This is a genomic window from Vibrio panuliri, assembly GCF_009938205.1.
Classification (GTDB): Bacteria; Pseudomonadota; Gammaproteobacteria; order Enterobacterales; family Vibrionaceae; genus Vibrio; species Vibrio panuliri.
Map to the genome: position 1 here is coordinate 1210946 of NZ_AP019654.1, position 57671 is coordinate 1268616.

Annotated in this window: 55 protein-coding genes, 1 riboswitch and 1 other annotated feature (2 of these 57 running past the window's edge); of the genes, 28 read left to right on the plus strand and 27 right to left on the minus strand. The window is 46.1% G+C overall.

Going from position 1 to position 57671, the window contains the following annotated elements:
• A riboswitch (Lysine riboswitch) is annotated at positions 1-66 on the plus strand; it begins 118 nt to the left of the window's first position.
• A gap of 105 nt (positions 67-171) precedes the next feature.
• The 9 genes from GZK95_RS05510 (at position 172) to hisIE (ending at position 9390) form a co-directional block, all read left to right on the plus strand.
• On the plus strand, positions 172-1767 hold the full coding sequence (locus GZK95_RS05510) for a Na+/H+ antiporter NhaC family protein (protein WP_075713543.1): 1596 nt from the start codon (positions 172-174) through the stop codon (positions 1765-1767).
• Positions 1768-2032: 265 nt separating this feature from the next.
• Positions 2033-2168 (plus strand) — a sequence feature (His leader region).
• Positions 2169-2220: 52 nt separating this feature from the next.
• Positions 2221-3117 carry an ATP phosphoribosyltransferase gene (hisG, locus tag GZK95_RS05515; protein WP_075709268.1) on the plus strand — a complete coding sequence of 299 codons (897 nt, stop codon included), beginning with the start codon at positions 2221-2223 and terminating at the stop codon, positions 3115-3117.
• 5 nt (positions 3118-3122) lie between these two features.
• The gene (gene hisD, locus GZK95_RS05520) at positions 3123-4424 is read left to right on the plus strand and encodes a histidinol dehydrogenase (RefSeq protein ID WP_075709269.1); all 1302 of its coding nucleotides are present in this window, start codon (positions 3123-3125) and stop codon (positions 4422-4424) included.
• The gene (hisC, locus tag GZK95_RS05525; protein WP_075713541.1) at positions 4424-5464 is read left to right on the plus strand and encodes a histidinol-phosphate transaminase; all 1041 of its coding nucleotides are present in this window, start codon (positions 4424-4426) and stop codon (positions 5462-5464) included. Before hisD ends, hisC begins: the two co-directional genes overlap by 1 nt.
• A gap of 77 nt (positions 5465-5541) precedes the next feature.
• Positions 5542-6615, plus strand: a complete 1074-nt coding sequence (gene hisB / locus GZK95_RS05530) for a bifunctional histidinol-phosphatase/imidazoleglycerol-phosphate dehydratase HisB (RefSeq protein ID WP_075713539.1) — start codon at positions 5542-5544, stop codon at positions 6613-6615.
• A gap of 8 nt (positions 6616-6623) precedes the next feature.
• Entirely contained in the window at positions 6624-7238 is a 615-nt protein-coding gene (hisH, locus tag GZK95_RS05535; RefSeq protein ID WP_075713537.1) for an imidazole glycerol phosphate synthase subunit HisH, read from the plus strand.
• Between the two features lie 12 nt (positions 7239-7250).
• Positions 7251-7988: a 1-(5-phosphoribosyl)-5-[(5-phosphoribosylamino)methylideneamino]imidazole-4-carboxamide isomerase gene (gene hisA, locus GZK95_RS05540; RefSeq protein WP_075713535.1), complete on the plus strand. Its 738-nt coding sequence runs from the start codon at positions 7251-7253 to the stop codon at positions 7986-7988.
• Positions 7970-8758 carry an imidazole glycerol phosphate synthase subunit HisF gene (hisF, locus tag GZK95_RS05545; protein ID WP_075713533.1) on the plus strand — a complete coding sequence of 263 codons (789 nt, stop codon included), beginning with the start codon at positions 7970-7972 and terminating at the stop codon, positions 8756-8758. Before hisA ends, hisF begins: the two co-directional genes overlap by 19 nt.
• Entirely contained in the window at positions 8755-9390 is a 636-nt protein-coding gene (gene hisIE, locus GZK95_RS05550; protein WP_075713531.1) for a bifunctional phosphoribosyl-AMP cyclohydrolase/phosphoribosyl-ATP diphosphatase HisIE, read from the plus strand. The genes hisF and hisIE overlap by 4 nt, the downstream gene beginning before the upstream one ends.
• Positions 9391-9442: 52 nt before the next feature.
• Here hisIE and GZK95_RS05555 read toward each other — a convergent pair whose 3' ends face one another.
• Positions 9443-9709, minus strand: coding sequence for a hypothetical protein (locus tag GZK95_RS05555; RefSeq protein WP_161987196.1), 267 nt, complete (start codon positions 9707-9709; stop codon positions 9443-9445).
• Between the two features lie 113 nt (positions 9710-9822).
• On the opposite strand from GZK95_RS05555, the gene GZK95_RS05560 reads away from it, so the two are divergent.
• Positions 9823-10728, plus strand: a complete 906-nt coding sequence (locus GZK95_RS05560) for a manganese-dependent inorganic pyrophosphatase (RefSeq protein ID WP_075713529.1) — start codon at positions 9823-9825, stop codon at positions 10726-10728.
• Positions 10729-10781: 53 nt separating this feature from the next.
• On the opposite strand, the gene GZK95_RS05565 is transcribed toward GZK95_RS05560, so the two are convergent.
• The 7 genes from GZK95_RS05565 to pspF all read right to left on the minus strand — a co-directional run bounded on the left by GZK95_RS05565 (position 10782) and on the right by pspF (position 17948).
• Positions 10782-11555, minus strand: coding sequence for a DUF2927 domain-containing protein (locus tag GZK95_RS05565; RefSeq protein WP_075713527.1), 774 nt, complete (start codon positions 11553-11555; stop codon positions 10782-10784).
• Between the two features lie 11 nt (positions 11556-11566).
• Positions 11567-12352: a peptide ABC transporter ATP-binding protein gene (locus tag GZK95_RS05570; protein ID WP_075709278.1), complete on the minus strand. Its 786-nt coding sequence runs from the start codon at positions 12350-12352 to the stop codon at positions 11567-11569.
• Positions 12349-13344 (minus strand): peptide ABC transporter ATP-binding protein, encoded by a 996-nt coding sequence (locus GZK95_RS05575; protein WP_075709279.1) that lies wholly within the window; start codon positions 13342-13344, stop codon positions 12349-12351. Before GZK95_RS05575 ends, GZK95_RS05570 begins: the two co-directional genes overlap by 4 nt.
• Positions 13344-14231 (minus strand): putrescine export ABC transporter permease SapC, encoded by an 888-nt coding sequence (sapC, locus tag GZK95_RS05580; RefSeq protein WP_075709280.1) that lies wholly within the window; start codon positions 14229-14231, stop codon positions 13344-13346. Before sapC ends, GZK95_RS05575 begins: the two co-directional genes overlap by 1 nt.
• Entirely contained in the window at positions 14218-15180 is a 963-nt protein-coding gene (locus GZK95_RS05585) for an ABC transporter permease (protein ID WP_075713525.1), read from the minus strand. Before GZK95_RS05585 ends, sapC begins: the two co-directional genes overlap by 14 nt.
• Positions 15181-16797, minus strand: coding sequence for an ABC transporter substrate-binding protein (locus tag GZK95_RS05590; RefSeq protein WP_075713523.1), 1617 nt, complete (start codon positions 16795-16797; stop codon positions 15181-15183).
• Positions 16798-16955: 158 nt separating this feature from the next.
• Positions 16956-17948, minus strand: a complete 993-nt coding sequence (gene pspF, locus GZK95_RS05595; protein ID WP_075709283.1) for a phage shock protein operon transcriptional activator — start codon at positions 17946-17948, stop codon at positions 16956-16958.
• A gap of 182 nt (positions 17949-18130) precedes the next feature.
• Between pspF and pspA the strand changes: the two genes are divergently transcribed.
• The 7 genes from pspA (at position 18131) to GZK95_RS05630 (ending at position 25462) form a co-directional block, all read left to right on the plus strand.
• Entirely contained in the window at positions 18131-18799 is a 669-nt protein-coding gene (gene pspA, locus GZK95_RS05600) for a phage shock protein PspA (RefSeq protein WP_075709284.1), read from the plus strand.
• Positions 18800-18881: 82 nt separating this feature from the next.
• Positions 18882-19115 carry an envelope stress response membrane protein PspB gene (gene pspB, locus GZK95_RS05605; protein ID WP_075709285.1) on the plus strand — a complete coding sequence of 78 codons (234 nt, stop codon included), beginning with the start codon at positions 18882-18884 and terminating at the stop codon, positions 19113-19115.
• The gene (pspC, locus tag GZK95_RS05610) at positions 19078-19494 is read left to right on the plus strand and encodes an envelope stress response membrane protein PspC (RefSeq protein WP_171972087.1); all 417 of its coding nucleotides are present in this window, start codon (positions 19078-19080) and stop codon (positions 19492-19494) included. The genes pspB and pspC overlap by 38 nt, the downstream gene beginning before the upstream one ends.
• 161 nt (positions 19495-19655) lie before the next feature.
• Complete coding sequence (locus GZK95_RS05615) at positions 19656-20687, plus strand: efflux RND transporter periplasmic adaptor subunit (protein WP_075709287.1); 1032 nt, start codon at positions 19656-19658, stop codon at positions 20685-20687.
• A 1-nt stretch (position 20688) separates the two neighbouring features.
• A complete protein-coding gene (locus GZK95_RS05620; RefSeq protein WP_075713521.1) occupies positions 20689-21768 on the plus strand; it encodes an efflux RND transporter periplasmic adaptor subunit in 1080 nt (359 codons plus the stop codon).
• Entirely contained in the window at positions 21761-24859 is a 3099-nt protein-coding gene (locus tag GZK95_RS05625) for an efflux RND transporter permease subunit (protein WP_075713519.1), read from the plus strand. The genes GZK95_RS05620 and GZK95_RS05625 overlap by 8 nt, the downstream gene beginning before the upstream one ends.
• Before the next feature lie 30 nt (positions 24860-24889).
• Positions 24890-25462 (plus strand): DNA-3-methyladenine glycosylase I, encoded by a 573-nt coding sequence (locus GZK95_RS05630; protein ID WP_075713555.1) that lies wholly within the window; start codon positions 24890-24892, stop codon positions 25460-25462.
• Between the two features lie 91 nt (positions 25463-25553).
• On the opposite strand, the gene GZK95_RS05635 is transcribed toward GZK95_RS05630, so the two are convergent.
• The gene (locus tag GZK95_RS05635) at positions 25554-26762 is read right to left on the minus strand and encodes a cystathionine beta-lyase (protein ID WP_075713517.1); all 1209 of its coding nucleotides are present in this window, start codon (positions 26760-26762) and stop codon (positions 25554-25556) included.
• A 123-nt stretch (positions 26763-26885) separates the two neighbouring features.
• Positions 26886-28340: a cardiolipin synthase gene (cls, locus tag GZK95_RS05640; protein ID WP_075713515.1), complete on the minus strand. Its 1455-nt coding sequence runs from the start codon at positions 28338-28340 to the stop codon at positions 26886-26888.
• 402 nt (positions 28341-28742) lie between these two features.
• Between cls and GZK95_RS05645 the strand changes: the two genes are divergently transcribed.
• The 4 genes from GZK95_RS05645 (at position 28743) to GZK95_RS05660 (ending at position 33818) form a co-directional block, all read left to right on the plus strand.
• Complete coding sequence (locus tag GZK95_RS05645) at positions 28743-30173, plus strand: sodium-dependent transporter (RefSeq protein WP_075709292.1); 1431 nt, start codon at positions 28743-28745, stop codon at positions 30171-30173.
• Positions 30174-30503: 330 nt separating this feature from the next.
• Positions 30504-32120: a methyl-accepting chemotaxis protein gene (locus GZK95_RS05650; RefSeq protein WP_161987197.1), complete on the plus strand. Its 1617-nt coding sequence runs from the start codon at positions 30504-30506 to the stop codon at positions 32118-32120.
• Positions 32121-32178: 58 nt separating this feature from the next.
• A complete protein-coding gene (locus tag GZK95_RS05655) occupies positions 32179-32874 on the plus strand; it encodes a TIGR01621 family pseudouridine synthase (protein ID WP_075713513.1) in 696 nt (231 codons plus the stop codon).
• A gap of 8 nt (positions 32875-32882) precedes the next feature.
• Complete coding sequence (locus tag GZK95_RS05660) at positions 32883-33818, plus strand: class I SAM-dependent methyltransferase (RefSeq protein ID WP_075713511.1); 936 nt, start codon at positions 32883-32885, stop codon at positions 33816-33818.
• 39 nt (positions 33819-33857) lie between these two features.
• Here the strand turns inward: GZK95_RS05660 and GZK95_RS05665 are convergent, their stop codons facing one another.
• From GZK95_RS05665 to GZK95_RS05685, 5 genes are all read right to left on the minus strand, one after another.
• On the minus strand, positions 33858-34490 hold the full coding sequence (locus GZK95_RS05665; protein ID WP_075713509.1) for a CDP-alcohol phosphatidyltransferase family protein: 633 nt from the start codon (positions 34488-34490) through the stop codon (positions 33858-33860).
• Positions 34480-35169, minus strand: a complete 690-nt coding sequence (locus GZK95_RS05670) for an ATP-binding cassette domain-containing protein (protein ID WP_075713507.1) — start codon at positions 35167-35169, stop codon at positions 34480-34482. The genes GZK95_RS05665 and GZK95_RS05670 overlap by 11 nt, the downstream gene beginning before the upstream one ends.
• A complete protein-coding gene (locus GZK95_RS05675; RefSeq protein ID WP_075713505.1) occupies positions 35135-36835 on the minus strand; it encodes an ABC transporter permease in 1701 nt (566 codons plus the stop codon). Before GZK95_RS05675 ends, GZK95_RS05670 begins: the two co-directional genes overlap by 35 nt.
• A 15-nt stretch (positions 36836-36850) precedes the next feature.
• Complete coding sequence (locus GZK95_RS05680; protein WP_075713503.1) at positions 36851-37993, minus strand: ABC transporter substrate-binding protein; 1143 nt, start codon at positions 37991-37993, stop codon at positions 36851-36853.
• 237 nt (positions 37994-38230) lie between these two features.
• On the minus strand, positions 38231-38677 hold the full coding sequence (locus GZK95_RS05685; protein ID WP_075713501.1) for an META domain-containing protein: 447 nt from the start codon (positions 38675-38677) through the stop codon (positions 38231-38233).
• 144 nt (positions 38678-38821) lie between these two features.
• Here GZK95_RS05685 and GZK95_RS05690 point away from each other — a divergent pair, with 144 nt between their 5' ends.
• On the plus strand, positions 38822-39079 hold the full coding sequence (locus GZK95_RS05690) for a DUF1289 domain-containing protein (RefSeq protein WP_075713499.1): 258 nt from the start codon (positions 38822-38824) through the stop codon (positions 39077-39079).
• A 54-nt stretch (positions 39080-39133) separates the two neighbouring features.
• Here the strand turns inward: GZK95_RS05690 and GZK95_RS05695 are convergent, their stop codons facing one another.
• The 7 genes from GZK95_RS05695 to GZK95_RS05725 all read right to left on the minus strand — a co-directional run bounded on the left by GZK95_RS05695 (position 39134) and on the right by GZK95_RS05725 (position 44392).
• Positions 39134-39355, minus strand: coding sequence for a hypothetical protein (locus GZK95_RS05695; RefSeq protein WP_075709301.1), 222 nt, complete (start codon positions 39353-39355; stop codon positions 39134-39136).
• Positions 39356-39633: 278 nt separating this feature from the next.
• Positions 39634-40026, minus strand: a complete 393-nt coding sequence (locus GZK95_RS05700) for a GspS/AspS pilotin family protein (protein WP_075709302.1) — start codon at positions 40024-40026, stop codon at positions 39634-39636.
• A 2-nt stretch (positions 40027-40028) separates the two neighbouring features.
• Entirely contained in the window at positions 40029-40325 is a 297-nt protein-coding gene (locus GZK95_RS05705) for a YciI family protein (RefSeq protein WP_075713497.1), read from the minus strand.
• A gap of 108 nt (positions 40326-40433) precedes the next feature.
• Positions 40434-40829 carry an acyl-CoA thioester hydrolase YciA gene (gene yciA / locus GZK95_RS05710; RefSeq protein WP_075709304.1) on the minus strand — a complete coding sequence of 132 codons (396 nt, stop codon included), beginning with the start codon at positions 40827-40829 and terminating at the stop codon, positions 40434-40436.
• Between the two features lie 131 nt (positions 40830-40960).
• Positions 40961-41500 (minus strand): septation protein A, encoded by a 540-nt coding sequence (locus GZK95_RS05715; RefSeq protein WP_075713495.1) that lies wholly within the window; start codon positions 41498-41500, stop codon positions 40961-40963.
• 106 nt (positions 41501-41606) lie between these two features.
• Complete coding sequence (locus tag GZK95_RS05720; RefSeq protein ID WP_075709306.1) at positions 41607-41828, minus strand: hypothetical protein; 222 nt, start codon at positions 41826-41828, stop codon at positions 41607-41609.
• A 95-nt stretch (positions 41829-41923) separates the two neighbouring features.
• The gene (locus GZK95_RS05725) at positions 41924-44392 is read right to left on the minus strand and encodes a hybrid sensor histidine kinase/response regulator (protein ID WP_075713493.1); all 2469 of its coding nucleotides are present in this window, start codon (positions 44390-44392) and stop codon (positions 41924-41926) included.
• Positions 44393-45004: 612 nt separating this feature from the next.
• Here GZK95_RS05725 and ihfA point away from each other — a divergent pair.
• Entirely contained in the window at positions 45005-45301 is a 297-nt protein-coding gene (gene ihfA / locus GZK95_RS05730) for an integration host factor subunit alpha (RefSeq protein ID WP_075649928.1), read from the plus strand.
• A 138-nt stretch (positions 45302-45439) separates the two neighbouring features.
• Here the strand turns inward: ihfA and GZK95_RS05735 are convergent, their stop codons facing one another.
• Both GZK95_RS05735 and yeiP read right to left on the minus strand, forming a co-directional pair.
• Entirely contained in the window at positions 45440-45760 is a 321-nt protein-coding gene (locus GZK95_RS05735; protein ID WP_075709308.1) for an HI1450 family dsDNA-mimic protein, read from the minus strand.
• A 2-nt stretch (positions 45761-45762) separates the two neighbouring features.
• Positions 45763-46329 (minus strand): elongation factor P-like protein YeiP, encoded by a 567-nt coding sequence (yeiP, locus tag GZK95_RS05740; RefSeq protein ID WP_075709309.1) that lies wholly within the window; start codon positions 46327-46329, stop codon positions 45763-45765.
• A 169-nt stretch (positions 46330-46498) separates the two neighbouring features.
• Here yeiP and GZK95_RS05745 point away from each other — a divergent pair, with 169 nt between their 5' ends.
• Entirely contained in the window at positions 46499-47266 is a 768-nt protein-coding gene (locus tag GZK95_RS05745; RefSeq protein ID WP_075713491.1) for a nucleotidyltransferase, read from the plus strand.
• 168 nt (positions 47267-47434) lie between these two features.
• Positions 47435-49522 carry an EAL domain-containing protein gene (locus GZK95_RS05750; RefSeq protein ID WP_225623993.1) on the plus strand — a complete coding sequence of 696 codons (2088 nt, stop codon included), beginning with the start codon at positions 47435-47437 and terminating at the stop codon, positions 49520-49522.
• Here GZK95_RS05750 and GZK95_RS05755 read toward each other — a convergent pair.
• The 3 genes from GZK95_RS05755 to GZK95_RS05765 all read right to left on the minus strand — a co-directional run bounded on the left by GZK95_RS05755 (position 49508) and on the right by GZK95_RS05765 (position 54472).
• Entirely contained in the window at positions 49508-51871 is a 2364-nt protein-coding gene (locus GZK95_RS05755; RefSeq protein WP_075713489.1) for a DNA polymerase II, read from the minus strand. The genes GZK95_RS05750 and GZK95_RS05755 overlap by 15 nt on opposite strands.
• 129 nt (positions 51872-52000) lie before the next feature.
• Entirely contained in the window at positions 52001-53854 is a 1854-nt protein-coding gene (locus GZK95_RS05760) for an Lnb N-terminal periplasmic domain-containing protein (RefSeq protein ID WP_075713487.1), read from the minus strand.
• Positions 53855-53986: 132 nt separating this feature from the next.
• Complete coding sequence (locus tag GZK95_RS05765; RefSeq protein WP_075649921.1) at positions 53987-54472, minus strand: DUF3015 domain-containing protein; 486 nt, start codon at positions 54470-54472, stop codon at positions 53987-53989.
• Positions 54473-54836: 364 nt separating this feature from the next.
• Between GZK95_RS05765 and uvrY the strand changes: the two genes are divergently transcribed.
• The 3 genes from uvrY to pgsA all read left to right on the plus strand — a co-directional run.
• On the plus strand, positions 54837-55481 hold the full coding sequence (gene uvrY / locus GZK95_RS05770; protein WP_075709313.1) for a UvrY/SirA/GacA family response regulator transcription factor: 645 nt from the start codon (positions 54837-54839) through the stop codon (positions 55479-55481).
• Positions 55481-57313, plus strand: coding sequence for an excinuclease ABC subunit UvrC (gene uvrC, locus GZK95_RS05775; protein ID WP_075713485.1), 1833 nt, complete (start codon positions 55481-55483; stop codon positions 57311-57313). Before uvrY ends, uvrC begins: the two co-directional genes overlap by 1 nt.
• A 75-nt stretch (positions 57314-57388) precedes the next feature.
• Positions 57389-57671, plus strand: the 5' portion of a protein-coding gene (pgsA, locus tag GZK95_RS05780; protein ID WP_075709315.1) for a CDP-diacylglycerol--glycerol-3-phosphate 3-phosphatidyltransferase. It continues 275 nt past the right edge of the window; the window shows 283 of its 558 coding nt (coding positions 1-283); the start codon lies at positions 57389-57391; the stop codon falls past the right edge of the window.

A 57671-nucleotide genomic window follows, 5' to 3' on the forward strand; every position in this document is an offset into this window, starting at 1 on the left:
GCGTTCGAATAGGGGCAACACTGCCATAGTCTATTATTTGTATAACTATGGAGCGCTACTGTAGGGTTGGGTGGAGTGTTCGCTTCCCTGTCGCTATGTTCAACATGCATAGATCTGAAATCTATGTGTCTGCAGTAGATCTCTAACCAATTATTACTGGTTTCGAAGATCATGAGTTTAATCGATTTTGCATCATCTCCTTTATCACTACTGCCTCCAGTAGTGGCACTTACGCTTGCGATTGTTACACGTCGCGTTTTATTGTCGCTAGGCATGGGTATCGTTTTAGGTGCCGTTTTACTGGCTGACTACTCAATGGGCAATGCGCTCACTTACGTGAAAAACACCGTATTTGGCGTCTTTGTTGAAGACGGTTCAATTAACGCGGGCAATATGAGTATTGTTGGTTTCCTAGTATTGCTAGGGATGATGACCGCATTGCTTACCCTATCGGGTGGTACACGTGCTTTTGCTGACTGGGCGCAGTCTCGCGTAAAAAGTAAGCGTGGCGCTAAGTTACTGGCCGCTTTTTTAGGTATTTTCATTTTCATTGATGATTATTTTAATAGTTTGGCAGTTGGCGCAATTTCTCGTCCAGTGACAGACCGCTTCTATGTATCGCGCGCTAAACTGGCTTACATTCTCGACTCTACCGCTGCACCTATGTGTGTCGTCATGCCAGCATCAAGCTGGGGGGCATACATTATGACGATTATCAGTGGCATCCTTGTTTCTCATGGTATTACAGAATACTCAGCACTGGGCGCGTATATGCGTTTGGTACCGATGAACTTCTATGCGATCTTCGCGCTTCTAATGGTGTTTGCGGTTGCATGGTTTGGTTTAACCGTCGGCAAAATGCGCGATCATGAAATCGCTGCTTCACAAGGCAGAGGCTTTGACAATCAGCAAAGTGATGATTTGGAAGCCGCTCGTGAATTGGATGAAGAGTTAGACATTGCCGAAAGCGACAAAGGTAAGGTGTCTGATCTGGTTCTGCCTATCGTGGCTTTGGTTGTCGCGACCGTTGCTTCTATGCTTTACACAGGTGGTCAAGCGCTGGAAGAAATGGGTAAACCATTTGCTTTACTAGGCGCGTTTGAGAACACCAATGTTGGCACCTCTTTGATTTACGGTGGTCTAGTTGGTTTGTTTGTTGCGTTGTTTACCGTATTCAAACAGGGTTTACCTGTTGCTGATATTAATCGCACACTTTGGATTGGCGCAAAATCGATGTTTGGTGCGATTCTAATCCTCATCTTCGCTTGGTCTATTGGTACAGTGATTGGCGACATGAAAACAGGTAGCTATCTGTCGACATTGGCGCAAGGCAATATCGATCCACGATGGTTACCAGTGATCCTATTCTTGCTCTCAGGGGTGATGGCATTCTCGACAGGCAGTTCTTGGGGAACATTCGGTATTATGTTGCCAATCGCGGGTGATATGGCAGGCAACACGGATATTGCATTGATGCTACCGATGTTAAGTGCTGTGCTTGCTGGTTCAGTGTTTGGTGATCACTGCTCACCTATCTCAGACACCACCATTCTGTCTTCAACAGGGGCCCGTTGTAACCATATTGACCACGTCGCGACTCAGTTGCCTTATGCGCTGTCGGTTGCACTGGTATCTTGTGTTGGTTTCATTGTACTGGGTATGACGGACAGTTTAGCGGTGTCATTTGCGGCAGCGAGCTTAGCGTTTGTTATCGTTTGCTTTGTGTTGAACCTGCTAGCAAAATCAAAGATGAGTGCATGCCAGTAAGGTCGCCTGATGAACAGCAAAAGGAAGCTTCGGCTTCCTTTTTTTTTGTCATTAAGCATGCCGGATAGGGAAGGTTGGCTTGTGTGATCTTAGTGACGCGCTCTCGCGGTTACTCACTTATGGCAAAGAGCAGCGAGCGGGTTTGTTGTAAGATGAAAAAATCTTAAATTAATGGTTGAAAAAAGTTAACAGCTTGGTTAGTGTGGTTATCAACCAAGCAGAAGTGAAGAGCTTTAATAAGTATGCGTAATTTTGTTATGAACATTCATCATCACCATCACCCAATCTAGTCTTTCGGGAGATGTACGCGTACCCGGGAGGCAGGAAACTCCCGGAGGCTTAAGTCAAAGATTTTAAGAATTAACCCTCGGGAGACTCATATCTCCCGAGGGTTTTTCAGTTTCAGGGCTTATAAACTATTTAAATATCAAATATTTGCACAGGGATAACGCAATGCAAACACAACGCCTAAGAATCGCTATTCAAAAGAAAGGTCGCCTAAGCACAGAAAGCCAGTTATTGCTGAAGAAGTGTGGCGTAAAATTTAACATCATGGGTGAGCGTTTGGTTGTTCACTCACTCAACATGCCAATTGATTTGTTACTGGTTCGTGACGACGACATCCCTGGTTTGATTATGGATGGTGTCGTTGACCTTGGCTTTATCGGCGAGAACGAACTTGAAGAAGTGCGTTTAGACCGTCAAGCGCTCGGGGAGCCATGCGAGTTTGTCCAATTGCGTCGACTTGACTTTGGTGGCTGTCGATTGTCGATCGCAATCAATAAAGACGAAGTCTACAACGGCCCTCAGGATCTTGCTGGTAAACGCATCGCGACTACCTACCCACAATTGCTCAAAGCCTACATGGATAAACAAGGCGTGCCATTTTCTACCTGTATGCTGACTGGCTCGGTAGAAGTAGCTCCTCGCGCAGGCCTTTCTGATGCGATTGCCGATTTAGTTTCAACAGGCGCAACGTTAGAGGCTAATGGCTTGAAAGAAGCGGAGGTTATCTTCCGTTCAAAAGCCACACTTATCCAACGTCTAGGTGAGTTTGATGCAGATAAGCAAGAGCTTATCAACAAGCTTTTGACTCGTATGCAAGGTGTACAACAAGCTAAAGAGTCCAAGTACATTATGCTGCACGCCCCAGTGGACCGCCTTGAGCAGATCAAAGCCTTATTGCCAGGGGCAGAAGATCCAACGGTTCTACCTTTGTCTGCTGAAAAGCAACGCGTCGCGGTACACCTAGTGAGTACTGAAAATCTATTTTGGGAAACGATGGAGCAGCTTAAAGAGCTGGGTGCCAGTTCGATTCTCGTCTTGCCAATTGAAAAAATGATGGAGTAATTGCCATGAGAAGTGTTGTTTGGCAATCATTAAGTGAAACTCAGCAAGATGCCGTACTTGAACGCCCAGCGATTGCCGAAGGGGCAAATATTACCGCGGCAGTGTCGGATGTGATTGCTCAGGTTCGCTCGCAAGGAGACGCGGCGCTGGTTGAGTTAACCGAGAAGTTTGACCGCGTAAAACCGGAGTCTATTCGTGTTACTAAAGCGGAGATTGATGCTGCATCTGCTCGTTTAAGCGAGACAATGAAGCAAGCGTTAGAGCAAGCCTACGCCAATATCGCCAAGTTTCACAAAGCGCAAAAGCCGCAAGCAATTAAAGTTGAAACGCAACCTGGGGTGCTGTGTGAGCAAGTGACTCGTCCGATCCAAAAGGTTGGTCTTTATATCCCAGGTGGTAGCGCACCATTGCCTTCTACCGTGTTGATGCTTGGCGTGCCTGCGCAGATTGCTGGTTGCCAAAAGGTGGTGCTATGTTCGCCTCCGCCGATTGCTGATGAAATCCTATATGTGGCTAAGCTGTGTAATATTGATGAAGTTTATAACGTTGGTGGTGGTCAGGCGATTGCTGCAATGGCATACGGAACTGAAACCGTCGCCAAAGTCGATAAAATCTTTGGGCCGGGCAATGCCTATGTGACTGAAGCCAAACGCCAAGTAAGCAATGATTTTCGTGGTGCGGCGATCGATATGCCCGCAGGGCCTTCTGAAGTGCTTGTTATTGCCGATGAGTCGGCAGATGCGGATTTTATTGCAGCGGATCTTCTCAGTCAGGCAGAGCATGGGCCAGATTCGCAAGTCGTGTTAGTGACCCCATCGCCGATTCTGGCCGATCAGGTTTCTGACGCGGTTCAGCGTCAACTCAAGCAACTGAGCCGTGCTGATATTGCCGAACAGGCATTGGCATCCAGTCTAATCATTATTTCTGAATCCTTAACCCAAGCCGTTTCAATTTCCAACTTCTATGGTCCTGAGCATTTGATTGTGCAGACCAAGAGCCCAAGAGAGTTGTTGCCTCTGCTCGATAATGCAGGCTCAATCTTTTTAGGAGATTGGTCTCCGGAGTCTGCTGGGGATTACGCTTCTGGGACGAACCATGTGTTGCCGACCTATGGCTACACTCGTACCTACTCAAGCTTGGGTTTGGCTGATTTCTCTAAGCGTATGACGGTGCAAGAGCTGTCGGCGGAAGGTTTGCAAAACCTGGCTCCAACTGTGATCACTATGGCCGAAGCGGAAGGTTTAGATGCACATAAACGTGCGGTAACAATTCGTGTCGAAAAACTGCTTCAACAAGGAGAGGCGTAATGGAAAAGTTAGCACGTAAACAGGTTCAGCAGTTAACGCCTTATCTGTCAGCGCGCCGAATCGGTGGTAGTGGTGACGTGTGGCTTAATGCCAATGAGTCCCCTTTTGATAATGAGTATAAGACCGACTTTACTCGCCTCAATCGCTATAGCGAGTGTCAGCCCAAGCCTCTGATTGAAGCTTATGCCGCTTATGCTGGCGTCAAGCCAGAGCAAACGCTCACCTCACGGGGAGCCGATGAGGGTATTGAGTTGTTGGTTCGTGCATTTTGTGAGCCGGGAGAAGATGCGATCCTTTACTGCCCGCCAACTTACGGTATGTATGCGATCAGTGCAGAGACGATTGGCGTTGAACGTAAAACCGTGCCCCTAACCAGTGATTGGCAACTCGACTTAACGGGCATCGAAGCCAACTTAGATGCGGTGAAATTGGTGTTTGTTTGTAGCCCAAATAACCCAACTGGTAATTTGGTGAAGCGTGAAGACATTATCAGCTTGCTAGAGATGACGAAAGACCGTGCGATTGTGGTGATGGATGAAGCGTATATCGATTTTTGCCCTGAAGCATCAACGGTTGATTTGCTCGCTCAGTATCCCAACCTTGCAATTCTGCGCACTTTGTCAAAAGCCTTTGCGCTGGCGGGGTTACGTTGCGGTTTTACGTTAGCCAGTGAAGAAATTATCAATGTGCTAAATAAAGTCATCGCGCCTTACCCTGTACCAGTACCCGTTGCCGATATTGCAATTCAAGCGCTCTCTGAAGCGGGCTTAGCGCGCGCTAAGTTTCAAGTGCTCGATCTCAACGCCAATCGCGCTTATTTGCAAGTTGGACTATCGATGATTGATAACGTGCAGGTGTTTGATGGCTGGGGTAACTACTTATTGGTCAAGTTCCCTGATGGCGATGCCTTGTTTAAGGCGGCTTGGGAAAGCGGGATTATATTGCGCAACTCGCCAATTCAAGATTGCGTACGTATCAGTGTCGGCAATCGTGATGAGTGCGAAAAAACGTTAGGTTTTATTCGCAATTTCTACGCGTAGTTTTTAATCACGCTAACAAAATCAAACATGATGCGCTCTGGTATAAAACGAGAGCGCAAATAAATAAGGATATTCCAGTGAGCAAGCAGCAAAAAATCTTGTTTATCGACCGCGACGGTACTTTGATCGTTGAGCCTCCCGTTGATTTCCAAGTCGACCGTCTTGATAAACTTAAGCTAGAACCTTTTGTTATTCCGAGCCTTCTCGCACTCCAAGAGGCGGGGTATCGGTTAGTTATGGTCACCAATCAAGATGGATTGGGTACGGACAGCTACCCGCAAGCCAACTTTGATGCGCCACACGATATGATGATGGAGATTTTCACCTCGCAAGGCGTGAAGTTCGATGACGTTCTGATTTGTCCACACTTTGAAGAAGATAACTGTTCATGCCGCAAACCAAAGCTAGGCATGGTTAAGGAGTATCTGCAAAGTGGCAAGGTCGACTTCCAGCACTCTGTGGTGATTGGGGACCGCGCGACGGATTTGCAATTAGCCGAGAATATGGCGATTCGTGGGATTCAATATAACCCCGAGACGATGGGATGGCTGCAAATCCTCAAAGATCTGACGGTGAATGCACGTATCGCAGAAGTGGTTCGCACCACCAAAGAAACTGATATTAAAGTACGCGTTAATCTTGATGAGCAAGGCGGCAACCAGATCTCAACCGGTTTAGGCTTTTTCGATCACATGCTCGATCAAATCGCTACCCACGGTGGTTTTCAAATGATTTGCCAAGTGGAAGGCGACCTGCATATCGATGACCACCACACGGTCGAAGATACCGCTCTGGCGTTAGGGCAAGCACTGAAAGATGCGCTGGGTGATAAACGTGGCATTGGTCGATTTGGTTTTAGCTTGCCAATGGACGAGTGTTTGGCGCAATGCGCGCTTGATTTGTCAGGTCGTCCTTACCTTAAGTTTGAAGCTGAGTTCAGTCGTGAGCAAGTCGGAGACCTATCGACCGAAATGGTGGTGCACTTTTTCCGCTCATTAACCGATACACTAGCTTGTACGCTCCACCTATCGTCGTCAGGTGATAATGATCACCACATCATCGAGAGCCTATTTAAAGCCTTTGGTCGGACACTGCGTCAAGCGATCAAAGTGGAAGGTACTGAGTTGCCAAGTAGTAAAGGCGTGCTGTAGGAGGGATTATGAAACCACAGAAAGTCGTCATTATTGATACCGGTTGTGCCAATGTCTCTTCAGTTAAATTTGCGATTGAGCGTTTAGGTTGTGAGGTAGAAATCTCAAAAGACCCACAAGTTGTTCTGGCCGCCGATAAGCTTTTCTTACCGGGAGTAGGCACTGCCAGTGAGGCAATGAAAAACTTGAAAGAACGTAACTTGATCCAATTGGTCAAGCAAGTTGAAAAGCCACTGTTAGGTATCTGCTTGGGTATGCAGCTGTTGGGTAAGTTCTCCCAAGAAAAAGGGCAGAAAGCGGACGCGCAAGTCGCGTGTTTAGGTTTGTGTGAGGGTGAAGTTAAGCTGATGCAAACTGGGGACCTGCCTTTACCACATATGGGTTGGAATACCGTCAAGTCGCTGCCAGAGCATCCGTTATTTAAAGGTATCGAAGAAGGAGAATATTTCTACTTCGTGCACAGTTTTGCCATGCCTGTCGACCACTATACCATTGCAGAGTGTGATTATGGTCAGCCGTTTAGCGCCGCTGTGCAAAGCGGCAACTACTACGGGGTGCAGTTTCATCCGGAGCGCTCTAGCCGCGCTGGCGCCAAACTTATCGAGAATTTCTTAAATTTGTAGAGGGACCTACACGTGATTATCCCAGCGTTAGATTTAATAGAAGGACAGGTAGTTCGCCTTTACCAGGGAGACTACGGTCAAGTAACAGAATATAAGGTTGATCCGGCTGAGCAGTTCAACCTTTATCACCAAGCTGGCGCCAATTGGTTACATTTGGTTGATTTAACCGGTGCGAAAGACACGACCGCTCGCCAGCTTGATCTGATTGCCAAGCTGTTAGCTAGCACGCCGGCCAATATTCAAATTGGTGGTGGGGTACGCAGCGAGCAAGATGTGGTCGACTTGCTAGAAGCGGGCGCCCAACGCGTGGTGGTTGGCTCAACAGCCGTTAAACAACCCAAATTGGTAAAAGGTTGGATGGAGAAATACGGAGCGGAGAAAATCGTCTTAGCTCTGGATATCAACATTGACTCAGACGGCACGCGAAAGGTCGCGATATCAGGTTGGCAAGAAGACTCTGGCGTGACTATTGAAGCGTTGATTGATGACTACTTAACTGTGGGGCTAAAGCATGTACTTTGCACTGATATCTCGCGCGATGGCACATTAGCAGGTTCGAACGTCGAGCTTTATGTCGACCTTTGTAAGCAGTATCCGCAAGTGCAGTTTCAATCTTCAGGCGGCATTGGCAACTTAGCCGATATTGAAGCGTTGAAAGGCACTGGTGTCGCGGGCGTGATTGTGGGTCGCGCTCTACTTGATGGCAAGTTTACCGCAGAGGAGGCATTTGCATGTTGGCAAAGCGAATAATTCCTTGTCTTGATGTTCGAGATGGACAGGTAGTCAAAGGGGTTCAGTTCCGTAACCATGAAATTATTGGTGATATCGTCCCGCTCGCCAAACGTTACGCCGAAGAGGGCGCAGATGAGCTAGTGTTTTACGATATTACTGCGTCAAGCGATGGGCGAGTAGTCGACAAAAGCTGGGTGAAGCGCGTAGCGGAAGTTATTGATATTCCTTTCTGCGTTGCGGGAGGAATTAAATCGGCAGAAGATGCCGCCCGTATTCTCGAGTTTGGTGCCGATAAAGTATCAATTAACTCACCAGCACTGGCAAACCCAGAGCTGATTACTCAGCTAGCCGATAAATTTGGCGTGCAGTGCATCGTGGTGGGCATCGACTCTTACTACGACAAAGAGACGGGCAAATATCAGGTTTATCAGTTCACCGGTGATGAAGCTCGTACCAAAGCGACACAATGGCAAACCCGTGATTGGGTACAAGAGGTGCAAAAGCGTGGCGCAGGTGAAATTGTCTTGAATATGATGAACCAAGATGGCGTACGCAACGGTTACGATATTGAACAGCTCAATATGGTGCGTGAAGTGTGTAAGGTACCACTGATTGCATCTGGCGGTGCTGGCGCGATGGCGCATTTTGCTGAAGCTTTCCATAAAGCCAACGTTGATGGCGCACTCGCGGCATCGGTGTTCCACAAACAAGTGATCAATATTGGTGAGTTAAAGCAGTATCTACTTGCACAAGGTGTAGTAGCGCGACCAGTAGAGGTGAAGTTATGAGTTTCCAAGTAAGCGATATTGCTGCGTTAAACCAGCGTATCAACTGGGATAAAGTCGATGGCTTACTGCCAGTTATTGTGCAAGATTTTCAGTCGAGCCAAGTATTAATGATGGGTTACATGAACCAAGATGCGCTGGCAAAAACAGGCGAAACAGGTCATGTGACTTTCTTTTCCCGAACTAAGCAGCGTTTGTGGACCAAAGGTGAAACCTCGGGCAACGTGCTAAATCTGGTTAATGCTGCCCTTGATTGTGACAACGACACCTTACTGGTTAAAGTTAACCCCATCGGTCCGACGTGTCACACAGGGACGACAACGTGCTGGGATGGCGATAAGCAAGAAGAATCGCAACTGGTTTGGCTTCATCAACTTGAGCAGCTTTTGGCTGAGCGTAAACATGCCGATCCCGAATCCTCATACACCGCCAGTCTCTACGCTCGTGGTACCAAACGTATTTCGCAAAAAGTGGGCGAAGAGGGCGTTGAAGTCGCGCTTGCGGCAACGTCGGGTGATAAGGCGGAATTAGTCTGTGAATCTGCTGATCTCATCTACCACTTGTTTGTTCTACTGCAAGACCAAGGCTTGTCATTCAATGATGTGATCAACAAGCTCAAAGAGCGCCACAAATAATCAGTTTTTGATTAAAGCCACCTAAGGGTTGCTGAAATAAGGCAACCCTTTATTATTTCCTCGCTTCTCGCTTCTCGCTTCTCGCTTCTCGCTTCTCGCTTCTCGCTTCTCGCTTCTCGCTTCTCGCTTCTCGCTCCTCGCTTCTCGCTTCTCGCTCCTCGCTTCTCGCTTCTCGCTCCTCGCTTCTCGCTTCTCGCTTCTCGCTTCTCGCTTCTCGCTTCTCGCTTCTCGCTCCTCGCTTCTCGCTTCTCGCTTCTCGCTTCTCGCTCCTCGCTTCTCGCTTCTCGCTTCTCGCTTCTCGCGAATTTACCGATGACAAATGATAAAAATCAGGTAAAGTATCGGCTTTCGTAAGTAAATTGCCTAAAAACTCACATCGAAGTGGGTGCAGAAATAACTTAGGCGAGTAGTAAGACTTAAATAGGAAGAGCAATGATTCTAGTAGTAGGTCACAAGAACCCTGATAGTGATAGTATCTGTAGTGCAATCGTAGCCACTGAGCTACTAAAAGCACGTGGCGTTGAAGCAATGCCAATTCGCCAAGGCGAGATCAACCGTGAAACTCAACATATTCTAGAAGTCGCTGGTGCTCAAACTCCAGAACTACGTACTTCAGTTGCTGGCGAGCAAATCTGGTTAGTTGATTACTCAGATCTAGCACAAGCACCAGATGATGTGGCTGAAGCAGAAATCCTAGGTATCGTTGACCACCACCGTTTAGGTGACGTGATGACAGTGAACCCAATGGAAGCTTGGATCTGGCCTGTAGGTTGTACCAACACTGTACTATTCAACATGTTCAAGATTGAAGGTCACACAATCACTCCTCAAATCGCGAAGCTTATGATGTCAGCAATCCTGTCTGACACTGTCGGTTTTGCTTCACCAACTTGTACTCAAAAAGATAAAGATGCAGTGGCTGAGCTTGCTGCGATAGCTGATGTACAAGATGTTGATGCGTTCATTAAAGATCTACTGATTGCTAAGACCGACATCGAAGGTCTATCTGCAGCTGAACTTGTTGAAAAAGACCTTAAAGGTTACCCATTCAACGGTCGTGACGTAGTAGTAGGTCAAGTTGAACTTGCAACGCTAGAGCAAGTTGACGGCATGATTGATGCTCTAGAAGCTGATCTAGAGCGTCGTTGCACTGAAGAAGGTCTTGCATTCGCTGCTGTGATGCTAACAGACATCACGACAGCGCAAACTCGTCTGCTTTACAAAGGTGAGTGGGCTGAGAAGCTAGTTAAGCATGAGAAAGACGGCATGCTAATGATGGAAAATACGCTAAGCCGTAAGAAGCAAGGCTGGCCATGGCTACAAACTGAACTTGCTTAAGTCATCATGTGACTAAGTCGGAATTTTCAAGCCCATCCTAAGGATGGGCTTTTTTATTCGAGCATTTTGCGTAACGGGGCAGAACGGGCAACAGTGACCGCGTCTTTTAACACTTCATCATGTTGATAGCGTTGCAGTAAGAACTTGAGTTGCTGAGTGACTTGCTGTTGGTTCATTCCGCTTTTAAGTTTGGGCTCATAGAGTAGCTTGAGTAGCACGACATCAAGTGGTGATAAAAAATCGTCAGGCGTATAGTCATTAAAAATCGAAGGGTAGGCGAGTTCAGAGTCATTCGGCAACCCCATAACTTGAGTGATCTCTTCGACGATGCAGGCAAGTAATTTTCCATGACTTCGACTTTGGTCAACAGGAATAATCACGCTAGCTTTGATGATTTCATTGGTGCGCGGGGAGACGGAATAGCTCGCTTTGCATATCGCACCACGTACGTATTTAAGCGCCTCCTGCCCCATTTCTTCACGGATATCTTGCTGCCACTGAGACTCTCGGGTAAATATCCATACCACGTTCGCTTGTTGGCGAGTGCTGACACGATAAATAGGGTGACCGGTGATTTGCTGTAAATGTTGAATATGCGCATCGACAAGTGATTCATGGAGCGCCTGATCACCGACTTTATGCTGGAGCCATATTTTGAGTGGTTGATGCCACTTGGCGAGAGGTTTATCTCCGGGCTGATGCTCGTTTTTAAGTGCCACCTCTAGAAAGGCTTGTTGAACGAAGTGAGGATCTAGCCACGTTTGCCCAACAGCATAAAGGGGAGAGGAGAAAATCAAGGATAAGAAAAGACAGGCGATCCGTGCCATTGTCAACGTCCCTATTTGAATCCCGGTGCTTTATTAAAGTGACTTTCAACTAAGCGCTGAGTGATGGGGCTTTGTGGATCACAAAGGACCTTGTGTGTGTCCCCAGCTTCGACGACGTCACCTTCGTGCATCACCATAATTTTATCGGTAATGTGTTTTACCGTTCCAATATGCTGCGATACATAGACAAATGACACGCCCATCTCTTCTTGCAACTCAAGAAACAAGTTGATGATCTGTGAGCGCATTGCCATATCAAGACCATTGAGTGCTTCATCAGCAACAATGATTGATGGTTGCAAGATAAGAGCACGAGCCAAACAAACACGCTGTTTTTGCCCCGTTGCCAGCATCTGTGGATAGAAGTAGGCGTGTTCAGGTAACAAACCCACACGCAGCAAAGTATCTTTTACCCGTTTTACTCGCGCCTCTGGTGGCATATTGGTATTTCGTTTCAGCGGTCCCTCTAAGATATTACCGATTTGGATCTTAGGATTGAGCGACGTGTTCGGGTCTTGGAAGATCATCCGAATCAGCTTACAGCGTGTGGCATAATCTTTATGTTCAAGTAAGTCGCCGTTAACTCGGATTTCTCCGGAAGTTGGCTCGACCATACCCGCAAGCATTCGCGCTAATGTCGACTTACCCGAACCATTTTGTCCAATAAAACCAATCGTTTGACCAGCTTCAAGGGTAAAGCTGACCGGTTTTACAGCAACATGTTCCTTTTTACGGATCAAGCCAGGGCGGCTGATAAATACTTTTGATAAGTCGGTGACTTCGAGTAAAGCACTCATCCTTTTTTCTCCGTGTTCAATGGAAAGTGGCAAGAATACTTGTGGTTTTTAATCCGCTGCGGAAGTGGTATCTCTACACACTGGCGTTGAGCATAAGGGCAACGAGGTCCAAGGCGACAGCCTATCGGAAGATGCTGCAGCGGTGGAATGGTGCCAGGCAGTGACTGTAACTTCTGTTTATGTGGAATCCACTCAGAGAAGTCCGGCATCGCTTTTAGCAACGCGGCGGTGTATGGGTGCTTTGGTTTGGCAAGAATCTTATCTGTGTCAGCGGACTCAACCGACTGACCACAATACATGACTGTAATACGGTCAGCCCATTGCGTTATCGTGGTAAGATCGTGTCCGATCAACATGATGCTGGTGTTGTTGATCTGGTTCATACGACTGAGCAAACGTAGGATTTGAGACTGTGTAATTGGGTCTAAATCGTTGGTTGGCTCATCGGCAATCAGCAATTTTGGCTTAGCGGAAATCGCCATCGCAATCATCACTTTTTGACATTCACCATCAGTGAGCTCATAAGGGTAACTACTCATGATTTGACGGTGGTTTTTAATCCCCACTTTGTGCAAAAGCGCGACGGCTTGCTTACGACGCCACTGGAATCGTTGCCACCATTTGCCTTCAAATGAGCGTGATGGAATCGATTCAATCAATTGTCTTCCAACTTCTTCAGAGGGATCTAAGCAGGTGGAAGGTTCTTGGAAAATCATTGCGATATCGCGCGCGATAACTCGACGTCTTTCGCGTGGTGTGAGTTGAAGTAGGTCGATATTGCCTAAGCGCATTCGGTCTGCGGTGACTGTCCAGTTGTCCTTGCAGACACCAACAATGGCTTTCGCGACTAAACTCTTACCTGAGCCGGACTCGCCCACTAAACCACGAATTTCACCTTCATTGAGCGTCATGCTCATGCGATCAACCGCTTTAACCCGTCCTTGAGGTGTTTCAATTTCGATTGTCAGGTGTCGAATATCAAGTAATGGCATTATTCTACCCCTGCATTGAGAGCTTGGCGGACGCCTTCTCCCACTAAGTTGACAACAACAACAGTAAACATGATTGCCAGTCCTGGTAGGGTTACTGTCCAAGGAGCAAGGTAAATCAGCTCAACAGAGTCGCCCAAAATTGCACCCCATTCGGCGCTGGGAGCTTGCGCGCCAAGGCCAAGAAAGCCAAGAGCAGTAATATCTAGAATTGCAATGGACAGTGCCAAGGTGAACTCAGTGGCGAACACGACGAGCACATTGGGCAAAATTGAGTTCCACAACAAGTAGAAATTATTCGCCCCATCTAGACGTGCCGCCATTACGTAGTCTTTTTCAACTTCGTTGTGTACCGCGATGTATATTGAACGGATAAAACGCGGGATCAAGGCGATACAGATCGCCAACAGCACATTGAATTCGCCAAACCCAAGGAAGGCAACAAAGATGATTGCCAGAAGTAGCGATGGGATTGACATCACGGTGTCTAGCAAGTGGTTCAAGGTGCTCGAAATCAGCCCCTTGGTCATTCCTGCCAGTGTTCCGATGACACAACCAATCGCTGCGGCAATCACGGTGATAAGTAACGCGGCGCCAAAGGTTGGCTGTGAGCCTACGATCAGGCGCGAGAGAATATCGCGACCTAAGTCATCGGTGCCGAGGAAGTACTCAACGGTACCTGCTGGGTTCCAAGAAGGAGGCAGCAACAATTCACCGCTCTGCGCTTGCGGATCATGAGGTGTGATCCATGGTGCCACGATAGTGAGAAGAGCGATAATGATTAAACACCAAAGTCCAAACATCGCGAGGCTGTTTTTGCGATAGCTGCGCCAAAATCGCTCGAATTGAGTCGGAATGCGCTCTTCTTGATAGATGTTATCGGTTAGCATACCACTCTTTCCTTACTAATGGATTGACCATCGCACCGACCAAATCAGAGAGAATATTGGCGGTGAGAACCAAGGTAGCCACGACAATGACCCCGGCTTGAATCGAAACGTAATCTTGATTCGCAAGGGCATCTAATAGCCAACGACCTATGCCCGGCCAGTTGAATATAGATTCAGTGACAATCGTTAGAGTTAGCATACTCGACAGTTGCACACCGATTTTTGGGATAACTGGCGGAATCGCATTACGCATCACATGCTGAGTGACAATCTCACGTGTCGAGAGACCTTTGATGCGTGCAGCACGAATGTAGTTTTTACTCATCACTTCAGACACCGAAGCACGCATTAATCCGATAACTTGAGTGGTCGGCGCCAGCGCCAGAACAAAACAAGGCAATATCAGGTGGTCAATTACGCTTTGCAGCGCGTGGGCACGTTGCGGTCCTTCAGTAAGGAACGCATCGATAAGTGCAAAACCGGTGACATGCTCGATTTGATACAGTAGGTCATAACGCCCTGCGACTGGAAACACTTGGTAATGCAAAGAGAAGACCATGATCATCAATAGCGCCACCCAGAAAATAGGCGCTGAATAGCCCGACATGGAAGTGAACGAGATAATCGTATCAAGCCATTTCCCTTGCTTCATACCCGCGATAGTACCGATGGGGATACCAATGATCAGCGAGATCATAAAGGCAATTAACCCTAGTTCAAGGGTGGCAGGAAAGACGGTTTTTAATTCATCAATGATTGGAACGCCGGCTTTGTTTACTCCAAAGTTTAAATGGGTTAACTCGCCGATATAGGCGGTCCAACCTGTCCAAAAGTTTTGCATCGCCCAATGTGAGTTGGGGTCAAGGCGCAACAAGCTATAGCCGACAATCGTTAAGATCAGCAAAGTAATAATAAATAAGTTCAGTCGTCGAACGGTGTAGAGAAACATCTAGTGAATCCTCTCTACTAAGTCGAATGGCTGAGCATTGAATGGGCTCATTTTAAAACCTACCAGTGAACTATCGTGCGCTTGGAACTGCATACCGTGGTTAAGCGGTATCACAGGGAACTCTGAATTAACAATGTTCTGCGCTTGTTTGTATAAATTGATTCGATAACGTGGTGTTTCTACTTCTAATGCCAAATCAAGCAGGAAGTCAAAATCAGGGTTACACCAACGTGAAATATTCGGCCCTGCTTTCTCTGAATCACAAGAGAGTAGGGGTCTTAAAAAGTTATCAGGATCGCCAGTATCCGCAATCCACCCCGTTAAATAGAGATCAACTTGTTGATTGCTGTCGTTTGCGACACCGCTAAAGCGATCATCGGTCAGTAGATTAAGGGTAATACCAATATCTGCCATATTCGCTTGAATCAACTCAGCGGTTTTACGCGGACTTGGGTTATAAGAACGCGGCTCTAATGGCACCAACATATTGAGGGTCAAACCGTCGGCAAAACCTGCATCGCGCAAAAGTGCAATTGCATAGTTGCGGTCATAACGAACTTGGATACTGTCACCATTATACGCCCAAGAGTTTTGAGGTAGAACTGAAAAAGCTTGGCTACCGGTGCCGTAATAGACGGAATCAAGGATATTTTGTCGATTAATGGCATGATTGAGGGCCCGACGCACTCTGACGTCGCTCAATGCAGGATGTTCCGTATTGACCGCAATGTAGGAAATGTTCATCGCGGGTTTGGCCGTTAACGTGAGTTTCTCGTGCGCTTCAATGGTGGGAATTTGGCTTGAGCGTGGTGAAGTGAGCACATCACATTCGTTACGCAGCAATTTTGCCAGCGTGCCCGTACCGCGATGGGAAATGTCAAACACCACTTGCTTCATTTTGGCTTTGCCAGCCCAGTAACCATCGTGACGTTTTAGGCGAACGAAATCATTGACTTGGTAGTCGGCAAGATAAAATGGCCCGGTTCCGACCGGATGGCTATCAAGCAGTGCCATTTCGTCGCGTAGTTGCAACTGATGGGCGTACTCTTTTGAGTGGATGACCGCATGGCTGGTGGCGATATTAGATAAGAAGGTGTTATCTGGTTTGGCTAACACAAACTTAACTCGGTGGTCATCAAGCTTGACGACATCAAGCACAAGGTTCTGAAAGTTAATACCACTAAACCAAGGATAGCCATTGCCCACTGGATGGAATGGGTGGTTCGGGTCAATAATACGATCGAAACTAAACACCACGTCATCTGCGTTGAGTTGGCGAGATGGTGTAAACCATTCTGTCGTTTGGAATGAGACTGCCGGCTTTAAGTTGAAGATATATTCAGTACCGGAATCATTAACCTGCCAGCTTTCGGCAATACTTGGTTTCGGTTGATAGGTCTTGGCGTCAAGGGTCAACAGAGTATCAAAAAGCTGTGAGCTTAAAGTTTCTGATGTGATACCACTGTCTACCAACTGTGGGTTAAAGGTTGCTGGCCCTGCTTGACCACAAAATACGAACCCAGTTTGGCGTGCTTTCTCGTGACTGATGTCTTCTCCACAACCAGATAAAAGGCCGGCAGCGAAGAAGCTAATTGTCAATTGTATGAATGCTCTCATAAATTTCAGCGTTTATAGCGCAATGGAACCCTCAATTATGCCTAAGCCCCAAAGCATTGACCACTAATAGTTGCTTTCTAAACCAGTCTAACTAGAGTCCCTCAGGCACAAAGTGTACAACCACATTGCCAAGTGAGGGGAGATTACTCAATCTTTAGTCACTGGTTCTCTCGGTTTAAATCATATTTGCGCACCATCCCGCGCAGTTGGTGGTAACTTAATCCCAGTAAATCTGCCGCTTTGCGCTGGTTAAATTTACTTTGCTCAAGGGCGGCTTTAAGTAACTCACGATCTTGTTGTTGTTGCCACTCCTTATAGTCGAGTGGAAATTCAAATTGACGTTCAAGTGCAGGCTTATCTTCATCTGCGACGCTTTCGATGGCAGAAGGGCGAGCAAACGGGTCGAAAATGAGGTCCTCTATCGGATACTCAGATTGTCCATGTTGATATACCGCTCGTTCAATGACGTTTTTGAGCTCACGAACATTACCGGGCCAAGGATAGTCAAGTAAGCTTTGTTTCGCATCAGAGGTAAAGCCAACGAAGTACTCATAACCGAGTTCACGACACATTTTTATCGCGTAGTACTCGGCTAACAACAAAATGTCCTCTTTGCGCTCGCGTAACGGCGGCAGATGAATGACATCAAATGCTAGGCGGTCGAGTAAGTCGGCTCGAAAGGCTCCTTGGTCAGCTAAAGCGGGTAGATCCGCATTGGTAGCACAAACTAAACGAACATTTGCGCTAAGAAGATCATGCCCACCAACACGCTCATATTGACCATATTCAATCACGCGCAATAATTTTTCTTGCACTAACAAGGGTGCAGTGGCGAGTTCGTCTAAAAATAAAGTGCCATTCTCTGCTCGTTCAAAGCGACCCTTGTGACGGCCTTTAGAGCCAGTAAATGAGCCGGACTCATGACCAAATAATTCTGAGTCAATCAATCCTTCACTAAGGGCTGAACAGTTGAGTGAAATCAACGGCTGGTCCCAACGCTTTGACAAATAGTGCAGTCGTTGGGCGATAAGTTCTTTACCCGTACCGCGCTCGCCTATGATCAGTATAGGACGTTCAATGTTGGCAAGCTTGGAAACTTTGTCTAACACAGAGAGAAACGCAGGAGACTCGCCTATCAGGTTTTGCTTCATAGTGGGCTCGGCATATAAAGTTGGTAAATTTCACCTATAGTTGGTTAAATTTATCAGTTATACAAGCTGTTATTTAAGTGATTTTATGTAAGTTATTGAATTGTAGCGATTAATAAAGTTGGCATGGGACTTGATAATATCTAACTGTCTTTACTTAGATTTGACCAAAAAAGGAGTCGTCCATGGGTATTTTTTCTCGTTTTGCCGATATCGTGAATTCAAACATCAGTTCTCTGCTAGATAAAGCGGAAGATCCAGAAAAAATGATCCGCTTGATCATTCAAGAGATGGAAGACACGTTAGTCGAAGTACGAACTAACTCTGCTAAAGCAATTGCTGACAAGAAAGAATTGGCACGCAAAGTTGAAGCAATTGAAGATCAGGTCACCGAGTGGCAGCAAAAAGCGACACTTGCACTGACCAAACAGCGTGAAGATTTGGCGCGCGCAGCTTTGATTGAAAAGCAAAAGCTACAAGATGTTTTAAAAGGTTTGCACACAGAGCAAACCTTGGTTGAAGAAACAATTGAAAAACTGACGGGTGAGATTGGTAAGCTAGAAAGCAAGATCACTGAAACGCGTGCTAAGCAGCAAGCGCTTGCGATCCGCAGTCAAACGGCTTCCAACCGTCGTGATGTTCAACGCCATCTGCATACCGCACGAACTAACGAAGCAATGGCAAAGTTTGACCAGTATTCACGCAAGATTGATGAGTTAGAGGCGGAAGCGGATCTTTATGCCAAAACGGGGCAAGGCAAATCTCTTGACCAAGAGTTTGCTGAGTTACAAGCTCAAGACGAAATTGAACAAGAGCTTGCTAAACTGAAGCAACAGATGGAAGAAAAGAAGTAGTCGTTGATAACGTTGGAATTATCATTGCAAAATAGGCGAGTAGTACGCTTGCCTATCATTTGATTACATTTAGGAGTGACTTATGTCTTTGTTTTGGGTTGCTGTACCACTGATCGTGTTTATGATTTTTGTGGCTCCGCTTTGGTTAATCCTTCACTACCGCAGTCAACGTAAAACCAGCAGCGGTCTGTCTCAAGAAGATTATCAACGTTTAGAGCAATTATCTGAGCGTGCGGAATCGATGCAGAAGCGTGTAGACACATTAGAGCGTATCTTGGATGCGGAGTCGCCAAATTGGAGGCGCAATTATGAGTAAAGAACTCTATCGCGATACCATTAACGGTAAGCTAAGTGGCGTATGTGCGGGTCTTGCTAACTATGTTGGGGCAGAAGTGTGGCTAGTGCGAATTTTAGTGATTTCTGCCGCTCTGCTAGGTGGGTCTTTTTTGGTCGTATTAGCCTATATTGCCCTTACCTTAATGTTAGAGAAACAGCCAGCGAACTATGTTGAAAGTCTTAAGGTGCAACAAGAGCACACCTTAAAAAGCAAGCCTTGGCAGGCAGGGCAGTCGCCAGAGCAGCTATTAGAAACACTGGACAAGGACTTTGCCCACTTGGAGGGCAAGCTGCGTAATATCGAAGCTTATGTCACCTCTGACACATTCAAAGTGAACCGTGAGTTTAGTAAGCTTTAATCCTGCACAAGATCTTACCTGAGTGAGTGAGGGGTTGTGATGACCTCTCAAGCTATTCATTTTATTAGCGAAAATTACGTAACAAAGTGGCAGAGTGGTGATCAGTCATCTATCTTTTGTTAAGGGCTTTTGCGCCTAGCAAAACAAATGGATGATTGATTATGCTCAAGACTTTTTCGCTACTCACCATTGCCATGCTGCTTTATGGTTGTGGTAAAGAACTTCCTCCCGTCCCTGAACCTGAATCCAGACCTGCGAAGCTGTTTTCTGTCACTGTTGGTAACTCTGCCTTTGAGCGTCGTTTCCCTGCGACAACAGAAGCGGGAGACCGCGCAGTTTTGGCCTTTCGTGTTCCCGGCTTAATGCAAACTATCGACGTATTAGCGGGAGAGTCGGTTAGCAAGGGGCAAATACTGGCGACGCTTAATCCTGATGAATATGAGCTGTTGGCTCAACAAGCGCAGGCTCAGTATCAACTCGCTGATGTGCAATACCAGCGCAGTAAAAAGTTACGTCGCGATAAAGTCGTCTCTGAGCAAGATTTTGACCAAGCAAAAGCGAATCGCAATTCTGCAAAAGCAACGCTTGATCAAGCCAATGCGAATTTACGTTATACCAAGCTAGTCGCCCCTTATGATGGCACCATTTCTCTGATTCCGGCGGAAAACCACGAGTTTATCGAAGCGAAGAAAGGGGTGATGAACATTCAGACTAACCGCTTGATGAAGGTCTTTTTTCAATTGCCCGATCATCTCTTGAATCGCTTTACCGTCGGCGTTAATCCACAGGCGTATATGGCATTTGATGCGTTTCCAGGTAGTGAATACCCGTTAACTTTCCAAGAAATCGATACCGAAGCTGACCCCAAAACGGGTTCCTACAAAGTGACCATGGTGATGGAGCGACCGGAAAATACCGGCATCTTACCGGGTATGTCAGGTACTGTGCGGGTCGTTGCCGCTTCATCCAGTGCCACTAGTATACCGACCTCTGCATTGTTCGAGGAAAACGGCAAAACCTGTGTTTGGCGAGTGAATCAGCAAGGTATCGTTGAAAAAGCTGCGATTGAGTTAAATGACCAACAGCAAGTGGTCACGGGGCTGAATGACGGCGACCAAATTGTTATCTCGGGTGTTAGCGGGATTGAGCGTGGCATCAAAGTGAGAGAATGGGTCAAGGAGCGAGGGTTGTAGGATGAAACGGACAATAGTACTAACTTCGCTGATGACCATTCTTACTGCATGCAGTGAGCCAGCACCATATACGGACTTTGGTCTTCCCAAGGTGGAAGTGATCACGGTGGAGCAAGATCCACCGACAGACAGCCTCTATTTTCCTGCGGTTGCGAACGCTGCTGAACGCTCACATCTGAGTTTCCGAGTGGCAGGTGAGATTAGCCGTGTTTATGTAAAAGAAGGGGATAAAGTTGAACGAGGCGCGTTAATCGCTGAGATTGAACCTACGGATTATCAGCTTGATGTTGACAATGCCTCTGCTCGTTACTCAGTGATCAACAGTCAATATCGACGCTCCAAGCCGCTGGTGAACAAAGGCTTATTGGCCAAATCACAATTTGATGAAATCGCAGCTCAAAGACGCATCGCATTGGCGGAACTGGAGTTGGCGAAGCTGCGTTTGTCGTTCACTCAGCTTAAAGCCCCCGTAGACGGGATCATTTCTCGCGTTTCAGTTGACCAGTTTGAGAACATCCAAGTTGGGCAGAATATTGTCAATATCCATAGCTTGAACAGTGTTGAGATCCTGATACAACTGCCTGACCGGATATATGTCAATCAACCAAAACAAGATGACTTGGCGCGTATTGATGCGATTGTGAAAGTGCCCAGTGGCAATGAATATCATGCGGCGATTAAGGAGTTTACGACAGAGCCGGACCCTCAGACAGGAACATTTAACGTGACACTGTCACTACCAATGCCGGAGGATGAATATCTCCTTGATGGGATGGCGGTTGAAGTGACCTCAAACAGTGAAGAAGTGGGGCTTGATTTAAAAAAAGGTGTTCAAGTGCCAATAGAAGCCATTTTTAACCAAGATGGGGATGATTTGGGGCGTGAAAATAAGTTCGTTTGGGTTGTTAGCAGTAATGGCACGGTGCACAAAACACAAGTCGTGATCGGCAAGGCGACAAAGCGTTCAATACAGATTTTATCTGGAGTCAAAGCGGGAGAGCAAGTCGTGATAGCAGGGATTTCGCGCTTAACGGAAGGTGCGAAGGTTGAAGTAATCGACAAGGAGGTTGGCAATGAATAATAAAGTAGACGCGCCTCAAAGCGACGATGATGTCACGGGTATTGCTGCGTACTTTATCCGTAACCGTGTTATCAGTTGGATGATTGCTCTGATATTTCTAATTGGCGGTGTGGCTTCGTTTTTTGGCTTAGGTCGCTTAGAAGATCCCGCCTTTACCATTAAAGATGCCATGGTGGTGACTTCGTATCCTGGAGCAACGCCTCAGCAAGTTGAAGAGGAAGTGACTTATCCCATCGAGAAAGCCATTCAGCAGTTAACCTATGTGGATGAAATTAACTCGATTTCAAGCCGTGGGCTATCACAAATCACGGTGACAATGAAAAACAACTATGGTCCGGATGACCTACCGCAAATTTGGGATGAATTACGCCGAAAAGTCAATGACTTAAAAGGCGCGTTGCCTCCCGGTGTCAACGACCCACAAGTGATTGATGACTTCGGCGATGTTTACGGTATTTTGCTTGCGGTGACTGGTGAAGGTTATAGCTATAAAGAGTTGCTTGATTACGTTGATTACTTGCGCCGTGAACTTGAATTGGTCGATGGTGTAAGCAAAGTGTCAGTGACCGGTGAGCAGCAAGAGCAAGTGTTTATTGAAATCTCAATGAAGCGATTAAGCAGCTTAGGCTTGGCGCCGACAACGGTATTCAATTTACTCTCGACTCAAAACGTGGTCTCTACCGCCGGAGCGGTGCGTATTGGTAGCGAATATATCCGCATACATCCAACGGGCGAGTTTGAAAACGTCGACCAGCTTGGTGATTTGATTATCACTGAAAGTGGCGCGCAAGGTCTTATTTACTTACGAGATGTGGCTGAGATTAAGCGTGGCTATATTGATGTGCCAACGAACGTGATCACCTTTAATGGGCGTGTTGCGCTCAATGTTGGGGTGTCATTTGCTCAAGGGGTTAACGTGGTAAAAGTTGGCGAGCGCTTTGACCGTCGCTTGGCGGAGCTTAAGTACCAGCAACCCGTCGGTGTCGCAATCTCTGAGATATATAGCCAGCCGAAAGAGGTAGATAAGTCAGTACGAGGCTTTGTTGTCAGCCTTGGTCAAGCGGTGGCGATTGTTATTATCGTCTTGCTGTTCTTTATGGGGTTGAGATCTGGGCTGCTGATCGGTTTGATCTTGCTGCTGACCGTTTTAGGTACCTTTATTTTTATGAAGTACTACCAGATCGACCTACAAAGAATCTCGTTAGGCGCATTGGTAATCGCGTTAGGGATGCTGGTGGATAATGCGATTGTGGTGGTTGAAGGGATACTGATCGGGACCCAGAAAGGGAGAACAAGGCTACAAGCCGCAACAGATATTGTTACTCAAACCAAGTGGCCGCTCTTGGGGGCGACGGTGATCGCGGTTACCGCATTTGCGCCGATTGGCTTGTCAGAAGATTCGACGGGTGAGTACTGTGGTACCTTGTTCACCGTGCTATTGATCTCACTGATGCTAAGTTGGTTTACTGCCATTTCTCTTACGCCCTTCTTTGCTGATCTATTTTTTAAAGGGCAGAAAGCGCCTCAAGGTGGTGAAGACAGTGACCCTTACAACGGAATGATCTTTGTTGTTTACAAAGGATTTTTGCAGTTCTGTATGAAACGCGCGTGGATGACGATGATTGTGCTGGTGGTAGGCTTAGCAGCCAGTATCTACGGATTTACTCACGTTAAGCAATCATTTTTCCCGTCGTCGACGACCCCTATTTTCCAAGCTGATATTTGGTTACCTGAAGGTACGGATATTCGCGCAACTAATACCAAGTTAACCGCGTTAGAAAGCTGGATTTCAGATCAGCAAGGTGTTGAGCATGTGACAACGACAGCGGGCAAAGGCTTACAGCGCTTTATGTTGACGTACGCTCCGGAAAAAAGCTATGCAGCTTATGGGGAGATCACCACTCGGGTAGAGAATTATGAAATGCTGGCCGATTTAATGACCCGTTTTCGTCAACATTTGGAGCAAAACTTCCCGGAAATTAACTACAAACTGAAGCAAATAGAGTTAGGACCTGGCGGTGGGGCGAAAATTGAGGCGCGTGTCATCGGTTCAGACCCAACGGTATTGCGTTCAATCGCGGCGCAAGTGGAAGCGATTATGCATGCCGACCCAGGGGCAACCAATATACGTCATGATTGGCGACAGCGTACCAAAGTGCTTGAGCCGCAGTTCAATGAGAGCCAAGCCAGACGTTATGGGATCACTAAGTCTGATGTGGATGACTTTTTAGCCATGTCCTTCTCAGGTAAAGGCGTCGGGGTATATCGAGATGGCACGACACTTATGCCGATAGTCGCGCGCTTGCCCGAAGATGAACGGGTCGATATTCGCAATATCGAGGGGATGAAGATTTGGAGCCCAGCGTTAAGTGAATACATCCCGCTACAACAAGTGACATTAGGGTATGAAATGTTGTGGGAAGATCCAATTATTGTCAGAAAAGACCGCAAGCGTATGCTGACAGTGATGGCTGACCCAGATATCTTGGGTGAAGAAACCGCGGCAACATTGCAAAAACGTATCCAAAAGCAAGTGGAAGCGATTGAACTGCCACCCGGTTACAGCTTTGAGTGGGGTGGGGAGTATGAATCATCAGGAGACGCACAAGCCTCGCTGTTCACCACCATGCCTTTAGGCTATCTGTTTATGTTCTTGATCACTGTGTTCTTGTTTAACTCGGTCAAAGAGCCGCTGATTGTGTGGTGTACAGTGCCGTTGGCAATTATTGGCGTCACCACGGGGTTGTTAGCACTAAATACGCCATTTGGTTTTATGGCACTGCTTGGTTTTCTCAGCTTATCAGGGATGGTGTTGAAAAATGGTATTGTATTGCTTGATCAGATCAACATTGAAATTGGTGCGGGTAAAGAACCCTATACCGCCGTTGTTGAAGCGGCGTTAAGTCGCGTTCGTCCTGTTTGTATGGCTGCCATTACGACAATCCTTGGTATGGTGCCGCTGCTGCCCGATATCTTTTTTAAACCAATGGCGGTAACGATTATGTTTGGTCTTGGCTTTGCTACGGTGCTCACATTGATAGTGGTGCCAGTGTTGTATCGTCTCTTCCATCGCGTAGCGATTCCAAGCTAAGCTAGGTGAAAATGTGAATGAGAGACAATGATGGAAGTGACAAAATGTGCATGGGCGCTTAAACACCCTTTGGAGTTGGCGTACCACGATACAGAGTGGGGCGTTCCCGTGTACGACGACAGAACGTTGTTTGAGTTTATTACTCTTGAAGGGGCGCAGGCTGGATTAAGTTGGATCACTATTCTCAAGAAGCGAGAAGGGTATCAACAAGCCTTTGAAGACTATGATCTCAAAAAGCTTGCGGTTCAAACTGAAGCGAGGGTTGAGGAGATCATTGCCCAGTTTGATGTGGTTAAGCATCGCGGAAAAATTGCCTCGGTGTTCAGCAATGCCCAAGCGGCGCTTGAGCTTATTGATGAGTATGGCAGCTTGTCTAACGCCCTTTGGCAGTTTGTTGACCATAAGCCGATCGTCAATCATTGGGATGAAATGTCTGATGTGCCCGTGTCGAGTGCTGAGTCAAAAGCGATGAGTAAGTTTCTCAAAAAACGCGGGTTTAAGTTTGTTGGAGAAACGATCTGTTATGCATTTATGCAGGCAACGGGCATGGTAGATGATCATTTAACCCATTGCCCAATCAAGGGGCAACATTCATCGTCTTAGTGTTGTCGTGCAAAGTAAAACAGCCCGTTTGCCGACGGGCTGTTTGTTGTTTTCTACCCTTAAATCCCTTTCTTTAGAAGATGGTGATTGTCTATGGGTGCGAGGCTTCACTCTGGTAAATAACGGCATTGTAGCGAGCAAGTCCCGCTTCGAGATCAGTGATCAGCTCGTCAACGTTTTCTAGACCAATGTGTAGTCGTATCAGCGTGCCATCAAAGTGAGGGTGAGAAACCGAACGTAAACGGTCAAAACTGTTGGGCTCATTGGCTAAAATTAAGCTCTCAAATCCACCCCAAGAGTAACCCATGCTGAAATGCTTCATACCATCGAGTAGGGCGGTGGTGGCTGCTTTGTTACAGGTTTTAAGCACAAATGAGAACAGCCCATTTCCCCCCGTGAAATCACGTTTGAAAAACTCATGTCCTGGACAAGTTTCTAACCCAGGATGGCGAACATGGTCAACTTCAGGGCGGGTTTGTAACCATTTTGCCACTTTGAGGCTGCTCTCCGCGTGCTGACGTAAGCGCACATCTAATGTACGAATACCTCTTAGAGCGAGGTAAGCATCATCCGCGGAAACACATTGTCCCATCAGGTAGCTTTGTTCGCGCAGCTGATCCCAGCATTTTTGATTGGCAACCGCGGTCCCTAGCATCACGTCAGAGTGGCCAACAATGTACTTGGTTGCAGCCTGAATCGAGATATCAACTCCATGGTCAAAGGGTGAAAAATTCACACCGGCTCCCCAGGTGTTATCAAGCATAACAATAATGTCATGCTGATGAGCAACACGAGCAAGGGTTGGGACATCTTGTACTTCCATGGTAATTGAACCGGGTGATTCAAGGAAAAGTACCTTAGTATTGGGCTGGATAAGGTTTTCTATTTCCGCACCGATTGTTGCAGGGAAGTAAGTGGTTTCTACGCCCATTTTCTTCATGATTTTGTCACAAAAATCGCGGGTGGGCTCATAACAGGTATCTACCATCAAAATATGATCACCACTTTCGACAAAAGCCAATATGGAGTTAGAAATTGCTGCCGTGCCACAAGGGTAGAGTGCACATCCTACCCCTCCTTCAATTTCGACCATCGCATCTTGAAGGGCAAAATGGGTATTGGTACCGCGGCGACCATAAAACAAGGTTTTGTTTGCGCGATTGGTAATGGCATGGTTTTTCTCAGCAACGGTATTAAACACTACCGTTGAGGCGCGTTGTACTGGCGGGTTTACCACCCCATTTGTCCATTTGTCTTTGCGTCCGGCGGTGACAAACGTGGTCTGCTTGCTTTGTGACATGTGTAATCCTTGTCGATGATCGATAGCCATATTTAAAACATGCTCTTAGCGACAAAGCAAGGCTAAGCGTTAGAGTGTTTAGCCATAAGATATCAGACCGAGGCTTAGCTCGGTCTGATGTTGCTATAAGAGAGGATTGAATAGATAGAAGGTTCTTTCCAGAAAGCGCGAGAAAATCGAACGTTCTCGCCAATCCGACAATGCGACGGTATGAGATTGCGCGATATAGCTATCCTGAAGCTGATGCATTTGATGCGTAAACTCTTGGTCATCAATCGCCAGTGTCACTTCAAAATTAAGCCACAAGCTGCGCATATCCATGTTTACCGTTCCCACTAAGCAGAACTGCTCATCAATCACGACCGATTTGGTGTGCAGTAAGCCGCCGTAAAACTCATAGATTTTTACACCCGCTAACAGCAACTCACTATAAAACGCACGTGATGCCCACTGCACCATAAGTGAGTCATTCTTGTGCGGAATGATTAGCTCGACATTTATCCCGCGTTGAGCCGTCATTTTGAGGGTCTCAAGTAAGTCGGTACTCGGAACGAAATAAGGCGTCGTAATACGAACTGATTTATTCGCTTGGTTAATGGCGAGCGTTAATACCTGATAGATTAGGTATTCAGGCATACCGGGTCCAGAAGGCACAACTTGTATTGGGTGTTGCGATTGATGCTGGTCAAGGCGGCATTCAGGCAGCGTAGGAAAGGCGCGTTCACCTGTTTCTACTTCCCAATCCCAACAATGAATCGCCGAGAGTACGTTGACGGTAGGACCGGTTACTCTCACCATAATGTCGATCCATTGACCTACGCCAGAGTCTTGTTTGAAGTAGGCAGGATCCACCATATTCATCGAGCCGGTGTAGGCCACTTGCTCATCAATGACAATGATTTTTCGGTGTTGACGCAAATCAAGTCGGCGAAGAAAAATCCGCCACGGCTTCACTTCCAATGCTTGTACGACGGTAATGCCTGCTTGTTGCATCTTAGCGACCCATGGGCTGCGAAAGAATCTCGGGCTACCCGCAGAATCCAGCAACAGTTTAACCTCAACGCCGCGATTGGCCGCGAGTATGAGTGCGTTCGCAACTTCATCTGCCATTCCGCCAGGGTGCCAGATATAGAAAACCATGCGAATCGTGTGTTGGGCTTTATTTATATCCTCTACCACTGAACGCATAATCGACTCGGGTGACTTGAGCAGTGACAGTTCATTGCCACTTAATGCAGGTAAGCCTAAGCGGTTGTTACACAGTTCATCAATGCGATAAATATGACGACCAAAGTTCTCCGGTGAATGCGCATGGCAGTCACTGAGTTTAGAAAACCAGTCGACAAACGGTGCCAGCATCTCTTTCGCACGATCTGCGCGTTTACGACCAAGGTTCAGTTCACCAAACAAGAAATAGCAGGCAACCCCCACAATAGGGATGATGTATATCACCATTAGCCAGGCAAGAGACACACTGACCGCACGGCGTTTAAGTACAACACGTAGTGTCACACCAGCAACTAATATCCAGTAGAGAACGATACTCGCTAAGGTGACGAAATGGTAAAACTTTTCCATTAACGATCCCAATTAGAACAATTAGTTAAATACTAAGCCGATTTGAGAGCAGTTAACAACAAAAGCTGAGGATTTTGCGGATTTTTTACCAGAAATATTTTTTTCTATCGAAAGGCGGAGAACACACTAATAATTGTTAATCCAGTGAGCTTTATCTGTGTGCAAATGAAAAGAAGTTGTTATAAAATGTTTTGAGTGAGTAAAAAAGCAGCAGTTAAGACGTAAAAACGCCCTTAATGATATAAATGTAGAATCATGGGGTTCCAATTCTAATCTCAAACTGTTTTACTTGCCATGCACAGAGCGTCACACATACTTTTTTGAAGTGTAAAAATTATAATACACCTACACTTTTAAGACGCCGACATTAAGCAAACACAACAATAAATAAATGGTGATAATGTGGCTACAACTACAAGCACTAAACCCCGCGATAGCTGGGGGTCTAAACTAGGCTTCGTGATGGCCGCTGCAGGTTCTGCAGTTGGTCTGGGTAATATTTGGAAGTTTCCATACACAGCAGGTGAAAGTGGCGGCGGTGCCTTCGTCGCTATTTATCTTCTTTTCGTAATTTTTATCGGGTTCAGCGTGATGCTGACGGAGTTCGCGATAGGTCGTAAAACAGGTGTATCAGCCGTTGGTGCATTTAAATCGACTGATCGTCGTTGGACGTTCGTTGGCGTAATAGGGGTACTCAGTGGTCTATTGATTATGGGTTTCTACCCAGTCGTAGGCGGCTGGGCAGTGGCGTATATTTACAAAATAGCCACTGGCCTTTTGAGTACTCCGGAAGCCATTGGCGACAGCTTCGGCAGCTTTATCTCGGATCCGGTTCAGCCTCTAATGTGGATGGGGCTATATCTGTTACTTAACATTTTTGTCGTGATTCGTGGCGTTTCAGGCGGTATCGAGAAAGCGGGCAAAATATTAATGCCTCTACTCTTTTTGATTCTGGTCTTGGTTGCTGTGAAAGGGTTGAGCTTACCAGGTGCGATGGCAGGTCTTGAGTTCCTATTTAAACCGGATTTTTCTAAAGTCGACAGCAGTGTCGTGCTGGCTGCATTAGGACAAGCTTTCTTCTCTTTGAGCTTAGGTATGGGTTGTATGATCACCTATGGTAGCTACCTAAGGAAGAAAGAGAACCTAGTTCAAACAACCGCTATGGTTACGGCAATGGATACCGGGGTTGCACTACTTGCTGGTGTCGCTATGTTCCCAGCGATGTTTGCATTTAGCATGGAACCAGCTGCTGGCCCGGGTTTGGTTTTCGTGGTGGTACCGCAACTGTTTGCTGAGATGGGCGGGGTGATTGGCCTTCTGCTAGCGCTGCTATTCTTTATTGGCTTAAGTGTTGCGGCACTCACCTCATCGGTCTCTTTGCTAGAAGTTGTGGTTTCTTACCTCATTGATGAGAAAGGCATGAAGCGCCCAACTGCCGTGCTGAGTGCCAGTGCGGTTATGGCGACCCTATGTGTCTTTGCATCGCTTTCACTTGGCGGAACCGGACCTAAACTGTTCGATACCGGCGCGTTCGATATCTTTGATCTGTTGACCGATAAGATCTTCCTTGCCGTTGGCGGTATGTTTGTCTGTATTTTTGCTGGCTGGCGCCTCAATCGTGAAGAGCTAGAGAAAGAAATTACCAATGAAGGTGAGGTTAAGTTCCCGTTATTTGGTGTTTGGTACAACTTAGTTAAGTATGTGATTCCATTTGCTGTCGCTATCGTTGCATTTGCTGGTGTTAAAGCTGGTTTTGATAGTGGGAAGGGTGAAATCATGGTGCTGGGCCTCGTGATTATAGGACTGGGTGCACTGGTTTCTAAGAAACTATAAACCAAAACGGTCGATTTTTAAGAGCCTACGGTGGTGACACTGTAGGCTTTTTTTCGTTATTTGAGCGTACATTTGTTCCCTTTAAGGCAGGACGTTATGTGACTTTGTGCTCATAAAGTGATCAAAATAATGACTGGGCTATTGTTAATAAAAACAATAACTTTGAAGTGGCTCGCAAAGTGTAGTTGGAAATTCTGTTTTCAGGCATTGTTCGCGCACAAAGTGCTCATTGAGGATTGTCTCCACGCTACTTCTAATAGAATAATCGCGTTTTAGTGAATGACCGCTGTGGTGCGGGAATGGCGATACAAAAATAATGGAAGGTGAATCGTGACGCTCTCTGTCAGGAAGAAATTGTATTTGGGGTTTGGCACAGTGCTGGCTTTGTTAATGCTTATCGTGAGCATTACTTGGTTAGAAGTGACGTCCTCGCATCAAGTTGCGGATGAAATTAGGAACGATGATGTTCCGGAAGTGGTGGGCTATCTCATGTTGCTTGACGAGGCTGGCGATGTGTATCGCGACGCGACTGGCGTTGTGATTGGCACTGAGGGCGCATTAAATGATTATTATCGCAACAAGGATGAGTTTTCGAGAGTATTGGCTGACGTTAAAAAACTCGAGCAAGATAAACCACAAGACCTCGCCAACATTACTGAGATTGCGCAGTATATGGCAAACTTTACCAGTCAATTTGAGCGCAATGTGTTGCCTGAGTTGAATAACGGAGGTTCGTTAGAAAAAGCGATCGAAGCATTGCGGGTATCCTATCAGGCGAATCTTATTCCGATAGAGCAGATATTAGATAAGGTCTCAAAGGATGAGATTGAAGGCTCTCAACTTGCACTTACCACGCTAACGGCTTCGTTTGATACGATTGAAATGACAATTATGCTGTTGTCGATTCTTGCTATTGCGACCACAGGTGGTGTGGCGTATTGGCTGTCGAGCTCAATTACTAAACGTTTGACAGTGCTTGATCAAGCTGCGCAAAAAGTGGCGCGTGGTGATCTTACGTCAGTGGATATTCGCGACCACTCTGGGGATGAACTCGCCAGCCTAGCTGACTCAATTAATACTATGCAAAACTCACTGCGTACATTAGTTGGTTCTATCAACAACGTGACCAGTGAAGTTAAGACAGTGGCATCGGAGTTAACGAGTGTCAGTGCAGACTTAGTTAAAGGGGCATCTGAGCAAGCTGATAAAGCACAGTTGATCGCAACGGCATCAGAAGAGCTGAGTCAGACGATAGCGGAAGTGGCTCATCAAAGTACGACAACCTTTGAGCAGGCAAGAAGCTCTGAGGGCGTGGCGACTTCGGGCCGCGATGTGATTGTCGAAATGGTCGCCAGCATTGAACAAGTCAGCGCTCAAATGGAAGAGATGTCATCGCAAATGAGTACGCTTGGTAGCCATGGAGAGCGAATTGGGTCAGTGATTAAAGTGATAGAAGACATTGCGGCTCAAACCAACTTGCTGGCACTGAATGCTGCGATTGAAGCCGCGCGTGCTGGTGAATTTGGCCGAGGCTTTGCGGTGGTTGCCGATGAAGTTCGTGCACTTGCTGAGCGAACCACAAAAGCCACTCAAGAAGTTGCGGGCATCATTCAAGCGATTCAAGTCGGTACTCAAGAAGCCGTTACGTATACCGAAGACAATCGCCGCTTAGTCGAAATTGGCGTCAGTCAAAGTGCTGGGGCGGTAGGTGCACTGGAAGAGATCGTCGGCGGCGCATCGAGTGTGCAGAGTATGATTAATTCAATTGCCACTGCGGCGGAGCAGCAGACAGCAGTCACGCGCGAAATCACCGCAGATATCACGCTGATCAGTGATATTTCGAACAGCTCCTTAAAGCTTGCAGGCGATAGTTCTACGGATATTCAGCGTCTCAACGATAAAGTGGAGGAGTTGGAGACCATAATGGGTAAATTCCGACTCGGCTAACTGTTTAGACAATGGCAGTTTGCGTATATACTCACGGCTCCTAGTTGGAGCCGTTTTCATGTTTGACATCTTATACACTCATAAAGATTTTTTGATCATCAATAAGCACCCAGGTGTTTCGGTACATAAGGATAGTGGCGACACCATGCTACTGGCCGAAGTCGCCAAGCAAAGTGGCGATGATCACCTCTATTTAGTTCACCGCTTAGATAAGATGACATCGGGTCTATTGCTCTTGGCGCGAACCTCAGCAGCAGCGAGTGAGCTGTCTCAATGTTTTGCCAACCGACAAGTTGAAAAATTCTATCTTGCTATTGGGACTAAAAAACCGAAAAAGAAGCAGGGCTTGATCTGTGGAGACATGGAGCGCTCTCGCCGTTCGGCATGGAAGCTAGTCAACACTCAGCACAATCCGGCAGTTACCCAGTTTTTCTCTGCCGCGGCCTTGCCGGGAGAACGATTGTTTTTATGTAAGCCGCATACCGGTAAAACGCATCAAATTCGTGTCGCGCTTAAATCCGTCGGCTCTGCTATTGTGGGTGATCCTATCTATAATGCAGGCAATGAGGCAGACCGCGGATACTTACATGCCTTTGCGTTGAGTTTCCCTTTTCAAAACCAAACCTATCAGTTTACATGCGACCCACGAAGCACTCCGGATTTAGGCGAGAAGTGGCAGGACAAAGAAGTCCAGATAGGTATCGACACATGGTTGCAACCTTGGCAACTAGCATGGCCAAACATTAATAAGTAGAAACAGTAATGCAAACAAACCAAATTCCCGTATTTTTAAGCCATGTTGAGCAACAATTGCATAGCGTGCCAGATGAAGTGCGTCGCCTTTTTCACGGCCGCGGTCAAAAGTGGCCGGGTCTAGAGCAGTTGACTTGTGATTGGCTGCAAGGGCAACTGATTGTTAACCTATTTAAAGCCGCTGATGACGCTTTTATTGAGCAGTTAAAGCAGGGCTTACTCTCGCTCTCTCAAACTGAGATTTGGCAAAAACGCCAAGGTCATGTGATGTTACTTCAACATCGTTATGCAGATGGTGCACCATCGGAAGTGCTTTTGGGAGAACTGGACTCACGTCCAGTGGTTGAAGAATCAGGTCTTAAATATCAATTAGATATTGGGCGTAACCAAAACTTCGGTTTATTTCTTGATATGCGTTTAGGACGTGAATGGACCCGAGACAACGCCAAACATGCCAATGTGTTAAACCTATTTGCTTATACTTGTGGGTTTTCTGTTGCCGCCATTGCTGGTGGTGCAGATCAAGTGGTCAATGTGGATATGGCGAAAGCATCGCTGGCCAAAGGACGTGAAAATCATAAGTTGAACGGCCATAACTTAAATCAAGTTAAGTTTATGGGGCATGATATCTTTAAATCTTGGGGCAAGATTAAGAAGTCAGGTCCTTATGATCTCGTCATCATTGATCCACCATCATTCCAGAAAGGCAGTTTTGCCTTGAGTAAAGATTACGCGAAAATCTTACGCCGTTTGCCTGAATTGCTTACTGAACAGGGGCAGGTTTTGGCATGTGTGAACTCTCCAGCGGTAGACTGTCAGTTCTTAATTGATGGTATGGCAGAAGCGGCGCCAGATCTGCATTATAAAATGCGTCTGGCTAACCCTGAAGAGTTCGCCGACATTGATGAGCAGGCTTCGCTCAAATGCTTGGTATTTGCCAAATAACCCATTGAGAATAAATTGAAAGCCCCGCTAGGGGCTTTTTTATGGCAGTTTAATCGCTTCCTCATCGTCGCTTAAGGTTTTGTAGCCGCCCCATATGCGCGTTGCGGTGGTAAACCAGCATGCAATGCCATAGATGGTGGCGATTAAAGCAAAATGTTGTGGCAGCAAACAGAACAACACAAAACAAGCGATGGTCTCGGTTCCTTCGGTGAGTCCACTCATATAGTAGAGCGACTTGTTTTGATAGACGGGGTTCTCAATCCCCCTTTTCCCAGCCATCACGGCAAAGGCAAGAAAGCTTGAACCTGTGCCAATGAAAGAAAAAATCAGAAATGCCCCCGCGACCGCATTTTGCTCAGGATTGGCGACCACAAAACCGAATGGAATCAGTGAGTAAAAGAGGAAGTCTAGGCTGATATCGAGAAAACCGCCCGCATCCGTAATGCCGTGAATTCTTGCCAGAGCGCCATCTAAGCCGTCGCATATTCGGTTGATAATGATCAGTAGCAAAGCCCAACTGTAGTGCTCCATAACCAGAGCAGGAAATGCCAAGCATCCCATCGCGAAGCCAAACAGTGTGGTTTGGTTGGCTGTAATTCCTTTATGGCTAAGCAGCTTTGCGGTTTGTGCTAAGGGAGCTCGGATCACTTTGATGCTAAATTTATCGAGCATAATCGTCCTCCGATTGAATCGATGCCTGAGCGAGATTTTCAGCGTTGCCCCATGACCATTCAACCACTCTTGCGCCTTTGGGCACATCATCCAAATCGTGGGTGACGAGCAGTGTTGGTACGTTAGCGCGTTGCAGTTGTTCAAACACCCAATCTCTAAACTGACTTCGTAACGCCTTATCGAGCTTACTAAATGGTTCGTCAAGTAGTGCTGCCTGAGGCTTGGCAAGTAACATTCGTAGCAAACTGACGCGCGCCCGTTGTCCTCCAGAAACTTGCTCTGGGTAAGAGTCCGCTAAGTCTTGCAAGTTTACTTGCTCTAAGCAGTTGAGTGCGCGCTGTTTCCGCTCGGATTTGACAATGTGATTGGGCAAGGCAAATGCGAGGTTTTGCCATACATTCCAATGTGGAAAAAGCAGGTCATCTTGAAACAATACACCCACTTTCCGTTGGTGTGGTTCACTATGCTCAATCGATTCGCTATTGAGCTCAATTGTCCCTTGAAACTCAAAATCGTCGCTTAGGTGACCCGCAATGACGTTTAGCAGCGTTGATTTGCCACAGCCACTGGGACCCATAATTGCCACCACTTCTCCCGGAGCGATAGAAATATTGAAACGATTGAGCAATGCTTCGCCCGTTTGCTTATAGATGGTGAGGTCTTTTATTAAAAGAGTCATTGACTGTTCGTTCCTTAACTACAGACGAAGAACGTCGAGTGGTAAATCGGCTGGCGAGTAACGCCGCAGAGAAAAAGACCAGCGGTAGCAGAGCTTGCCAAAGTGCGTAAATTGCCGTCACTCGACGGTCATAGCCGCTGGATAGCGCCACAGCTTCAGTGGTAATGGTGGCTAAGCGGCCTCCACCGAGCATTAGCGTTGGTAGGTATTGCGCTAAGCTGACACTGGCGCCTACAGCCCATGCATAAAGGAGTGCAGGAAGTAGCATCCTTAGCTTAACGATGAGGAACACACGCAATGGGGATTTGCCTAGGCTTAAACCGGCGCGTGTGTAGTTTGGGTCATAGCTTTTCCAAGGTCCATCTAATGCTAAATAAACAAAGGGAAAGGCGAAGAAAATATGGGACCAAACCACCCAAAAGACAAAATGATCGCTGGCGAGATAGAGCGCAACCACCTGAATGCCAAATAACATTGAGAGTTGAGGTATCAGCATCGGAAGTGCGATCAGGTAGTCTGGCAAGTGCCAGCGATATTTTAGCTTGAACTCATGAGCGATGAGTGCAAGCAGCAGGGCAATCGATGCCACTATGAGCGCTATTAGGACGCTGTTCAAAAGGGTTGGCACCATGTTTGACCATTCAAATTGCCAAAAGCGTAGACTAAATTGGCTCGGGATAAGATCAGGAAAACGCCACCGCTGGGCGAAGCTCCAAACGGTCAGTAAGGGCAAGATAATTACCCCCAGTAACAGCGCGCTACTGAGTATCGTGATACCGGGCAGTCTTCGACCTGCGCGTCCGGAAAATTGCCATTGATTGAAATGAGTTACGACGCTCTTTTCGACTACGACTAGCAACACCATCAATCCACTTGCCAACGCAAACAGGGTAACAGCGCCTGCGGAAGCGCGAGGTAAAAGAGCCAGCTCTGGGTCATTAAACCATTGCCATACCAGTACGGCGAACGTTGGAGGATTCGTCGGGCCTAATATCAGAGCGACATCCACCACTGATGCGCCGTAAGCGATCACGGCAAAAAGCGCGAAGCGCATTTTACTCAGCCATTGTGGAAAGACGATTTTCAACCACATTTGAGCAGGAGAGTAGCCAAGCATAGTAGCTATTTTGTAGCTTTGCTCTAATTTGAGTTGTTGTAACACCGGAATACTCATCAGCAGCAGAAACGGTAACTCTTTAAACGCCAACGCTAGGGTTAAACCCAGTGCGTAAGCATCATTCACCAACAAGGCTTGAGCACTGGTATCTGTTTGCCAATTCAGCAGCTCAAATGCTAAGCGAGCAATAAAACCAGTTGGGGCAAAAAGGAAAGCAAAACCGATCGCAAAGGCAACATGAGGTAGTGCTAGCAAGGGGGCGAGCAAGGTTTCGACCTTGTGCCAATAACGACTAAGCCACAGCCTTTGCACAATCGCAAAGCAAAACAAAGCGGCGAGCATGGTGCTCGCGACGGCGCTAAAAAGCGTCGTGGCGATGGATAATTCGATACCATTCCATGTGGTTAACTGTTGGTAACCAATCAGGCTGAACTCAGTCATTGCTATAGGGGGAATATAGCCCAGTGAGGATACCAGAACCCCGGTTAAACCGGGGATGATTGGTAAACAGCAAACGACGACGAGTACAATATAACTAAGTCTAAGCATGAGGATTGTGAACAGCTAGTTTCCGTATCTTTGTAACCATTCTTTTTCCAAGGCGATTTGCCAGCTAGGATGTGGCTCTGCGATGGATTTAAACAGTTTGGTTTCTTTAGCACTGCCACTTAAATACTGATTGTCTAATACAGAAGGGTCGCCCCAAATGTTCAAATCACCTTTACGAGATTGTGCTTCCGGACTCAGTAAAAAGTTGATCACAACTTGAGCGCCTTCTGACGCGTTGGCGTTCCATGGTATCGCAAGAAAGTGGATGTTTGACAAGGCACCCGCTTGCATTGCATAAGCTGCGGTAGTGGGAGCCAGTTTGCCTGTTGCTTGGGCTGAGAACACCGCATTTGGGTTAAATGTAATGGCTAAGTCCAGTTGCCCATCATCAAGTAATTGAGTCATTTCTGATGAACCGGTAGGGAACTGTTTACCTTGTCGCCATGCTACTTGATGAAAGTTATCAAGGTATTGCCATAGCGAGGCAGTGATCATGGGGAAGTCATCTGGGTTAACCGGTTGACTTAATACTGGATCGTTGTTTGTTAGCTCAATCAGTAATGCTTTAAGGAAACTCGTGCCGTGAAACTCAGGTGGGCGCGGGTAACTAATTCGATTAGGGTACGCGTTGGCGTAGCTCAACAGCTCAGAAAATGACTGCGGGGGATTGTTTAATCGAGCAGTATCGTGAATAAATACCAGCTGTCCAACACCCCAAGGCGCTTCTAATCCCAGTGTTGGCTCAGAGAAGTCACTGTCGACTGGTAAGGTTTTGTCGACAAACTGCCAGCTTGGCAGCTTCTCTACAAATGGCCCATACAGTAGGTCGTTGTTTTTCATTGATTTGAAGTTTTCGCCATTAATCCAAACCATATCAACACTGCCACCGCTATTTTTGCCTGCGGCTTTCTCAGCAATCAAACGCGCCGTGGTTTCGGCAATGTCGGTCACTTTGACATGCTTGAGGGTGATGTCATATTTATCGGCCATTTCATCGGCAGCCCAGCGGAGGTAATTATTGATTTCTTGGCTTCCTCCCCAAGCGTGAAAATAAACCGTTTGTCCTTTGGCTTTATCAGTGATGGCTTGCCAATTATCTGCGGCTAGGGCGCTAAATGTGACCAGTAATGTCGAGAGAAGGGTAAACAGCCTTGTCATAATGGTTCCTATTGAAGTTAAGGTCTTGATGTAGACCGGAGCTTGCGACAGTTTCATTCATTATGAACCAAAAAAACTGAAAGTTTTTAGATATTTGTGTTTGTTGTTACTTAATTGTACTTAAAATGTGCGGACAATAGGCAAATTACAAGCAGTACAGCCTAAAAGCGTGGGGAAGGGGCATAAAAAAGAGCAGCGCTGGCTGCTCTTTTCTCTAATTGGCTATTGGATTGGAAATTAGTTTTTCCAGTCGCTTAGTTTAAACACAAGCGTGTGAGCGTCGTTTTTCAGAACTAGGCTATCTTTAGTTAGCGTCATGTCGCTCCAATCAGACAGTGTTTTTGAGAAAGCGCTTTCAACGTTCATCGCTTCGCCCATGCACATCTTCATGGTCATGCCCATTTTTTCAATGCGGAACTGGTTATCTTTCAGCTCAGCTTGACCAAAGAAAGTGTTACAACCAGCGTTGCCGTTTGCAGTCATTTTTTCGCCAACTTCTAGGTTTGGTGCTTGCTCGCCTTTTTCAACTTGAATAGCGTTGCCATCAATTTGAACCAATTCCCAGTTGTGGTGTTGTAGATCAGCTTCAGTAATAGTTTTCACGTCGTCACCATTTGATGCACAAGCAGTCATTAGAACAGGTAGAGAAACTGCCGCAAGTAACGTTTTTAAACTAAGCTTCATAGTATTAAACTCCAAAAAACAATAAGGTATACATTATGTATACCACGATGAACTTTCATCGTTGCTTATTATAGGCAACAAGTTGGTGTTTGTGTCAGTATTTAGTCATGGTTTCTTGATTTATTTTACATTGTTGGGGGGCAAATGGAGCAATTAGAATTTTTTGAAGTGCCTAGCCCTTGCGTTGGCGTTTGCAGTGTTGATGAAAAAGGGTATTGCCAAGGCTGTATGCGAAAGCGAGAAGAGCGGTTTAATTGGCTTTCTATGAGCCCCAGCCAAAAATTGCACGTAATTAAACTGTGTCGCCAACGCTATCGTCGTAAAATGGCTAACCGAACTCCGGCTAACGACCAAAACCAAACCGACCCATCCCCTTCGGCGCAGACGGATCTGTTTGACTAACTATTATTGAGGTTAATCGCTGTTTGTCGTGACGGAGGTCAACGGCTCAACATGCTACTTCATTCCCCATTTATCGCTGACCCAACCTCCAGCGTGGTCATCAAAATGGCACCCACTAAAACGTTGATGATGTTCAATGTGCTGCTCTACATTTGGCTGTTCATCGAGCATTTTTTGGATATATGTGGCGAGAGGGTCTCCGCTGTGCAGTCGCTCTTGTCGAGTTGCCACTTCTTTGATCAATTGAAGGCGATAAGAATTGCTTGCACGTTTCATAGCGGAGTCCTTTGTTGTTCAACCTTATCAAAATTTAGAACTGCTTGGATTCAGCGTCAATCAACTTAAAGATGTTTTTTCTACCAATTTGGCAGATATTAGGACGATTGTTGTGTTAACTAGGAGTTAAATGGTTTATTTTCCATATATTTAACTAGTCGGCGGGCGTGCAGAAATGAAAGAAAAGATTCATATTTCTGTCATTGGGATGTGTTAGTTCAGTCAGTTGCATAATGCAAGAAAGTGCAAAGCCTTGGGATTTACCAAGGCTTTTGATACTAGCGCTGCGTGGTACAGCTTTGTTTCGTGACAAACTGATCGAGCATCAGTTGCCCACGTGTGTTACGCATCTTGAGGCGGTAACTTAATCCGGCATCGAGATTCGCCTTTGTCTCTTGGTTACTACAGTAGTAGTTAAGACCGTTGTTCATCACTTGCTCTATTGGTTTCGCCCCGGCTTGGTCTTGATTGTATACCATCATGATTTCAATCGTGCTGCCCTTAGCATTGGCACGCATGATTGACAGGGGACCCGCTTCAAGTGGTAGTTCCCCTGAGAGCAAGCTCGCACGGTTCTTAGCCAGTAGTTCAAGTTGTTGCTGCTCTGAATTACTTGCACAGCCCGCAAGCGAGGCAATCACAAGCAGGCAAGCAAAAGTGCGTATTTTCATAATCAAAATACTTTTTTAAATGGCTTAACGATAACCGATTGGTACACGCCAGCAGCAATGTACGGATCAGCATCCGCCCAAGCTTTTGCTGCGTCCAGTGAATCGAACTGGGCGATAACGGTGGAGCCAGTAAATCCAGCTTCGCCTGGATTGTCTGAGTCTATCGCTGGCATTGGACCTGCGGTAAGAAGGCGACCTTCGTCCTGAAGGGTTTGCAAGCGAGCAAGGTGTTCTGGGCGAACGCTTAGTCGCTTCTCTAGCGAGTTTTTAACATCTTGTGAAAAAATAACATACCACATGTGGATTTCCTTATTTGATTAAGCAACCTTGTTGACCTGAGTTACTTTACCTTAATGCAATGCGTGTTAGGCGATACATTATCGAAACTGTGAGTAGATTTGTCCTGATTAACACTGAATCGGACGGGGTTTACCGTTTCCATCAATCGCCACATAGTTAAATGTTGCGTCACAGACCATAAAGCGATCTTCAAGACCATGTTCCTTAACTGGCTTGACCCATACCTCTAAGTCAATGCTCATCGAAGAACGGCCAATCTTGGTACATTCGCCGTAGCAACAAACGACATCACCGACTCTGACGGGTTTTTTGAAAGTGATACTAGAGACTGACACGGTAACAATTCGTCCGCCAGAGATCTCTTTTGCCAGTATTCCTCCAGCTAAATCGAGCTGAGACATGATCCAGCCACCGAAGATATCGCCATTGGCATTGGTATCGGCTGGCATGGCTAGGGTGCGGAGAAGAAGCTGGCCTCGAGGTGAGCAAATTTCCTGACTCATTTTGACATCCACAACTTAATGACGTCACTTCAGTGAGTGAACGATAGGTTAATAACAGCAGAGCGACCATTAAGGTCGCTCTTTTTAAATTATACCTAACACAAGATGAAAATCATCTGTTGGGCAAATGTTTATGATTTATCTTCTTCTTTGGGCAGATGTTTATAGATATAAAACCCTGAAATGATGGTAAAGCCGAAGGTAGCTGCGAGTAGACCAAACACCTTAAAATTGACCCAAACATCGAGAGGAAGTTGAAACGCGACATAAACGTTAAGCGCAGCGCAAAAGCTAAAGAAGGCGACCCATGCCCAAGTGACCTTAGCCCAAACCGGGTCTGGAAGAGTGAGCTCTTTGCCCAGCATCCCTTTGATTGCAGATTTGCCAACGAGATGGCTAACAGTCAGTCCGATAGCGAATAGAGCGTAGACAATAGTCACTTTCCACTTGATGAAGTTTTCATCATGCAAAAAGATTGTCATGCCGCCGAAAATTGCCACCATTATGAAGGTGATGAGTTGCATTTTTTCGACTTTTTTGTACAGCACATATGTGACAATAATTTGAATCGCTGAGGCGACAATTAACGCACCAGTTGCAACGTAAATGTCTTGGAGCTTATACAGGGCGAAAAAGATAATCAGAGGAATAAAGTCGATCAGTTGTTTCATGGAAGCTATCAATTAATAATGTAATGGCGTCAGTCTACCCAAATCGCCCCACGAGACAAAGTGTTTCACTCGATTTTATCTTTATGCTTGCTGGTCAAAACAGACCTTAGTAAGGAATGAGTGATTTATACTCTTCCAAATAACCTTCACTGCGCAAATTGTCTACCGCGGAGATCAGTTCTTCGTCGCTCATCGCCGAGCAGCTATCCTTGCCGATCATTAGGTTAAGGTATTGATGAAATTCAGGTTCGGAATAGTGCCCCATACGATCGTTTAACATACTTTTCATGCCATGATGAATCAGGGAATAATAGGCGTAACGGTTCATAGCAGTTGCCTCCAAGCGCAATGTGGCATGTTTTCGCCACCTAGCGATCATCAAGCATATTAAGTGCCAGTTAATTTACCGATTGTTAACCGTGGTCACACTAGTACAGATTCCAGCGCCTGCTGTAGCGCTTTTTTGGTGGTAGGTTTGGTTAAACGGCCATCCATTATTTGGCGAATTTTCTCTAGCTCTGCCTGACCGGACTCTCCTGATAGCGCATAAATAGGAATGTTAGGGCGTCTTTGTTTAATGATAGAGGCTGCTTGGAAACCATCCATAACCGGCATTTGTACATCCATAAAAATGAAGTCGATATGGTTTTGCTCGAGCATATCGACTGCAACTTGCCCGTTGTTGGCTAAGATCACGTTGTAACCGAGTTGAGTAAGCAAGAGTTTCACTAACTGGCGTTGAATATCTTTATCATCAACCACCATAACGGTTGTCAACTCTGCGGTTGCTGTTTGCGGCTCAAGTTGGCTATGGTCAGGTTCCGACTCCGGTAAGGTTAGCGGCGAAGAAGAAAGTGCTCCTGTAGGAAACGAGAGATGAAACTCTGTGTAGCAACCTATCTTTGAGTAGCATTGGATGGAGCCACCAAAGGACTTCATCACTCGGCGACAATAGCCAAGCCCTAAACCGCTTCCGCCAGGTTTGTTATAAGAGAAGAAATCATCGAAGATGCGGTTGAGCAGAGGGCTTGGTATACCAGGGCCCGTATCTCGAATAATTAGGAAGTTTTCATACTTTCCAGATAGAGTTTTGATTTCAATCTGCGCATCAGGGTGAGAATCAAAATAGTAAATACCATTGCGTAGAAGGTTAAATATAACGAAATTGAATAGGGTTTCGTTGACCTTGGCACTGAAATCACCGCTAATATCGACGTGGATTCGCTCGCGAACGGCATCAGAATCATAGGCGTAACGTTCAATCGCTTGATTGACAGCGCTTCGCATTGAAACATCGCTGGTGGGCTCTTGTTCTAATGAGGCATTGTTGACTTCGCGCAGAATAATATCGATCAATTGGCGACCACGTTCAATCGCTGCTTGCCCCTTATCTAACTCAACTTTTAGAGTCTCTTGGCAGGCATTTTGATTGAGTTTTTCGTCGAGCTTCTCAAACTGCAGTTGAACTTGGGCGAGGGGGTTGCGCATTTCATGGGCGATCGAGTTCGCCAGTGCTTGAGCTTGATGCACCTTGCGATCAGCATTGATATAGCCTTGCGCTCTCGCGAGAACATGTTGCAGTGCCTTCACTTCTTCAAAGTAGTAGATCTCGCCACTGCGTTTGTTCTTGGCCAAAAGCAGATGACTCATGCGGTTGTTGTAATCAAAGATCGGTAAAACAAGCGAGACTTGCTCTGCCTTCATTTTGAAATAAATTTTCTTCAGCTGTTTACCAACTGCCGCTTTACTCAAGACTAATTCTTCAATTTCTTCAAAAATCAGGACGCTATCCTGATTGTAGAGTTGCGAAGTGTAGAGCTTTTCATCTTGAAGGTTCGAAACCAGTTGCAACTCATTGGGCGCGATATCCAATGTCTTGGCAATTTCAGCGAACGCATTCGCGGTTGATTTTTGAAACTCATCCCCAAGTGAGCGAATGCGTCGCTCTGGCGAGTGTGCTTGTCCAAAGACAATCTCGCTAACATATCGACTGATCATGCGCTGTAACTTCGCCCAAGTAAAACCTGTGACCAAGCAACTGATAGTGATAATCAAGCTAAAATCGGAGCTAGACAGTGCATTAATAAACAGACACAGCGGAATGACAATGACAGCACTGGTAATGATGAGAGATAAACCAGAGTAGAGCACATGGCGATTGCTGTAGAAGCGCGATGTAATCAGCGCATAGCCGATCAATAGCATTTCACTAATCGCAAATGTTGGGGGAAGCCAAGTGAGTGAAAAATCCTGCCAGAGATAGGGGACAACACCGTTTATCACTACCGAGGAAATCATAAAGATAAAAATGCCTGTCAGCATATATAGTGATTTTACTTGCTGTAACGGTCTGGCTTGATGGGAGTAAAGTACCACATTATGTAAGCTGAGACCGATCAACACGACGACAGAGGAGATAAACCATTTGGTCTGAGGACCAAAGATGATCTCAAATTGTCCAACTTCGGCGACACTCACATCTAACACCGTGTGTCCGGGTAGGTAGTTTAGGTAAATGGCGAAGATAGACAGCCCAGCGATAAGGATATTTTGTAACCTCTTCATCCACTTCTTTTCTAAATCAACAACCAGTACTTGGGTGATCAGACAGGCGAAAACAAACGCAGCAAATGCGGCGAGATTAGTAAACAGCGCCATGCTGACGACGAGTGCTTCGTCGACCCGAGTAAGTAGAGGGGAATAGAAAAAGGCGTTGGCAATCACCCACATCAAGATTGATGAAGAATAGAGTAGGTAAGGGGTGCCAATTCGGCGATCAAAACCCGAATAGGATAAACGCAGCGAGCGGATAAAGTAGACGGCCCAACTGGCGACGATTAGTGCGACTCCAATCAGGAGAATAAACACAGGATGCAAAATGTGATCAAACATTAACGGCTCCAGTCATTTGAGAATGGGCGCTAGAGTCAACGTGTTGTTTAAGCGACAAAATGCCTTGCGCTACGTCCATATAAGCTTTCATTACGTATGTTTACTACTTTTGGCGTAATTTTATCCATATTTTGACTAGTGTTGTAAACCAGTGTCATACGCGCTATGTCGCATTATCAATCAGTTTTAAGCAATTTTGTCTAGCGATTAAGCTAACAATTGCTATGCAGGTGGGTGCAAACTGATTTTTTAGTACATCGTTTTGTTATTTCTAATACGAATAACTGGAATTAATTTATATAGTTACATTTATCTCACAAATTTCTTGTCTTGCTGAGTTAGTCTTAAATTTCGCAATGTAGTTATTTTACAGACAATATAACTACTTATAATTGGCATCGGTCGAGATAATTTCGCTTTCCTGCCTAATTTAGAGAATGTATCTAGATGATTTTTATGATTTTTCATTATCTTGACAGAAAAAAGTTGGCGAAAATCATAAGGTTGGCATACACTTCCAATTGATGTGTCTATGTCATTGATTGGCTAGGCGAAATGCTTTGGCGCTGCCGAAAGGCAGTGATGTTTAACACAGCTTTTGAGGATAATTCTATGGCGCTCACAAAAGCCGACTTGGCCGAGAACCTGTTTGAAAAGCTTGGATACAGTAAACGCGATGCCAAGGAAACGGTTGAGGCATTTTTTGAAGAGATTCGTAAGGCGCTAGAAAATGGCGAGCAAGTGAAGCTTTCAGGATTTGGTAACTTCGACCTGCGCGAAAAGAACGAACGTCCTGGTCGTAACCCGAAAACAGGTGAGGACATTCCAATTAGCGCGCGCCGCGTAGTAACTTTCCGCCCTGGGCAAAAACTAAAAGCTCGTGTAGAGACAATTAAAGGCGAAAGTTAATCACGTAGTCGACGGATCGATCTCCTCTATCACTTGCGAGGGGTCTAAATGCTTAAAGCTCTACAAGCTGTAAGTAATTAGCAAGTGATAGGAAAACACCCAAGCATGCTTGGGTGTTTTTGTATCAAAGCAGCGTAATTAATCGCGCTTCCATAAAATATGACAGAACTTATTGTCTGGATCACGGCTGACAAGCAGTCGAGCAAAAACGTCATCCAGTACGTCGTTTTCTTCGTTGACGAGACCGACACGTACTTCAGCATACACTTCTTTGTCTACGTCAAATCCGACGTGAGCAATCCAATCGTCACCGGTTTCAACCAGTTCGGCTGCACCGCGGTCTTCAAACTGTGCAGTAAAAAGAATCACATCAGCGGCTTCTAAGTTGTCTGGTGCCATCTCCAAGAAAATGTCATAAGCGGTGTCAATTACGTCATCGTAAGAAATCAGTTCAGTCATAATTATGCACGGCTCATGTATTTACGTTCTGCAGTGTTCACGATGATACGGTCGCCTTGAGCGATGTATTCAGGAACTTGTACAGTAAGACCTGTTGATAGGCGAGCTGGTTTGGTACGAGCAGACGCTGATGCACCTTTGATCGATGGATCAGTTTCTTCGATCACAAGCTCAACCGCTGCTGGTAGTTCAATCGCTACCGCTGTACCGTTTACTAGTACTACCATCAGACCTTGGATCTCTTCAGTAATGAAAAGTAGGTCGTCTTCGATATCAGCTTGTTTGAATGTGAACTGAGTGTAGTCTTCATTATCCATGAAGATGTACTCGTCGCCATCAACGTAAGAGAAAGATACCGCGCGTTTGAACATATCAACAGTTTCAACAACGTCATCAGACTTGTAACGCTCATCTGCACGAGCACCTGTGTTCAAGTCAACACAACGTAGCTTGTAAATTTTAGCGCCACCGCGACCACCTGGAGTGGTTACTTCGATGTCTTTAATTAGCAGTGTTTTGCCGTTTGATTCAATAGCAAAACCTTTCTTTAGCTCACTTGCCTTAGGCATGAACAATTTCCTTCATATGAGTGATAAGGGCGGCATTATATCCCTGATATACGAGCCTCGACAATAACAGAAATCGCATCAAATAGGGAATTAACCACCGGATAGTCTTGATTGAAACTTCGCAGTGAGAGAACATACTCGACTACCTAAATTCGTTTCAGACTTTTTGATGATTTTATCGCCAATCGATCCTAAACAACCATTACAAACAGAGTATAGTCAGGCCGTCGCAGATCTTGTCTCTGCGCTAAGAACGGGCTTGGCAAGCAATCTTCATAGTGTCTATGTCTACGGCAGTGTGGCCAGAAGATGTGCGCTTTTGCATCGCTCCAATCTTGATGTGATTATTGTTTCCCATCAGAGCTTTGCCCAGCAACGTACAACGCTATTTAATACCATTAAGTGGCAGTTTCAAAAACGTTATCCCCACATCACGGAAATCAATTTTAAGACCGCGATGGTGAGTGAAGTTGCCTCTTTGGATAGTATTTTTTCGTGGGGTTTTTTACTTCGCCATTGCGCTATGTGTGTCTACGGAGAAAACTTGTCAGAATGTTTTGGTGATTATGAACCTAGCTGGGAAATCGCAAAACACTGGAATATGGACATTGAAGATTGGTTGGCGGTATATCGTAATCGTATTGCTCGAGCGAAAGATGACCAAGAGTTGCACAAATCGCAACGAATCATTGCCAAGAAAATGTTGAGGGCGAGTTATTCTCTGGTTATACCGAGAGACCGTAATTGGTATGACTCTCCGCTTGAGTGTGGCAAGCACTTTTTGCGTTATCACCCAGAGATGCAGGTAGAGGTTGAACGGTTAGTCATTATGCTCTCTTCGCGAGTGATCCCGAAGCGATCCATCATCGGTATGATTGATTCCTATGGTGACTGGCTCGTCAAACAATACAAAAAAACTGAGTTTCGGATTGGGTAAGTTGATTGGCGGTCAACTCTGGTTGATATGCCTCACACAACCTGTCACAACTTTATGAATTTATGGGATGTTTCTCAGAATCCGCACTTAAATTGACTCGGCTCTCACCCAAATGCAAGCGATTGATTTACACTCATTTTATGTGTTGTTCAAGGACGAGCTACGAGATTGTCAATTCCAGTTAATCATCACTTAGCGAGAGCTAGAAAGCTAATTACCGAGCAACTTCAGGCTATCCGAGAAAGTTTGTTGTGGATATTGCCTTGTTTGATGATCATATCCTTGACCCTGTTTATCGCCTCGGTGGGAGAGTTTATCTTTGGTCGGGACGAAGCATGGGTCAAAACGGTTTTTGAACTCTACTATTTCGTCAATGATCTCTTTCCGATCCTTTTAACCGCAGCACTGGCGTATATCCTTGCGATGCGCTGGCGTTTACCTCGCCCTCCCATAGCGCTGGTTTTGATTGTTTACTTATCGCTTTTCAACCAACTGTTTAGCGTGACCCAAAGTACGGTTATCTTTGAGTTGTTGATCTCTATTGTCACCCCACTTTATGCGGTGCCTTTGATCGCCCATATCTATGGGCTACGTTGGCTAAAACTTGTCTCAAACAATCATCTAGGTCGAATCGTAAAAGAGTCGCTTAACTTAATTATCCCGTCGATCTTGGTGGGTGTGATTGTTTTGGCGCTCAACTCGTCGATTATCCTGCTTATTGAATCGAGTCATTTACTCAATCTGTTTTCAATCAACTACAGTGACTCGCCAATAGAGTTTGGCGCAATGTTTGCGATGTTAAACTCTTTTTTCTGGTTTCTAGGCATTCACGGCTATTACGCATTATTGCCTTTGGTTGATGTGTTGCAAAACGCGGTTGATGTTGCGCAGTTTGAAATGCAAACCACGGGAACCACAGCGCATTTTCTTAACCACTCGTTTATGGCGGTATTCACCTTTGTCGGTGGTGCGGGGTCGACCTTAGGCCTTGTGGTCGCATTGCTGTTGTTTAGCAAAAACAAAGCATATCGTTTAATCGCCTTGGCGAGTTTGCCACTCGGTATGCTCAACATCAATGAAGTGTTGCTGTTCGGGTTGCCTATTATCTTTAACCCAAGATTATTTCTCCCTTTTTTGCTGGCGCCAGTGGCCAATACAATCGTTGCGTATTTTGCAGTTAGCCATGGGTGGGTTGCGATGCCTGTGACTGGGATGCCATTCAGTAGTCCAGTATTTATCAATGCTTGGATTGTGACGCAAGGAGATATCAATGCCAGCTTTTTACAGCTTTTCAATATCGGGGTTTCATGCTTAGTGTATGCGCCTTTTGTGTTAATGAACAATCGGGTAACGAGCAATAAAACGATTCTATTTTCATCCTTCGATACCACGTATTCACGCCGCGCCGAAGAAGCTCATACTTTAAGTGATGACCGAGTTTCTCAGTTAGTGAATGATTTTAAACAGCAGCAAGAACTAGAAGATAAACTGCATGCCTTTAGTAACAAAGAGTTCTGTTTAGAGTATCAACCACAGGTTTGTCGGGTGTCTGGAAAGGTGGTGGGTTGCGAAGCTTTGATTCGCTCGATTGATAAGCAAGGTAATATCGAATACCCTGGCACGTTTCTGCCGGTGTTTAAACAGGCTGGGCTGATGAAAGACATTGACCGCTGGGCGGTCATTCAAGTGGTTCATGATTTGAAAATAGCGATTGCTCAAGGGTGGGCAATTCCAACCAGTGTGAACCTCACCCCAGAGACGATTCTCGACCGCGATTTAATGAACCAAATAGCAGGGTATATTGGTCGTGTCGGTGAGTATGTTAATGTTGAGATCACCGAGGAGTCATTGTTAAAAGACCGCCCAACGGTCGAAGCATCGTTACACGCGCTGCACCGCGTGGGCGCTAAGATCTACATTGACGATTTTGGTTCAGGGTTCTCGTCGCTGAGCTATCTAACCATTTTTGACGTGGATGCGATCAAAATTGACCGTTCCTTTATTCATACTTTGGAGAACGTTAAAGGGCAGAAGGTCTTTAATGGCTTGATTAGTGTTGCACAAGACTTAGACCTTAATGTTGTCGTTGAAGGGGTAGAAAGTGAAATGCAGTTAGAACGGATACCGATGCGTAATCATCTTGCGATTCAAGGTTGGTACTACTGTAAGTCGGTCTCTTTACCTAAACTGAAGCAGTATATAGCCACCCGCAATCGAAGCGTGACGCATCACAACATTGTTTTAGAACAAACCTAACTGTGGTTCACTTAAGGTTTTAAAATCTAAACCGATAAACGGCAAAATGGCGTCGGCAACGGGTTTGAGTTGCTTATCGATATAGTGTTGATAGTCGATAGCACTTTTCAAGTACTCTTGCGGCTCAGGCCCATTGAGAGTGATTAAGTACTCGATTTGACCTCTGTTTTGATATTGCAGTGGTCGGCCCATCTGTGCGTTGATCTCATCAGCCATGCGTGCGGCACGTACTTGAGGCGGAACGTTCTTTTGGTATTCGCTGAGTTTGCGTCTTAGGCGCTTTTGGTACACCAAACGTTCATCGTAACGACCAGCCAAAGTATCTTCAACAAACTGGCGAACAAACTGGGTCGGGTCTTCACTGTGGAACACCATGGAGTAGAGCTGTTGCTGAAAGGATTGTGCGAGTAGCGTCCAATCGGTTCGTGCGCTCTCAAGTCCTTTAAACACAATTCGTTCCTCTTGCCCGTCACCGATTAAACCCGCATATCGTTTTTTCGAGCCCGTTTCTTGTCCGCGTATCGTCGGCATAAGGAATTTCTTGTAATGAGTTTCGTACTCTAACTCTAAGATTGAGTTGAGCGCATACTCTTGTTCTAAATGATCGCTCCACCACTGGTTGATGTAGTTAACCAATGCCTTGCCGATTTCATCAGCTTGAGTTTGGTTAAATTGACCATTAAGCGAGACGAAGGTGGAATCGGTGTCGCCATAAATCACTTGGTAGCCTTTTGCTTCTATTAACGCTTTGGTTTGCTTCATTATTTCATGCCCGCGCATGGTAATGCTTGACGCCAAACGGGTATCAAAGAAGCGGCAACCAGACGAGCCCAAAACGCCGTAGAAGGAGTTCATGATGATCTTAATCGCCTGCGAGAACGCTTTGTCATTATTTTGTTTCGCAACGTCTCTCGCCGCCCATAGATGTTCAATCATCGCGGGCAGAAAATGGTGTTGCCGATGGAACTGACCACCGCGAAAGCCAGCAACAGCCTGATCGGCATTTTTACCAAGCGGTTGCTTTAACCCTTCTATCAGTCCCATGGGGTCAATCAAAAATGAACGAATAATCGAGGGATAAAGGCTCTTAAAATCCAGTACCAGCACTGAGTCATATAGATTGGGTATGGAATCCATCACATAGCCGCCTGGGCTGGCAAGCCAGTTCTCGGGCTGAAGATTAGGCGCAATGTATCCGGCTCTGTGCAACTGAGGGAGGTATAAGTTAGTAAAGGCTGCGACAGAGCCGCCGATACGGTCCAGTTCCACACCAGTCAGCTTAGCGCGTTCTATGGCGAACTCGATAAGATGGGTATGGGCAAAAATCTTGTTTACTAGCACACAGTCTTGCAGGTTATAGCGAGCAAGCGAGAGTTTGTCATGGCGAAACATATGGTTAATTTCAGCCATACGGTCATGAACGTTGTGGATTTGCTTACCTTCTCCCAACAACTCTTGGGAGACTGATTCTAGTGACCAGCGCCGAAAATGGTAGGTCGCATTTTTTAGCGTGTCGATACCATCCATAACGACTCGACCCGGAATAGAGATAAACGCTTGCGAAGTGGTATTCGAGGTTCTAAAAAAGCTGGCTTGATTTGCACGTCCCAACTGCAGTTTTATGTTGTGCCAGTCAGCGCGCTTGTGGAGAAGACGAAAATCGAAATCAATCACGTTCCAGCCAATGATCACATCGGGATCAAAACGCTTGAACCAAGTAATCAATGCCTCTAGCAACGCTTTTTCATCCGCTACCCATTGAATCGGTGTCTCGCTGGCTTGTGGATCGCCAATCATGATGACTCGGCTGTCCATCGGGCTATCAAGACCAATAGAGTAGAGGATGCCTTTCTCAGAACACTCTAAGTCGAGCGAAACAACCTTAAGGCTTGGCGTATAGTTGGATTTACGACATTTTGCGTTGACGACTTTGTGGTAGCCAGGTTGCGAACTTGACTGACCGACAAATTCGATACTGCCCTGGATAAATCGCTCCATCAGATATCGGTCAGCGAGGCGAATATCCTCCTCGAATGGGACAATATCCTGTTGGATAAGATGTTGTGATAAGCGCTGCGCCGCTTTTATGCTCTGACAGTAACACGCCGCGATAGGCGTTTGGTCGAAGTGTTTTAGGGGTAGAGCCTTAATGTCACAGTCTACTCCGATTTGTTGTGCTATTTGCTGAGTGGCTTGTTGCTGATCTTGCGCGACAAAAAATACTGGACGTTCATTGTTGATCAACAACTGACAGGGGCCATCTTCGCTGGTTACCCACAGTTCAATTTGTGTGGTTCCGTTTAAATCACGCGCTTGGCGGGTGAGTAAAAAGCCTTGCTGAATGGTCAACGAAGTATCCTGTAAAAAACTCGCTTATTAAGCATAGTTTAGGTGTGGTAGAGATGAAAAAGGGCGATTGCTCGCCCTATAATAGTTTTCTAGCTCAATAAGTAAATGCTTGTTGTGAGCGTTGTGGGTTTAGAAATAGAAGAACGCATTGATTTTGCCCGAAATTTCTTCATTTCCCCAATGTAGGTAGCTCACTTGGCTACGTACGGCAATATTGCGTTCAAGTTGCCAATGCCAGCTTGCGGTCGCTTTGGCATTTTGGTCGGCATCGCTATCGAGCAAGGCGAGGTATTGACCTTGAAGCGCAACACGATGATTGTCAGCTAATTGGTATACCATACCAGCCTCAAGACCACCGCCCAAAGTAGCATCATAGTCGGTGAGTGCACCACCACTTACTTCGGCAGAAAGCAAGCCATAGAAGTGCAATGACTCAGCATCACCCCATGCTTTACCGTAACCCCCTTGACCGAACCAGCGGCTTTCCATTTTGCCTTCATTTGGCATGCGGTCATAACCAATGCGAGCATTCCACGCTAGGCTATCAAATACGCGATTGCTTGGGGCAAGTGCCATGGCATCAATAAAATAGAATCTGTCTAGGCGTGATGTTCCTTGCTCATCGACACTCAGTTGGGTATCGAAAAAACTAATTTTTGCACCAGGAATAAAACCTTGTTGAGAGTCTAGCAAGTCGTGATACGCCACACGCCCTTCAAAGGTCATCATGGAACCGTATTGCTCGCTGTATTGGTAACCAACACCTGTTCGAGCAGAGGCATGTCCTTTTTCTGGTGAAATTTCCGGAGTAGGGACTTCGCTAAATGGTGAGTCGACTTTAATTCGACTGCGCTGATAAAGCAGTTCGGTTAACCGTTTTGCGGTAGGGTCACGTTCAAGACCTAAGTCGTACAGTTCGAAGTTTAACCACTCATAAGCAAACTCAAGGATCGCGGCTCGCTCAGTGTCGCTGTACTGTTCAGCACTTGGAAATTCACCCGCTTTCGCCGCAACCGCTGCATCATAAAGTTTTGGGTCAATTTCGTTGGCTTGGTGAAGCAAGCGAGTACCGAAAGATTCACGATAAGCAGGAGGCTCGATTAAATCGGCATTATTGAGCACTTCTACGGTGTCTGAGGGAATCGCATGTAATGGGAACTGATCAATCAACTGCAAGTCGTCTCTGGCTAGCTCTAGCAGAGCCAAAAGTTGGTATGAGCAGTTTTCATCAATAAAATAGTAGTCAAATTCCGCGCGCTGCATTTCCCAAAGGTGCAGCAAAATTCTTTCGACTTCTTGCTCACTCAGTTTGAGTTTGTATTCCCAGATATCTCGCGACTCAATATCGTTGTACTCGCGTACCTTACGATAATAAGGCATGACGGTAAATCGTCCAGGGTAGCTGCCAACTAAGCCCTTAATGGCGTATAGCGCAGCATTATCTTGAGTTTGTGGCTCAGCGGCAAAGTTGATGGCAAAGGCGACCAACTCTTTATGGCGAGTCTGATCTTTGGCGTCAATACGCAATAGGGTGTGACCAAACATCGATGATGGGTTGTTCATAAATGCGGTAGGGAAGACCAGTGTCATGCCTTCCGGATCGAGCACCTCTCGCCATGTCACCAATTCAGGACAGTCGAGCGGAGCATCTTTACCTAGTTTAGATTGCAACCACGTATATCGAGCTGGATATTCACAGCGCTTTTGCTGGGCAATGGCCGCTTCTGGGTGATAAAGCGCATCAATGGTGGCTTGAAGTTCACTTTGTGGTGAAGAGGCTCCTTGAGGAGAAAGATAGAATTCATCACTGTCCACTGTTCCTTTGTAACCCGAAAAGGTCTTAGGAATGTAGTGGCCGAGTTTGAGCCAGTAGGGGTCGTTCGCCAACTGTTCAACATCGAAGGTAGGGTTTGCAGAGGCAAAGACGGGAAGGCAAAACCCACATCCCACGAGTAGTGCTTTAGATATCAGTGAATAGTTCATTCAAATCCGTAGAATTATTTTTGTATTTAGATAGTTAAGTGCTTTGGAAGTGCAGGCACATCACTTAACTATCTAAACAACGACAAAAAAGTGCCCTGATAAGGGCACTTTAAACTCGCAATTGAGTTTTAATTAGATTGCGTAACCAGCTAGTGCTGCATCTTCAGCAACTAGGTTGTTTAGGTTAGCAAAAACTTCTTGAGAAGTTACGTTTTCTGATTTGAATACTTCTGCGAAGTTTTCTTGAGCTAGAGTGTTGAATGCCGCTTTGTCAGCTTCTTGAACGCCCCATACTTCAGAAAGAGTTGCTAGAGTTTCACCTTCGCCTTTCGCGATGTCACGCGCTAGGTTGTCCATGTTGCCGTCGATAAATAGAGCTAGTTTCTCAGAAGAAGAGATAGTGCCGTTACCGTCACAACCTAGAGTACCGAAAGTGATACCGAAAGTTTGGTTACCTGAAGTACCGTTTGTCGTTGCACCTAGCACTTTAAATACTTTGCCAGATTTGCCGTCAAAAATCATAGTACCTAGACCACAACCGATGTCTTGGTCAGCCATAGCAACTTGAGACAGAGGAAGAGTTGCAGCTAATGCTGCCACCGCTAGTAGCTTTTTCATAATATGTCCTTAATCATTATTCAGTGCTAACTTTACTCATTAGCATTCATATGCATGATAATCTGACGATTATCATTGCGTGAAAATAAATGAAATTGGTTTCATTTTCAATCAATGTAACAAAATAAAACACTGGAAAAGCAAAATTGATGGGTTTGTGAGCAGCGTGTTAGTAACTATTTGATGGGTATTATATTTGCCAGGCGAGATCGATATCTGAAAATTAGTACTTGCTAAACTTTGCGTTTGCGCACATATTCGAAGTGATGATTTTTTCGTTTTTGAGTTAAACTAGGCAACCAAGTTGCTATCCACTGTCCTCGGTGGGTGTAGAGCCAAAACAACATAGTGTGGAGATACAAGATTGATTAGTGTTTTCCTTGTAGATGATCACGAGCTGGTTCGCACAGGGATACGACGTATTATAGAAGACGTCCGTGGAATGAACGTAGCAGGGGAAGCTGTAAGCGGTGAAGACGCAGTAAAGTGGTGCAGAAGCAACCATGCTGACGTCGTATTAATGGATATGAATATGCCGGGAATTGGTGGCTTAGAAGCGACCAAAAAAATCCTGCGATTCAATCCAGATGTAAAGATCATTGTCTTAACTGTTCATACGGAGAATCCGTTTCCAACTAAAGTGATGCAAGCAGGTGCGGCGGGGTATTTGACCAAAGGCGCAGGGCCAGACGAAATGGTAAATGCTATCCGCGTGGTAAACAGCGGCCAGCGTTATATTTCGCCAGAGATCGCTCAACAGATGGCGTTAAGCCAAATTTCTCCAGCATCGGAAAACCCTTTTGCCGATCTGTCTGAGCGCGAACTGCAGATCATGATGATGATTACCAAAGGTCAAAAGGTCACGGATATTTCCGAGCAGCTGAGCTTGAGTCCAAAAACGGTCAATAGTTATCGCTATCGCCTATTTGCCAAACTTGGTATTAGCGGCGATGTAGAATTGACCCACCTTGCAATCCGACATGGGATGCTAGACACCGAGACGTTATAGTGAGTTCTCGCTTTGATTCGGTTTCTTTTCTAAAGACAGTAACTAACCAACCCGGCGTTTATCGCATGTATAACGCCGAGTCGGTGGTTATTTATGTCGGAAAAGCCAAAGACCTCAAAAAGCGCTTGTCGAGTTATTTTCGCCAACAGGTTGATAGCGAAAAGACTCGCGCATTGGTTAGTCATATCGCCAAAATCGATGTGACGGTGACTCATACCGAAACGGAAGCGCTAATTCTCGAGCACAACTACATTAAACAGTACTTACCTAAGTACAATGTATTGTTGCGTGACGATAAATCTTATCCTTATATTTTTATTAGTGGACATCAGCATCCGCGTTTGTCGATGCATCGTGGCGCAAAGCGACGCAAAGGCGAGTATTTCGGTCCCTATCCGGATTCCGGAGCGGTGCGTGAAACCCTGCATCTTATTCAGAAAATCTTTCCCGTTCGACAATGTGAAGACACGGTGTATGCCAACCGTACTCGTCCATGTTTAATGTATCAAATTGGTCGTTGTGCTGGTCCATGCGTGAAAACCATTATCTCTGATCAAGAGTATCAGGAGTTAGTGGAATACGTGCGCCTGTTTCTACGCGGTAAAGATAAACAGGTGTTAGAGACGCTGATAAGTAGAATGGAAACCGCCAGTCGCGAGTTAAAGTTCGAAGAGGCGGCTAAGTTTCGCGATCAAATACAAGCGATTCGCCGCGTTCAGGAACAGCAGTTTGTCTCAGAAGATTCAATGGACGATTTGGACGTGCTCGGGTTTGCTCAGGAAAACGGCATTGCCTGCATTCATATTTTGATGATTCGCCAAGGTAAAGTGCTGGGTAGCCGCAGCCACTTTCCAAAGATCCCCAACAACACCACGAAACAAGAAGTCTTTTATAGCTTTTTGAGCCAGTACTATTTGAGCCACAATGAAGCACGCACAGTGCCGACGAGGATTATTCTTAATCAAGGCTTACTCGAGGAGACAGAGTCCCTTCAGGATGCGCTCTCGTCTATTGCTGGACGCAAGGTGTTGTTTCACGTTAATCCTACGGGTACGCGTGCACGTTACCTCAAGTTGTCGAACACCAACGCATTGACGGCGATTACCACCAAGATTAACCACAAAATGACGATCTCTCAGCGCTTTAAAGAACTGCGTGATTTACTGGGTTTGAGCTCAATTCAACGTATGGAGTGTTTTGATATTTCTCACACCATGGGAGAAAGCACCATAGCTTCGTGTGTGGTTTTCAATCAAGAAGGCCCCGTTAAACAAGAGTATCGTCGTTACAATATTACGGGTATTACTGGCGGTGATGACTATGCAGCGATGGGGCAGGCGCTAGAGCGTCGTTACGCAAAGCAACTCGATGTTGAGAAGATCCCAGATATTGTCTTTATCGACGGCGGTAAGGGGCAGTTAAATCGTGCCTATGAGATCATCAGCCAGCATTGGGGTGATTGGCCGAAACGTCCAAGATTAATTGGCATTGCCAAAGGTGTCACTCGCAAACCGGGTTTGGAAACATTGATCACCACCGATGGGGATGAGTTTCATCTGCCAAGTGATGCTCCTGCACTGCATTTGATGCAGCATATTCGCGATGAAAGCCACAACCATGCGATTGCGGGACATCGAGCCAAGCGTGGAAAAACGCGTCGTACCAGTGCCTTAGAAGGTATTGAGGGGGTGGGGCCAAAACGTCGACAAGCCTTGTTAAAATACATGGGCGGATTACAGGAGTTAAAACGAGCAAGTGTTGAAGAAATCGCCAAAGTACCCGGTATTAGCTTTTCTTTAGCAGAAAACATTTATCAAGCATTGAAACAATAATAAAAATCCAGCACCATAAGAGCCTGTTTTTTCGGTAGCAAACAGCGCAAAACGCAAACCATAAGAGCCAATAATATGCGTCTCAACATCCCTAACATTCTTTCTCTACTGCGACTCTTTCTAATACCAGTCTTTGTCGTGGCGTTTTATTTACCTTACAGTTGGGCGCCGTTTGCTGCAGCTATGATCTTTTGGGTTGCCGGTTTTACCGATTGGCTCGATGGCATGCTGGCTCGTAAGTTGGGTCAGACATCCCGATTTGGCGCCTTTATCGACCCTGTTGCCGATAAAGTATTGGTGGCTACGGCACTGATTCTAATTACTGAGCACTACCATACTATTTGGATTACCATTCCTG

Coding starts and splice junctions, on each gene's coding strand:
- GZK95_RS05510 (WP_075713543.1), top strand. CDS start 172: ATGAGTTTAATCGATTTTGCATCATCTCCTTTATCACTACTGCCTCCA.
- hisG (WP_075709268.1), top strand. CDS start 2,221: ATGCAAACACAACGCCTAAGAATCGCTATTCAAAAGAAAGGTCGCCTA.
- hisD (WP_075709269.1), top strand. CDS start 3,123: ATGAGAAGTGTTGTTTGGCAATCATTAAGTGAAACTCAGCAAGATGCC.
- hisC (WP_075713541.1), top strand. CDS start 4,424: ATGGAAAAGTTAGCACGTAAACAGGTTCAGCAGTTAACGCCTTATCTG.
- hisH (WP_075713537.1), top strand. CDS start 6,624: ATGAAACCACAGAAAGTCGTCATTATTGATACCGGTTGTGCCAATGTC.
- hisF (WP_075713533.1), top strand. CDS start 7,970: ATGTTGGCAAAGCGAATAATTCCTTGTCTTGATGTTCGAGATGGACAG.
- hisIE (WP_075713531.1), top strand. CDS start 8,755: ATGAGTTTCCAAGTAAGCGATATTGCTGCGTTAAACCAGCGTATCAAC.
- GZK95_RS05560 (WP_075713529.1), top strand. CDS start 9,823: ATGATTCTAGTAGTAGGTCACAAGAACCCTGATAGTGATAGTATCTGT.
- GZK95_RS05565 (WP_075713527.1), bottom strand. CDS start 11,555: ATGGCACGGATCGCCTGTCTTTTCTTATCCTTGATTTTCTCCTCTCCC.
- GZK95_RS05570 (WP_075709278.1), bottom strand. CDS start 12,352: ATGAGTGCTTTACTCGAAGTCACCGACTTATCAAAAGTATTTATCAGC.
- GZK95_RS05575 (WP_075709279.1), bottom strand. CDS start 13,344: ATGCCATTACTTGATATTCGACACCTGACAATCGAAATTGAAACACCT.
- sapC (WP_075709280.1), bottom strand. CDS start 14,231: ATGCTAACCGATAACATCTATCAAGAAGAGCGCATTCCGACTCAATTC.
- GZK95_RS05585 (WP_075713525.1), bottom strand. CDS start 15,180: ATGTTTCTCTACACCGTTCGACGACTGAACTTATTTATTATTACTTTG.
- GZK95_RS05590 (WP_075713523.1), bottom strand. CDS start 16,797: ATGAGAGCATTCATACAATTGACAATTAGCTTCTTCGCTGCCGGCCTT.
- pspF (WP_075709283.1), bottom strand. CDS start 17,948: ATGAAGCAAAACCTGATAGGCGAGTCTCCTGCGTTTCTCTCTGTGTTA.
- pspA (WP_075709284.1), top strand. CDS start 18,131: ATGGGTATTTTTTCTCGTTTTGCCGATATCGTGAATTCAAACATCAGT.
- pspB (WP_075709285.1), top strand. CDS start 18,882: ATGTCTTTGTTTTGGGTTGCTGTACCACTGATCGTGTTTATGATTTTT.
- pspC (WP_171972087.1), top strand. CDS start 19,078: ATGCGGAGTCGCCAAATTGGAGGCGCAATTATGAGTAAAGAACTCTAT.
- GZK95_RS05615 (WP_075709287.1), top strand. CDS start 19,656: ATGCTCAAGACTTTTTCGCTACTCACCATTGCCATGCTGCTTTATGGT.
- GZK95_RS05620 (WP_075713521.1), top strand. CDS start 20,689: ATGAAACGGACAATAGTACTAACTTCGCTGATGACCATTCTTACTGCA.
- GZK95_RS05625 (WP_075713519.1), top strand. CDS start 21,761: ATGAATAATAAAGTAGACGCGCCTCAAAGCGACGATGATGTCACGGGT.
- GZK95_RS05630 (WP_075713555.1), top strand. CDS start 24,890: ATGGAAGTGACAAAATGTGCATGGGCGCTTAAACACCCTTTGGAGTTG.
- GZK95_RS05635 (WP_075713517.1), bottom strand. CDS start 26,762: ATGTCACAAAGCAAGCAGACCACGTTTGTCACCGCCGGACGCAAAGAC.
- cls (WP_075713515.1), bottom strand. CDS start 28,340: ATGGAAAAGTTTTACCATTTCGTCACCTTAGCGAGTATCGTTCTCTAC.
- GZK95_RS05655 (WP_075713513.1), top strand. CDS start 32,179: ATGTTTGACATCTTATACACTCATAAAGATTTTTTGATCATCAATAAG.
- GZK95_RS05660 (WP_075713511.1), top strand. CDS start 32,883: ATGCAAACAAACCAAATTCCCGTATTTTTAAGCCATGTTGAGCAACAA.
- GZK95_RS05665 (WP_075713509.1), bottom strand. CDS start 34,490: ATGCTCGATAAATTTAGCATCAAAGTGATCCGAGCTCCCTTAGCACAA.
- GZK95_RS05670 (WP_075713507.1), bottom strand. CDS start 35,169: ATGACTCTTTTAATAAAAGACCTCACCATCTATAAGCAAACGGGCGAA.
- GZK95_RS05675 (WP_075713505.1), bottom strand. CDS start 36,835: ATGCTTAGACTTAGTTATATTGTACTCGTCGTCGTTTGCTGTTTACCA.
- GZK95_RS05680 (WP_075713503.1), bottom strand. CDS start 37,993: ATGACAAGGCTGTTTACCCTTCTCTCGACATTACTGGTCACATTTAGC.
- GZK95_RS05685 (WP_075713501.1), bottom strand. CDS start 38,677: ATGAAGCTTAGTTTAAAAACGTTACTTGCGGCAGTTTCTCTACCTGTT.
- GZK95_RS05690 (WP_075713499.1), top strand. CDS start 38,822: ATGGAGCAATTAGAATTTTTTGAAGTGCCTAGCCCTTGCGTTGGCGTT.
- GZK95_RS05695 (WP_075709301.1), bottom strand. CDS start 39,355: ATGAAACGTGCAAGCAATTCTTATCGCCTTCAATTGATCAAAGAAGTG.
- GZK95_RS05700 (WP_075709302.1), bottom strand. CDS start 40,026: ATGAAAATACGCACTTTTGCTTGCCTGCTTGTGATTGCCTCGCTTGCG.
- GZK95_RS05705 (WP_075713497.1), bottom strand. CDS start 40,325: ATGTGGTATGTTATTTTTTCACAAGATGTTAAAAACTCGCTAGAGAAG.
- yciA (WP_075709304.1), bottom strand. CDS start 40,829: ATGAGTCAGGAAATTTGCTCACCTCGAGGCCAGCTTCTTCTCCGCACC.
- GZK95_RS05715 (WP_075713495.1), bottom strand. CDS start 41,500: ATGAAACAACTGATCGACTTTATTCCTCTGATTATCTTTTTCGCCCTG.
- GZK95_RS05720 (WP_075709306.1), bottom strand. CDS start 41,828: ATGAACCGTTACGCCTATTATTCCCTGATTCATCATGGCATGAAAAGT.
- GZK95_RS05725 (WP_075713493.1), bottom strand. CDS start 44,392: ATGTTTGATCACATTTTGCATCCTGTGTTTATTCTCCTGATTGGAGTC.
- ihfA (WP_075649928.1), top strand. CDS start 45,005: ATGGCGCTCACAAAAGCCGACTTGGCCGAGAACCTGTTTGAAAAGCTT.
- GZK95_RS05735 (WP_075709308.1), bottom strand. CDS start 45,760: ATGACTGAACTGATTTCTTACGATGACGTAATTGACACCGCTTATGAC.
- yeiP (WP_075709309.1), bottom strand. CDS start 46,329: ATGCCTAAGGCAAGTGAGCTAAAGAAAGGTTTTGCTATTGAATCAAAC.
- GZK95_RS05745 (WP_075713491.1), top strand. CDS start 46,499: ATGATTTTATCGCCAATCGATCCTAAACAACCATTACAAACAGAGTAT.
- GZK95_RS05760 (WP_075713487.1), bottom strand. CDS start 53,854: ATGAACTATTCACTGATATCTAAAGCACTACTCGTGGGATGTGGGTTT.
- GZK95_RS05765 (WP_075649921.1), bottom strand. CDS start 54,472: ATGAAAAAGCTACTAGCGGTGGCAGCATTAGCTGCAACTCTTCCTCTG.